This window comes from Arthrobacter sp. 001422645 (assembly GCF_059816125.1).
In genome coordinates this window covers 1-55,213 of sequence record NZ_JCBANT010000020.1, presented here as the reverse complement: position 1 = coordinate 55,213, position 55,213 = coordinate 1, and the positions used below count along the sequence as shown (strand labels likewise).

At 67.5% G+C, this 55,213-nt stretch carries 57 protein-coding genes and 1 tRNA gene; 14 read left to right on the top strand and 44 right to left on the bottom strand.

Annotation, left to right across the window (positions count from 1 at the left end):
* Positions 1-152: 152 nt before the first annotated feature.
* Positions 153-692 (bottom strand): TetR/AcrR family transcriptional regulator, encoded by a 540-nt coding sequence (locus tag AC6EUH_RS17020; protein WP_056426469.1) that lies wholly within the window; start codon positions 690-692, stop codon positions 153-155.
* Positions 693-909: 217 nt separating this feature from the next.
* Here AC6EUH_RS17020 and AC6EUH_RS17015 point away from each other — a divergent pair, with 217 nt between their 5' ends.
* On the top strand, positions 910-2,436 hold the full coding sequence (locus AC6EUH_RS17015; protein ID WP_499739378.1) for an MFS transporter: 1,527 nt from the start codon (positions 910-912) through the stop codon (positions 2,434-2,436).
* 74 nt (positions 2,437-2,510) lie between these two features.
* Here AC6EUH_RS17015 and AC6EUH_RS17010 read toward each other — a convergent pair whose 3' ends face one another.
* Both AC6EUH_RS17010 and AC6EUH_RS17005 read right to left on the bottom strand, forming a co-directional pair.
* Positions 2,511-2,990: a Dps family protein gene (locus AC6EUH_RS17010; RefSeq protein ID WP_056424415.1), complete on the bottom strand. Its 480-nt coding sequence runs from the start codon at positions 2,988-2,990 to the stop codon at positions 2,511-2,513.
* Positions 2,991-3,199: 209 nt separating this feature from the next.
* Entirely contained in the window at positions 3,200-4,018 is an 819-nt protein-coding gene (locus AC6EUH_RS17005) for a sigma-70 family RNA polymerase sigma factor (protein WP_056424411.1), read from the bottom strand.
* A 216-nt stretch (positions 4,019-4,234) separates the two neighbouring features.
* On the opposite strand from AC6EUH_RS17005, the gene flgN reads away from it, so the two are divergent.
* Complete coding sequence (gene flgN, locus AC6EUH_RS17000) at positions 4,235-4,801, top strand: flagellar export chaperone FlgN (protein WP_056424407.1); 567 nt, start codon at positions 4,235-4,237, stop codon at positions 4,799-4,801.
* Between the two features lie 60 nt (positions 4,802-4,861).
* On the opposite strand, the gene AC6EUH_RS16995 is transcribed toward flgN, so the two are convergent.
* The 14 genes from AC6EUH_RS16995 to AC6EUH_RS16930 form a co-directional block, all read right to left on the bottom strand.
* Complete coding sequence (locus AC6EUH_RS16995; RefSeq protein ID WP_056424404.1) at positions 4,862-5,134, bottom strand: carbon storage regulator; 273 nt, start codon at positions 5,132-5,134, stop codon at positions 4,862-4,864.
* A gap of 74 nt (positions 5,135-5,208) precedes the next feature.
* Positions 5,209-6,306, bottom strand: a complete 1,098-nt coding sequence (locus tag AC6EUH_RS16990; protein ID WP_499739374.1) for a hypothetical protein — start codon at positions 6,304-6,306, stop codon at positions 5,209-5,211.
* On the bottom strand, positions 6,284-8,332 hold the full coding sequence (locus AC6EUH_RS16985) for a flagellar biosynthesis protein FlhA (protein WP_056424398.1): 2,049 nt from the start codon (positions 8,330-8,332) through the stop codon (positions 6,284-6,286). Before AC6EUH_RS16985 ends, AC6EUH_RS16990 begins: the two co-directional genes overlap by 23 nt.
* Positions 8,333-8,369: 37 nt before the next feature.
* Positions 8,370-9,449, bottom strand: a complete 1,080-nt coding sequence (locus tag AC6EUH_RS16980) for an EscU/YscU/HrcU family type III secretion system export apparatus switch protein (RefSeq protein ID WP_056424395.1) — start codon at positions 9,447-9,449, stop codon at positions 8,370-8,372.
* Positions 9,449-10,207 (bottom strand): flagellar biosynthetic protein FliR, encoded by a 759-nt coding sequence (locus AC6EUH_RS16975; RefSeq protein WP_056424392.1) that lies wholly within the window; start codon positions 10,205-10,207, stop codon positions 9,449-9,451. The genes AC6EUH_RS16980 and AC6EUH_RS16975 overlap by 1 nt, the downstream gene beginning before the upstream one ends.
* A gap of 1 nt (position 10,208) precedes the next feature.
* Positions 10,209-10,484, bottom strand: coding sequence for a flagellar biosynthesis protein FliQ (gene fliQ, locus AC6EUH_RS16970; RefSeq protein WP_056424389.1), 276 nt, complete (start codon positions 10,482-10,484; stop codon positions 10,209-10,211).
* On the bottom strand, positions 10,481-11,347 hold the full coding sequence (gene fliP / locus AC6EUH_RS16965) for a flagellar type III secretion system pore protein FliP (RefSeq protein WP_056424387.1): 867 nt from the start codon (positions 11,345-11,347) through the stop codon (positions 10,481-10,483). The genes fliQ and fliP overlap by 4 nt, the downstream gene beginning before the upstream one ends.
* Positions 11,344-11,913: a flagellar biosynthetic protein FliO gene (gene fliO, locus AC6EUH_RS16960; RefSeq protein WP_056424384.1), complete on the bottom strand. Its 570-nt coding sequence runs from the start codon at positions 11,911-11,913 to the stop codon at positions 11,344-11,346. The genes fliP and fliO overlap by 4 nt, the downstream gene beginning before the upstream one ends.
* Positions 11,914-12,642 carry a flagellar motor switch protein FliN gene (gene fliN / locus AC6EUH_RS16955; protein WP_056424381.1) on the bottom strand — a complete coding sequence of 243 codons (729 nt, stop codon included), beginning with the start codon at positions 12,640-12,642 and terminating at the stop codon, positions 11,914-11,916.
* Positions 12,639-13,535 carry a flagellar motor switch protein FliM gene (locus AC6EUH_RS16950; RefSeq protein WP_235500058.1) on the bottom strand — a complete coding sequence of 299 codons (897 nt, stop codon included), beginning with the start codon at positions 13,533-13,535 and terminating at the stop codon, positions 12,639-12,641. The genes fliN and AC6EUH_RS16950 overlap by 4 nt, the downstream gene beginning before the upstream one ends.
* A gap of 77 nt (positions 13,536-13,612) precedes the next feature.
* On the bottom strand, positions 13,613-14,440 hold the full coding sequence (locus tag AC6EUH_RS16945; protein WP_056424375.1) for an OmpA/MotB family protein: 828 nt from the start codon (positions 14,438-14,440) through the stop codon (positions 13,613-13,615).
* Positions 14,437-15,252 carry a motility protein A gene (locus AC6EUH_RS16940; RefSeq protein ID WP_056424372.1) on the bottom strand — a complete coding sequence of 272 codons (816 nt, stop codon included), beginning with the start codon at positions 15,250-15,252 and terminating at the stop codon, positions 14,437-14,439. The genes AC6EUH_RS16945 and AC6EUH_RS16940 overlap by 4 nt, the downstream gene beginning before the upstream one ends.
* A gap of 3 nt (positions 15,253-15,255) precedes the next feature.
* A complete protein-coding gene (locus AC6EUH_RS16935; RefSeq protein WP_056424367.1) occupies positions 15,256-15,543 on the bottom strand; it encodes a flagellar FlbD family protein in 288 nt (95 codons plus the stop codon).
* 123 nt (positions 15,544-15,666) lie between these two features.
* Positions 15,667-16,665 carry a zinc-binding metallopeptidase family protein gene (locus AC6EUH_RS16930; RefSeq protein ID WP_499739373.1) on the bottom strand — a complete coding sequence of 333 codons (999 nt, stop codon included), beginning with the start codon at positions 16,663-16,665 and terminating at the stop codon, positions 15,667-15,669.
* A gap of 61 nt (positions 16,666-16,726) precedes the next feature.
* Here AC6EUH_RS16930 and arr point away from each other — a divergent pair, with 61 nt between their 5' ends.
* On the top strand, positions 16,727-17,152 hold the full coding sequence (gene arr / locus AC6EUH_RS16925) for an NAD(+)--rifampin ADP-ribosyltransferase (protein WP_499739372.1): 426 nt from the start codon (positions 16,727-16,729) through the stop codon (positions 17,150-17,152).
* A gap of 94 nt (positions 17,153-17,246) precedes the next feature.
* On the opposite strand, the gene AC6EUH_RS16920 is transcribed toward arr, so the two are convergent.
* From AC6EUH_RS16920 to AC6EUH_RS16845, 16 genes are all read right to left on the bottom strand, one after another.
* Positions 17,247-18,410, bottom strand: a complete 1,164-nt coding sequence (locus tag AC6EUH_RS16920) for a flagellar hook protein FlgE (RefSeq protein ID WP_056424363.1) — start codon at positions 18,408-18,410, stop codon at positions 17,247-17,249.
* 31 nt (positions 18,411-18,441) lie between these two features.
* Positions 18,442-18,876, bottom strand: a complete 435-nt coding sequence (locus tag AC6EUH_RS16915) for a flagellar hook assembly protein FlgD (RefSeq protein ID WP_056424360.1) — start codon at positions 18,874-18,876, stop codon at positions 18,442-18,444.
* 18 nt (positions 18,877-18,894) lie between these two features.
* A complete protein-coding gene (locus AC6EUH_RS16910) occupies positions 18,895-20,673 on the bottom strand; it encodes a flagellar hook-length control protein FliK (protein ID WP_499739371.1) in 1,779 nt (592 codons plus the stop codon).
* Positions 20,670-21,347, bottom strand: coding sequence for a C40 family peptidase (locus AC6EUH_RS16905; protein ID WP_499739370.1), 678 nt, complete (start codon positions 21,345-21,347; stop codon positions 20,670-20,672). Before AC6EUH_RS16905 ends, AC6EUH_RS16910 begins: the two co-directional genes overlap by 4 nt.
* Positions 21,344-21,778, bottom strand: a complete 435-nt coding sequence (locus AC6EUH_RS16900; RefSeq protein ID WP_056424350.1) for a flagellar FliJ family protein — start codon at positions 21,776-21,778, stop codon at positions 21,344-21,346. The genes AC6EUH_RS16905 and AC6EUH_RS16900 overlap by 4 nt, the downstream gene beginning before the upstream one ends.
* The gene (locus AC6EUH_RS16895) at positions 21,775-23,103 is read right to left on the bottom strand and encodes a FliI/YscN family ATPase (protein WP_499739369.1); all 1,329 of its coding nucleotides are present in this window, start codon (positions 23,101-23,103) and stop codon (positions 21,775-21,777) included. The genes AC6EUH_RS16900 and AC6EUH_RS16895 overlap by 4 nt, the downstream gene beginning before the upstream one ends.
* Entirely contained in the window at positions 23,100-23,753 is a 654-nt protein-coding gene (locus AC6EUH_RS16890; protein WP_499739368.1) for a FliH/SctL family protein, read from the bottom strand. Before AC6EUH_RS16890 ends, AC6EUH_RS16895 begins: the two co-directional genes overlap by 4 nt.
* The gene (gene fliG / locus AC6EUH_RS16885; RefSeq protein ID WP_056424340.1) at positions 23,743-24,759 is read right to left on the bottom strand and encodes a flagellar motor switch protein FliG; all 1,017 of its coding nucleotides are present in this window, start codon (positions 24,757-24,759) and stop codon (positions 23,743-23,745) included. The genes AC6EUH_RS16890 and fliG overlap by 11 nt, the downstream gene beginning before the upstream one ends.
* Positions 24,756-26,363, bottom strand: a complete 1,608-nt coding sequence (gene fliF, locus AC6EUH_RS16880; protein ID WP_499739367.1) for a flagellar basal-body MS-ring/collar protein FliF — start codon at positions 26,361-26,363, stop codon at positions 24,756-24,758. Before fliF ends, fliG begins: the two co-directional genes overlap by 4 nt.
* Positions 26,363-26,668: a flagellar hook-basal body complex protein FliE gene (gene fliE, locus AC6EUH_RS16875; RefSeq protein ID WP_056424334.1), complete on the bottom strand. Its 306-nt coding sequence runs from the start codon at positions 26,666-26,668 to the stop codon at positions 26,363-26,365. The genes fliF and fliE overlap by 1 nt, the downstream gene beginning before the upstream one ends.
* Positions 26,668-27,060: a flagellar basal body rod protein FlgC gene (locus tag AC6EUH_RS16870; RefSeq protein WP_056424331.1), complete on the bottom strand. Its 393-nt coding sequence runs from the start codon at positions 27,058-27,060 to the stop codon at positions 26,668-26,670. The genes fliE and AC6EUH_RS16870 overlap by 1 nt, the downstream gene beginning before the upstream one ends.
* Positions 27,060-27,401, bottom strand: a complete 342-nt coding sequence (gene flgB, locus AC6EUH_RS16865) for a flagellar basal body rod protein FlgB (protein ID WP_056424328.1) — start codon at positions 27,399-27,401, stop codon at positions 27,060-27,062. The genes AC6EUH_RS16870 and flgB overlap by 1 nt, the downstream gene beginning before the upstream one ends.
* A gap of 177 nt (positions 27,402-27,578) precedes the next feature.
* Positions 27,579-27,980 (bottom strand): hypothetical protein, encoded by a 402-nt coding sequence (locus AC6EUH_RS16860; RefSeq protein WP_156367459.1) that lies wholly within the window; start codon positions 27,978-27,980, stop codon positions 27,579-27,581.
* Positions 27,981-27,990: 10 nt separating this feature from the next.
* Positions 27,991-28,527 (bottom strand): flagellar export chaperone FliS, encoded by a 537-nt coding sequence (locus tag AC6EUH_RS16855; RefSeq protein WP_056424323.1) that lies wholly within the window; start codon positions 28,525-28,527, stop codon positions 27,991-27,993.
* Entirely contained in the window at positions 28,524-29,855 is a 1,332-nt protein-coding gene (gene fliD, locus AC6EUH_RS16850) for a flagellar filament capping protein FliD (RefSeq protein WP_056424320.1), read from the bottom strand. The genes AC6EUH_RS16855 and fliD overlap by 4 nt, the downstream gene beginning before the upstream one ends.
* A gap of 188 nt (positions 29,856-30,043) precedes the next feature.
* Positions 30,044-30,889, bottom strand: coding sequence for a flagellin N-terminal helical domain-containing protein (locus AC6EUH_RS16845; RefSeq protein WP_056424317.1), 846 nt, complete (start codon positions 30,887-30,889; stop codon positions 30,044-30,046).
* Positions 30,890-31,167: 278 nt separating this feature from the next.
* Here AC6EUH_RS16845 and AC6EUH_RS16840 point away from each other — a divergent pair, with 278 nt between their 5' ends.
* From AC6EUH_RS16840 to AC6EUH_RS16825, 4 genes are read left to right on the top strand one after another with little or no spacing between them, the layout of a single operon-like run.
* Entirely contained in the window at positions 31,168-31,650 is a 483-nt protein-coding gene (locus AC6EUH_RS16840; protein ID WP_056426467.1) for a flagellar protein FlgN, read from the top strand.
* A gap of 10 nt (positions 31,651-31,660) precedes the next feature.
* Complete coding sequence (gene flgK / locus AC6EUH_RS16835) at positions 31,661-33,073, top strand: flagellar hook-associated protein FlgK (RefSeq protein ID WP_056424314.1); 1,413 nt, start codon at positions 31,661-31,663, stop codon at positions 33,071-33,073.
* 4 nt (positions 33,074-33,077) lie between these two features.
* On the top strand, positions 33,078-33,965 hold the full coding sequence (flgL, locus tag AC6EUH_RS16830; protein ID WP_499739366.1) for a flagellar hook-associated protein FlgL: 888 nt from the start codon (positions 33,078-33,080) through the stop codon (positions 33,963-33,965).
* Positions 33,962-34,369: a flagellar assembly protein FliW gene (locus AC6EUH_RS16825; RefSeq protein WP_499739365.1), complete on the top strand. Its 408-nt coding sequence runs from the start codon at positions 33,962-33,964 to the stop codon at positions 34,367-34,369. Before flgL ends, AC6EUH_RS16825 begins: the two co-directional genes overlap by 4 nt.
* A 21-nt stretch (positions 34,370-34,390) precedes the next feature.
* Here AC6EUH_RS16825 and AC6EUH_RS16820 read toward each other — a convergent pair whose 3' ends face one another.
* From AC6EUH_RS16820 to AC6EUH_RS16810, 3 genes are all read right to left on the bottom strand, one after another.
* Positions 34,391-34,936, bottom strand: a complete 546-nt coding sequence (locus tag AC6EUH_RS16820) for an AMIN-like domain-containing (lipo)protein (RefSeq protein ID WP_056424307.1) — start codon at positions 34,934-34,936, stop codon at positions 34,391-34,393.
* Between the two features lie 258 nt (positions 34,937-35,194).
* Positions 35,195-35,497 carry a DUF4193 domain-containing protein gene (locus AC6EUH_RS16815; protein ID WP_056424304.1) on the bottom strand — a complete coding sequence of 101 codons (303 nt, stop codon included), beginning with the start codon at positions 35,495-35,497 and terminating at the stop codon, positions 35,195-35,197.
* A gap of 142 nt (positions 35,498-35,639) precedes the next feature.
* The gene (locus tag AC6EUH_RS16810; RefSeq protein WP_056424301.1) at positions 35,640-36,131 is read right to left on the bottom strand and encodes a GyrI-like domain-containing protein; all 492 of its coding nucleotides are present in this window, start codon (positions 36,129-36,131) and stop codon (positions 35,640-35,642) included.
* 159 nt (positions 36,132-36,290) lie between these two features.
* Here AC6EUH_RS16810 and AC6EUH_RS16805 point away from each other — a divergent pair, with 159 nt between their 5' ends.
* Positions 36,291-36,833 (top strand): hypothetical protein, encoded by a 543-nt coding sequence (locus AC6EUH_RS16805; protein ID WP_499739364.1) that lies wholly within the window; start codon positions 36,291-36,293, stop codon positions 36,831-36,833.
* 59 nt (positions 36,834-36,892) lie between these two features.
* Here the strand turns inward: AC6EUH_RS16805 and AC6EUH_RS16800 are convergent.
* Both AC6EUH_RS16800 and AC6EUH_RS16795 read right to left on the bottom strand, forming a co-directional pair.
* Positions 36,893-36,966 (bottom strand) — tRNA-Thr (locus AC6EUH_RS16800).
* Between the two features lie 164 nt (positions 36,967-37,130).
* The gene (locus AC6EUH_RS16795; RefSeq protein WP_499739363.1) at positions 37,131-38,021 is read right to left on the bottom strand and encodes a DsbA family protein; all 891 of its coding nucleotides are present in this window, start codon (positions 38,019-38,021) and stop codon (positions 37,131-37,133) included.
* A gap of 178 nt (positions 38,022-38,199) precedes the next feature.
* On the opposite strand from AC6EUH_RS16795, the gene AC6EUH_RS16790 reads away from it, so the two are divergent.
* From AC6EUH_RS16790 to AC6EUH_RS16775, 4 genes are all read left to right on the top strand, one after another.
* Entirely contained in the window at positions 38,200-39,720 is a 1,521-nt protein-coding gene (locus tag AC6EUH_RS16790; protein ID WP_499739362.1) for an alpha,alpha-trehalose-phosphate synthase (UDP-forming), read from the top strand.
* The gene (gene otsB, locus AC6EUH_RS16785) at positions 39,710-40,522 is read left to right on the top strand and encodes a trehalose-phosphatase (protein ID WP_499739361.1); all 813 of its coding nucleotides are present in this window, start codon (positions 39,710-39,712) and stop codon (positions 40,520-40,522) included. The genes AC6EUH_RS16790 and otsB overlap by 11 nt, the downstream gene beginning before the upstream one ends.
* 259 nt (positions 40,523-40,781) lie before the next feature.
* Positions 40,782-41,864, top strand: a complete 1,083-nt coding sequence (locus AC6EUH_RS16780) for an ABC transporter ATP-binding protein (protein ID WP_056426461.1) — start codon at positions 40,782-40,784, stop codon at positions 41,862-41,864.
* 134 nt (positions 41,865-41,998) lie between these two features.
* Positions 41,999-43,435: a DUF4032 domain-containing protein gene (locus AC6EUH_RS16775; protein ID WP_056424289.1), complete on the top strand. Its 1,437-nt coding sequence runs from the start codon at positions 41,999-42,001 to the stop codon at positions 43,433-43,435.
* Positions 43,436-43,501: 66 nt separating this feature from the next.
* Here the strand turns inward: AC6EUH_RS16775 and AC6EUH_RS16770 are convergent, their stop codons facing one another.
* From AC6EUH_RS16770 to AC6EUH_RS16750, 5 genes are all read right to left on the bottom strand, one after another.
* Positions 43,502-44,869: an FAD-binding oxidoreductase gene (locus tag AC6EUH_RS16770; RefSeq protein ID WP_056424286.1), complete on the bottom strand. Its 1,368-nt coding sequence runs from the start codon at positions 44,867-44,869 to the stop codon at positions 43,502-43,504.
* Positions 44,870-44,937: 68 nt separating this feature from the next.
* Positions 44,938-46,950: a glycoside hydrolase family 13 protein gene (locus AC6EUH_RS16765; protein WP_499739360.1), complete on the bottom strand. Its 2,013-nt coding sequence runs from the start codon at positions 46,948-46,950 to the stop codon at positions 44,938-44,940.
* Positions 46,951-46,982: 32 nt separating this feature from the next.
* A complete protein-coding gene (locus tag AC6EUH_RS16760; protein WP_082492565.1) occupies positions 46,983-47,852 on the bottom strand; it encodes a sugar ABC transporter permease in 870 nt (289 codons plus the stop codon).
* Positions 47,853-47,962: 110 nt separating this feature from the next.
* Positions 47,963-49,621, bottom strand: a complete 1,659-nt coding sequence (locus AC6EUH_RS16755) for an ABC transporter permease subunit (protein ID WP_499739359.1) — start codon at positions 49,619-49,621, stop codon at positions 47,963-47,965.
* 135 nt (positions 49,622-49,756) lie between these two features.
* On the bottom strand, positions 49,757-51,061 hold the full coding sequence (locus AC6EUH_RS16750) for a sugar ABC transporter substrate-binding protein (protein WP_499739358.1): 1,305 nt from the start codon (positions 51,059-51,061) through the stop codon (positions 49,757-49,759).
* A gap of 337 nt (positions 51,062-51,398) precedes the next feature.
* Between AC6EUH_RS16750 and AC6EUH_RS16745 the strand changes: the two genes are divergently transcribed.
* Entirely contained in the window at positions 51,399-53,192 is a 1,794-nt protein-coding gene (locus tag AC6EUH_RS16745; RefSeq protein WP_499739357.1) for a glycoside hydrolase family 13 protein, read from the top strand.
* A gap of 2 nt (positions 53,193-53,194) precedes the next feature.
* A complete protein-coding gene (locus AC6EUH_RS16740) occupies positions 53,195-54,226 on the top strand; it encodes a LacI family DNA-binding transcriptional regulator (RefSeq protein WP_499739356.1) in 1,032 nt (343 codons plus the stop codon).
* 164 nt (positions 54,227-54,390) lie between these two features.
* On the opposite strand, the gene AC6EUH_RS16735 is transcribed toward AC6EUH_RS16740, so the two are convergent.
* On the bottom strand, positions 54,391-54,891 hold the full coding sequence (locus AC6EUH_RS16735) for an SRPBCC domain-containing protein (RefSeq protein WP_499739355.1): 501 nt from the start codon (positions 54,889-54,891) through the stop codon (positions 54,391-54,393).
* Positions 54,892-55,213: the final 322 nt, after the last annotated feature.

Below are 55,213 nucleotides of genomic sequence, written 5' to 3'. Positions count from 1 at the left end.
GAAGTTTCCCAAACGCTCCGACGCATTCGACTGAAGTTCCCAAACTCTCCCCCGCCAGACGTGCGGGAGCGTTCCGCGTTGACCCGCCAGACGTGCGGGAGCGTCATGTGTTGACCCGCCAGACGTGCGGGAGCGTCATGTATTGAGCCGACTCAGCCGCGGAGCCGCCCCAGGGCGGTGAGGAGACTTTCGACGTCGGCGCCGACCTCCGGATCCGGCCCGCCCGGCCCGCGCGCCAGCATGGCATTGAAGTACAGCCCGTCCCCCATATAGAGGACCGGCTTGGCCATGGCGGGACCGACGTCGGCCGCCAGCAGTTCCAGCCAGGACGCCTGGACGGCGGCCATCCGCCGCAGGGTTTCCTGGTGGGCCACTTCGGCGAGCCGGGTGGCGGCGACAAAGACCCGGTCCAGCGGCGTGTCCGCCCAGACCGAGGACTTGATGAAGAACGCCGCGGCGCCTTCCGGTGCGGCTGCCATGGCAGCGAGGTCCTCGGCCAGCAGCCGGTCCAGCCGTTCCAGCAGGACCGAGATCATCGCTTCTTTGTTGGGGAAGTGGTAGAGCAGCCCGCCCTTGGAGACCCCGGCCAGCCGGGCCACGGCATCCAGGGTCGCGGCCCGCTCACCCTCTTCAATCAGCAGGGACTCGAACGCGTCAAGGACGGCTTCGCGGGCGACGGGTTTTCTGGCCATGCGTCCCATCATGCCCCGTGGCGGAAGTGTTTCTTAACGCCGGGTTTCCTAACTGTACCGTCCAGACGGTACAGTTAAGCTCATGAGCAACACTTCCATCACCCGCAACAGCACCGGCACGGTTGTCACCAACGCGGCCGGAAAAACGCCCACCGGGGCAACATCCGGCCAGGCACCGCGCGCGCCGTGGCGTGACTGGCTGGCGCTGGCGCTGCTGATGTTCCCGGTGCTGCTCGTGGCCGTCGACAACACCGCCCTGACCTTTGCCCTGCCGGCGATCGCGCGCAGCCTCGACGCCACCGGTGTGGAGCTGCTCTGGATTGTCGACGCCTATCCGCTGGTCCTCGCCGGCCTGCTCGTGGCAATGGGCAGCCTCGGCGACAGGATTGGCCGCCGCCGGCTGCTTTTCATCGGCAGTACAGGCTTCGCCGCCGTCTCGGCGGCCACCGCGTTCGCCCCGAGCGCCGAATGGCTGATTGCCGGACGCGCCGGGCTGGGCTTCTTCGGCGCCATGCTGATGCCCTCCACGCTGTCCCTGATCCGCAACATCTTCCCCGAGCCCAACCGGCGCCGGCTGGCCGTGGCCATCTGGGCCGCAGGCTTCTCCGGCGGCGCCGCCCTGGGCCCGATTTTCGGCGGCTGGCTGGTGGAGAACTTCTGGTGGGGCGCCGTCCTGCTCGTGGCCGCGCCGATCATCCTCCCGCTGCTGATCCTCGGTCCGGCCCTGATTCCGGAATCCCGCGACCCGAACCCGGGACGGGTGGACGTGCCCAGCATCATCCTGTCCCTGCTGGTGATGGTGCCGGTCGTCTACGGCATCAAGATCCTGGCCACCCACGGACCGGCCGCGGAACCGCTGGCCGCCATCTGCTTTGGCCTGCTGATGGGCTATGTCTTCATCCGGCGCCAGCGGCACCTCTTGCCGGCAGGTCCGGCAGTAGCAGCCCCGGCACAAGGCGCCGCCGGGGCACGGACCCGCCCCGCTCCCCTGCTGGATATCAGCCTTTTCGGCAACCCGGTCTTCAGCACCGCCATCATCGCCAACGTGCTGGCATTGTTCTCCTTCAACGGCTTCATCCTGTTCCTCGCCCAGCACCTGCAGCTGCTTGAGGGGCAATCGCCCTCGGAATCAGGCGTCGCCATGATCCCCGCCCTCATCGCCACTGTGGCGGCCGGGCTGCTGGTGGTGCCGCTGGTGAAGAAGGTCCGCCCCGGTTTTGTGGTGGCCGGCGGGCTGCTCCTGAGCGCAGCCGGCTACTTCGTGGTGGCCTTCGGCGATCACGGCAACGGCCCGGCGTTGCTGCTGGCGGCCCTGCTGGTGCTGTGCCTCGGCGTCGGCGCCGCGGAAACCATCTCCAACGACCTGATCCTCGGCGCCGCTCCCGCGGAGAAATCCGGTGCCGCGGCCGCGATCTCGGAGACCGGCTATGAAATCGGCTCCCTGCTTGGCACCGCCATCCTGGGCTCCATCCTGACGGCCTCCTACCAAGGCAACCTCCGGCTTCCCGCCGGCGCCGCCGAGGCTGCCCCCGCGGAGGCCTCCGCGCAGGCCGGCGAGACACTCGCAGGCGCCGTGGAGCTGGCCCAGGGACTGCCGGGACCGCTGGCCGACGCGGTGATGACGGCCGCCCGGGCCGCCTTTGACTCGGGTGTCCACATCACGGCGGCCATCGCGCTCGTCCTGATGGCGGGAGCGTCAGTCCTCGCCGCCGTCGTCCTCCGCAAGGTGCCGACGGCCCGGTAGCCCCGAGGGGTTAAACGCCAAAGCGCCCGACGCCGGTGGGAACCGGCGCCGGGCGCTGACGTTGCCGTCGGACGTTACTTGCTGTCCGCCGTGGTGACGCTGGTGTTGGCCCGCATCGTCTCGGCGTTGACCAGCCAGGCGTACTGCTCGAACTTGGCGATGAATTCGTGCAGCAGGTCCGCCGTCGTGGGGTCTTCCTCGTCCACGGCGTCGTGAACCTTGCGCATGGTACCGACGGCGGCCTCGAGGGCTGCGACGATCCGCTCGATGGCGTCCTTGGTGTTGATCAAACCGGCCGGGAACTCAGCGAGCGAGGTGGACTTGGACACCGTGGAGCTCCGGCCGTCCGGGAGGGCGTGAAGGGCGCGCATGCGCTCCGCCAGGTCATCCGCGAAAGCGCGGGCCGAGTCGATGATCTCGTCCAGCTGCAGGTGGAGGTCCCGGAAATTCGTCCCGACGATGTTCCAGTGCGCCTGCTTGCCCTGAACGTGAAGTTCGATCAGGTCCACGAGCACTGCCTGCAGGTTCGTCGTGAGCGTTGGTGTTGCTTTCATGCGTCCTCCTGAGTAGTTCCGGTACCGTCGCGCCGCGTTGCGGTTGAACCGATGCTGGTGAGTCCACTGCTGGTTCGTCCGGTACCGCCAGATCCGATGCTACCGACGCTACCCCAGTGCCGGGAGGGACCGCGACGCTCCGCCGATAATTTCTCGGTCAGCTTACTAAGTCGGCTTACTACTTGCCGGGGGGTGCGTCCGGGAACCGTTTAGACGGCCTCGTTGAGCACCGGCCCCTGCGGGAAGATGGCCCGCGTGAAGCCGCCCGTGGTGGTCTCTGCCAGCTGGGCGAGGTAGTCATTACGGCGCTTGGGGGTGATCCGGGACTGCGGCTCAAAACCCTGCCCGGGATCGTCCGAGTAGTGCGCGGTGAGGCCGTCACGCATGAGCCGGATGGCCTCGGCGCGCTGCTGGGAAACGGCGGCGTGGGTGGATCCAAGTTCCGCTGCCAGATCCTTGACGGTCCTGTCGCCGAAGTAGATCTCCTCGACGACGTAACGCATCCGCTCCGGGAGGGACTTAACCGCCGCGCGGAGGTACTGAAGCCGCTCGTCCGCGAGTACGGAATGTTCGGGGGTCAGGGTCTCCGCGGCCAGCGTGTCGACCACGGCTTCATCCAGTGGCGTCAGGGTCCGGGAGGCGTCCGCGAGGGCTGCCTCGACGACGCTCTGCTGCACACCCAGGGCTGCGGCGATCTCGTCGACGCTGGGGGTGCGTCCGAGGGCAGCGGCGAGGGTTTCCTGGACCGACATGGTTTCTTTGATCCGGCGCCGCGCCGAGCGGGTGGCCCAGTCGCTGGCGCGCATCTCGTCCGCGAACGCGCCCAGGATCCGCCGGCGCGCGAAGGCACCGAACGGCACGCCGAGGTCCGGGTCGAAGGAGTCCGCCGAGGTGATCAGGGCAATGGCGCCCGCAGACGCCAGGTCATCGCGGGAAAGGTGTGACGCCTTTGAGCACAAGTCTGAGACGAGGTAGCCCACCAGCGGAAGATGCTGTGTGACCATCTCGTTGCGTTCCACGCGATTCAATAGAGTGTCCCCCCATGAGACAGGATCCGGCAGCCTTAAACGAGCGGGAGCCGCACCCGAAATGGGCCCCGTGCTCCCCCCATGGAAGTCGGTGTTAAAAACCCGGGCGCAGCACCCAAGTCGAAACCTATCACCTGATCCGCGCTCTGCGTGTAACCTCAGGGAAAAGCTTGGCTGAAAATGCGGTAAGGCTTCTCGGCCGGGGCGGCAAGGGGAATGGGGCCCATGGGTGCAGGTGATCTTTCGGCAGCTCTCTGGCAGGAGCGCCGTCAGTTGGAATTGCTCTTATTCAGACTGGAGACGCAGCGGCTCCATGTCCTGGCCGGCAACGTCCAGTGGTTGAGCTTCACGGCCTCCGAAGTGGAGAGCGTCCTTGATCGCCTGCGCTTTGAGGCTTTGGCCCGGGGTGTCGAGTCGGCCGCGGTGGCGGCCGAGTGGGGTTTGCCCGCCCAGGCAACCCTGAACGAGCTCGCCGCGGGGGCACCGCCTGGCGCCTGGGCCGAGGTCCTGCAGGATCATCTGGACGGCCTGCGCGCGTTGCTCCGGCAGCTCAACGATGCCGCTCTCGCCAACGAGGACACGCTGCGCAACCTGAGCCGGCCGGTCGCGTCCGGCGCGGCCGCCGGAACGCGCAACGGCGACGCCGCTGCCACCCTGCCCGCGGACACTGCGGGGACTCTTGACCAGCTGACGACGGCGGGAAACATTGAGCGCGCCCTAGCGCTGGTCCGCCGGACGGCCCAGCCCCTTCTGGAGCAGTTTCTGGGCGGCAACCGCGGCTGACTGCGACTGTCTGTGCGTGACGCGTCTGCGTGTGCCCGTTCGGGGGTTAAGCGCCGGCGCTTAGTCCGCGGAGCGGGCCGGCTTCGGGGCCGGGGCCGGGGGCAGGAGCCCGCGCAGCGCGTCCTCCGCGTCCTGCCCGGCCTCTGCTCCGGCTTCAGCCGCCGCCAGGTTCGCCGCGGCAATCGCCTCGATGACCTCGCGGCGCTGGATCGGAACCCCGCGGGGGGCCTCAATGCCTATCCGAACACCGTCGCCGCGGCCTTCCAGAACCGTGATGACGATCCCGTCGCCGATCATGATCTGTTCGCCCGGCTTGCGTGTAAGTACCAGCATCCTCTCAATCTACCCTTCGCTGCGCGGAGCCGGTGACGAATCCTGCCGCTCGCAGTTGGTTCGTGCCTCGCATCTTAGATCCTGACCGAGCGGGCCTGGCCGGAGTCGATCCAGCCCACCGGCAGTCCCAGCGTGTTGACGGTTTCCGGGGTGGCGGTGTCGGCCGCCCCCACGACTGCGACGGCGGCGATGTCCAGTTGCGCGGCGAGCACACCCACCCAGCGCGCGGAGTCCTCCTGCTTGCGCCCGGCGTCGACCACCACCCACAGCTGGTCGGCGGACAGCGCGGCGACGGACTGGAGCCTCGCGAGGGCGTCGCGGGCCTTCCCCAGGCCGAAGGCCACGAGGACGGTCTGGTCCGTCATGACGGCGTGGGCGCGGGCCGCCGTCGCGGCCTGGCGTCCGTCCACGTGCAGATGGCCGTAGGCGGACAACTTCCCGGCTGTGCGCACGTCGGCGCCGCCGACTGCGGTGGACATGGCCAGGGCGGTGTCCAGGGCGTCGTCATCCAGCCCGATGAGCACCACCAGATCGCCGGTACCGCTCAGCGGCACAGGCACGGACTCCCGCAACCGGACCGCCGGAGCCACCGGTGCAGCAGGAGCCTCCGGCGTGGCCGGTGCAACGGCCGGCGCCGCTGCCGCCGTCGCCGACGGCGACGGCGACGGCGACGGCGACGGCGACGGTGCAGCGCCAGCGGCCGCGGCAGATGCAGAGGCGCCGGCCTTCGCTTCCGCGGCAGGGGTGCCGGCCGGGCCACGCAGCCCGTCGCCGAGCTGCTGGAGCAGTTCGGCGAAGTCCGGGGACTCCGTGGAAAGTCCGGAGTTACCGGGCCGGTGCAGGCTCAATTCGGTGGCGTCGGCTTCCTCCAGCAGGGCCGCGATCGCGGCGCCCTGCAATTCGTGGGTGGGCGCCGGCCCCGCGGGCGGATCGCCGGGACGGTCGGTCCCGGCCAGGATGTCGGGTTCGGGAACCACCTCACCGGTGACCACCTCATGTCCCGTGACCACCTCGATGATCGCCTCGTAGCGGTCGCCTGCGAAAAGTCCCGCGATCCCGGGGCTGATGACGCGCTCCGCGGAGACGATGCGGGCGGCGGGGCCGTGCTGCTGTTCCGCCTTGCGGCGGATCTCCTCTAGCGAGGCGCCTTTAAGCCGAAAGCGGTTCTGCATGGCGAACGACTCCTACTGTTTCGATCCGGACGTTGGCTGAAGTGACTTCGCGGTAGGACAGTACCGGCACCGAGCCGGGCTGCGCTCCCACGAGTCTGCGGATTGCGGGGCGGAGCGCCGGCGCGCAGACCAGCACGGCCGGGCGGTTGGCCGCGGCCGCGGAGTCGACGGCGGAACGCACCGAGCGGAGCACAGTGTCCAGCCGGTCCTGGCCCATCACGATCTGGCTGCCGCCCTCGGCGGGGCGCATGTCCTCGAGCATGTGCTGCTCCAGGACCGGGTCGATCATGATCACGTTCAGCACCGCGCCGTCCATGAATTTGGCCGTCAGCGCCGGGCCCAGGGCCTGCCGCGCGGATTCGACCAGTGATTCCGGGTCGGTGGAGACCTTGGCGCGGAGCGTAAGCGCCTCGTAGATCCTGGCGAGGTCGTTGATGGGCACCTGCTCGTCCAGCAGGCCCTGGAGCACGCGCTGCAGCTCGGCGAGGGACAGCAGCGCGGGCGTGAGTTCGTCGACGGCGGAGGGGCTCTGTTTGCGGACGCCCTCGGTGAGAACCCGGACGTCCTCGCGGGACAGCAGGCGTGCGGCGTTGGCCGTGACGATCGAGGACAGGTGGGTGACCAGGACGGAGACGCGGTCGATCACGGTGGCGCCGGTCATCTCAGCGTTGTGGCGCATTTCCGCCGGGATCCATTTCCCGGCCAGGCCGAACACGGGTTCGATCATCGCGATACCGGGGAGCGAGTCGAGGCTGTCGCCCAGGGCCAGCATCTGGCCGCTCGGGGCGGTCCCGCTGCCTGCCTCGACCCCGGCGATCCGGATCGAGTAGCTTGCCGGGGGAAGGTCCACGCTGTCCCTGGTGCGGACGGGAGGGATGACCAGTCCCAGTTCCATGGCGATCTTGTGCCGCAGGGACCTCACGCGGGCAAGCAGGTCATCCGAGGCACCGGAAACCATGTCCACGAGGTCCGGGGCGAGCAGGATCTCCACCGGGTGGACACGCATGTCCTCGAGCAGCTTCTCGTTCGGGTCCATTTCCGGGTGGCTGAGGGCGCTGGCCTCGGCGTCCCGGGTCTTCGCCTCCTGCACTTTTTGCGCCGCGATCCGGCGCGACGCGAACAGCAGCCCGGCGCCGACCAGGATGAACGGCAGGGGCGGCATGCCCGGAATGAGGGCCATCGCAATGGCGGCAACGCCGGCGATCATCAGTGCGCTGGGCGACTGCATCAGCTGGGTGGACGAGGTGGTGCCCATGTCCGATTCCGCGTTGGAACGGGTCACGATCATACCGGTGGAGACGGCCATGAGCAGGGCCGGGATCTGGGTGACGAGGCCGTCACCCATGGTCAGCAGGCCGTAGGTGTTCACGGCGTCGCCGATCTCCATGCCGCGCTGCAGCATGCCGATCGCGATGCCGCCGACGAAGTTGATGATAATGATGATGAGCCCGGCGATGGCGTCACCCTTGACGAACTTCGAGGCGCCGTCCATGGCTCCGTAGAAGTCGGCCTCGGCCGAGACTTCGGCGCGGCGTTCCCGGGCCTGGGTGTCGGTGATCAGCCCGGCGTTGAGGTCGGCGTCGATGGCCATCTGCTTGCCCGGCATCGCGTCGAGGGTGAAGCGCGCGCCGACTTCGGCCACGCGCTCCGCACCCTTGGTGACCACTACGAACTGGATGACTACGAGGATGAGGAACACGACGGCGCCGATAATCATGGATCCGCCCACGGTCACCTGGCCGAACGCCTCGATGACCTGTCCGGCGTGACCCTCCCCCAGAATCAGCCGGGTGGACGCGACGTTCAGGCCCAGCCGAAACAGGGTGGCAACCAGCAGGAGCGACGGGAAGACGGAGAAGTCCAGCGGCTTCTTCACGAACATGCTGGTTAGAAGGATCAGGAGCGCCAGGAGGATATTGCAGACGATGAGGACATCCAGCAGTGGCGCGGGCACCGGAACAATCAGCAGCAGCACAATGCCGACGATGCCGATGGGCACTGTCAGCGGACCGAGCTTGTTCTTCATGGTGCGGTCCTTTCACAGACGTTGGCTGGAGACGTGTTCATAGGGCGGTGGCCATCCGGTGCATGCCGCGGGCGGCGCCGCGTGCCTTGAGCGACATCACGAAGGCGAGGACCCCTGCCACCGCGCGGTAGAAGTCCACCGGGATTTCCTGGCCCAGTTCGCAGGCGCTGTGCAGCGCCCGGGTCAGCGGAATGTCCTGGACCATCGGCACGTTCTTTGCCTCGGCCTCGTCCCTGATCCTGGCGGCGATGTGGCCGGAGCCCTTGGCCACCACCCGGGGTGCGGACTTTCCCGGTTCGTACTTGAGCGCCACGGCGAAGTGGGTGGGGTTGACCAGCACGACGTCGGCGTCGCCGATCGCCGCGATCATGCGGTTCCTGCTCATCGCCATCTGCCGCGCCCGCCGCTGGGATCGGATCAGCGGGTCGCCTTCGCTGCTCTTGTTCTCGTCCTGGATTTCCTTTTTGGACATCCGGGTCTTCTTGCGGTTGCGGCGCATCACGACGAAGAAGTCTGCCGCCGCCAGCACGATGCCGGCCGCCACGGCGAACTGGACCAGCGAGGCGATCCCGCCGCCCGCGGCCTGCACCACCCCGGAGACCGGCATTCCTCCGGCCGTCAGGAGGACCGGAACCAGCCCCTGCACAACGCTGTAGAGGACCAGGCCCACCACACTGGCCTTCAGCAGCGCCTTGACGCCGCCCCAGATCGCCTGGGTGCCAAAGACGCGTTTCAGGCCGCTGAGCAGTTTGAAGTGCTCGAAGTCCAGCTTGAACTTCTTCATGTGCACCCCGCCTTGCAGCGCGGCCCCGGCGAGGACCACGATGAACACCACAATCAGCATGGGTCCGACGATCCCGCCGATGGCGGCGAGTCCGTCCTCCAGGGCTTTCACGGCCTTGCCCGGCTCCGGGGCCGCGACAATGCCGCGGACGCTGAAGAGCTGGTCCGTGGCGGCGCTGGAGGCGCGTTCGATGGTGGCCGGAAGCATGATGGCGGCGGCGCCGACGCCCACCCACGCGGTGAGGTCCTGGGAGCGGGAAAGCTGGCCCTTGGAACGGACCTCTTTCATGCGTTTGTCGGTGGCTTCTTCGGTTTTTTCCTGTGAATCCGACATCAGCCCACCCCCAGCACTGTCTTGGCGGCCTGGTTGGCGAGGCTGGAGACGATTCTGGGCAGCGCCAGGAACATGAATCCGGCGAGCATCAGCGTCATCAGGATTTTGAGCGGGAAGCCGAGCGAGAAGGCGTTGAGCGCCGGGGCCACACGCGTCAGCAGGCCCAGTCCGACGTCTGCGAGAAACAGCACCACCACCAGCGGACCGGCAATCTGGACGGCGGCGAGGAACATGCCGGTCACCGCCGACGTCATGGCCTGCACCGGCTGGGCCAGATCGATACCGCCGGCCAGCGGCAGGGCCACGAAGCTGCCCGTGAGTCCGGTGATGACCAGCTGGTAGCCGTCGGAGGCGAACAGCAGCGCCAGGGCGGCCATCTGCATCAGCCGGGTGAACTGTGCGCCGTTGACGTTCATCTGGGGGTCAAAGCTCTGCGCCAGCTGGAACCCGCTGAAGAGGTCGATCAGGCTGCCGGCGGACTGGACGGCAGAGAAGATCACCAGCACCAGGAAGCCGAGGGCCAGCCCGGTGACGAGTTCCAGGACCACCCCCGTGAGGAAGCCGGCGGTGTCGCGTGGCGTGTAGCCGTCGGACACCCACTGGGAGACCGCCAGGCCGAGCCCGAGCCCGAGCATGGCTTTAACGCGGCCGGGGAACGCCTGGTATGCGAAGGGCGGCGCCACGATCAGGAATGCCGTCATCCGGACGGTGGCCAGCAGAACCGCTTCCAGCCACGTCGGGTCGATCGGTATGCCCACCTCACAGGCCTCCGAGCAGGGCCGGGATCTTGTCGAAGAGGTCGTTGGTGAAGGCCACCATCTCCGAGATCATCCAGTGGCCGCAGATCAGCAGGGCGACTGCCACGGCCGCGGCCTTGGGCACGAATGACAGGGTGGCTTCCTGCAGCTGGGTGATGGACTGCAGCAGCGCGATGGCCAGTCCCACCACGAGTGCTGTCACCAGCACAGGCGCGGAGAGCTTGGCCGCGACGATCATGGCCTGGAGGCAGATGTCCAGGACGGCGTTGGCGTTCATCCGGTGCCCGCATAGCTTTGGATCAGCGAGGTGATGATCAGGCCCCAGCCGTCCACGAGGACAAAGAGCAGGATCTTGAAGGGCAGCGAAATCATCACCGGCGGGAGCATCATCATGCCCATGGACATCAGGGCCGCGGAGACCACGAGGTCGATCACCAGGAACGGGATGAAGATGACGAAACCGATGATGAACGCGGCACGCAGTTCCGAAATCATGAAGGCGGGAATGAGGGTCTGCATGGGAACGGCCTCGGGGGTGGCCGGATTTTCCGCTGCGGCGGCCCGGGACATCAGGGCGATGTCCTCTTCCCGCGTGTGGGCCAGCATGAACTGCTGCAGCGGCCCGCTGGCCGCACCGACGGCCCCGTTGAAGTCCAGGGTGCCGTTGAGGTAGGGCTGGATCCCGATCGTGTTCATCTCGTTGATGACCGGCCACATGACGAAAATCGACAAGAACAGGGCCAGCCCCGCGAGGACCTGGTTCGGCGGGATGGACGGCAGCGACAGCGCGTTGCGGGTCATGGCCAGCACCACGAAGATCTTGGTAAAGGAGGTCATCATCAGCAGCAGCGCCGGCGCCACCGAGAGCAGGGTGATGCCGATCAGGGTCAGGACCGCCGTCGACGGTTTGCCGTCCAGTCCGTTGATCTCGATGTTGACGCTTCCGCTGCCGGGGTTCGCCGGATCAGTTGGCGCTACCGGCGGGGTGGGGTCGATGGGAGCGGCGTGGCCGGCCGAGGCGTTCAGCCACAGCAGCAGCACCGCGAACAGGACGGCGGCCAGGCCCAGGACAATGGCCCTGGCCGGTCCGACGGCAGGAGGGCGCGCGGAGGCGGAGCGGGAAGCGAGGGAGCGGGTCAATTGCGGCGTCCGCTCCTGAGAGCGGCGGCGGCCTGCTTCCACGTGGAGCCGGCAAGGATTGAACCGTGCAGGGGCGCGTGGCCGGACGCGCTGCCGCGCAGCGCCGGTCCCCGCGCATGGGAGTCCCGGTGCAGCGTGCTGCGGCGGGACAGCGGGGCGTTTCCGGCGTCGGGGCCGGCGGGCTCGTCGCTGCCCTCGACGGGAAGCTCCTCGAAGGCGGACTGTCCGCCGTGCAGCGGGCCGAAGCCGGACAGCACTCGGGCGAATTCACCGGCTCCGCGGCGGGTTTCCGGCACAGCCGGCTCTTCGGCTTCGGCCGGGATGTCGCCGGTGTGCAGGACGTTGACGGCGTGTTCCGTGACGCCCAGCAGGAAGCGCTGCCCGGCGGCGTCGACCACCACCACGGACGCTTTCTGGCCGACGCTCTGCCGGCTGACAATGGTCAGTGCGCGGTCAGCCCGCCGCCGTCCGGTGCCTTTGCCGAGCCGGCGTTGCAGCAACCACATGAGGCCCAGCACCGCGCCCAGGGCCACGAATACCCGCAGCCCGAGGATCAGTGCGTCCATTCAGCTGAGCCCCTCGGCAACATCGAGGATGCGGGTGATCCGGACCGCGTAGTCCTGGTCCAGCACCACCACTTCGCCGTGGGCAATCAGCCGGCCGTTGAGCAGGACGTCCGCCGGGGCGCCGGCGGAACGGTCGAGTTCAATGATTTTTCCCGGTTCGAGCGAGAGCACGTCGCGCACCGACATGCGGGTGCGTCCGATCTCCACGGTCAGGGCCATTTCGATGTTGTTGATCCGCCCCAGCCGGCCGGCAACGGCCTCGCCGCCGGCGAACACGTCCCCTGCGCGGTCCTGGCTGGTGCTGTGCTCCCGGAGACGGACGGCGAACCAGGCGGCGGCGTTGACGCCGTCGGACAGTTCGAAGACAGCGGTGTCGGGGTCCGAAAGCAGCCCGGAGGCGTCGGACTCGCGCAGGTCGCTCAGAACGCCGGCGCCGAAGACGGAACTGGCGCTTTCCATCGCCGGGCGCAGCACGTCGGTCACCGAAACGACGCCGGGCTGGCTCCCCGACATGCCGCCGGCCGCTTCGTCGAGGAAGGTGCGGTCGCTCAACATGAGCGCGAGGTCGGCGGTGACAGAACCGACGAACGTCGCGGTGACGGCCTGGCGGGCGTAGGGCGCGGCAGCACGGGCCGGCACCAGGGCCAGCACCTTGAGCGCTACCGGGCTCGGCAGTTCCTCAACGAGCCGTTCCGCCGACGATTCGTGCCTGGTCAGGGTGATGCTCATCGGTGATTCTCCTCGATTGTGACAATGACGGCGGCCGCACGGGACCCGTTGCGGGCCGGGGCGGCAGTGGCGAGCCGGGTGCCGTCCAGGGTGAGGTCAAACGGGCGGTTTTCCATGTGCGGCAGGGTCAGAACGTCGCCCACGGCGAGGCCCAGGACCTGGCTGGGGGTGACGAACGACGTCGAAAGCCGGACCGACAATTCCACCGGGACCCGTTCCAGTTGGGCGGTGACGCGTGCCGCGGCGTCCCCGCGGTTGTCCGTCGGGTTGACCTTCTTGAGCCGGCCCAGCAGGATGCTGGCGGGGACGGCCAGGGTGGCGGGGGCGCTCATGTCGCCGACGTTCATGGTGAACGCCGCAACGATCATCAGTTCGCTGGGGGCTGCGGCCTGGGCGAACTGGGAGTTGTACTGGATGGTGTCCACGCGGACGGTTTCGCTCAGCAGCGGTCCCAGGGAGTAGCCGAGGTCTTCAAGGGCCTCGTCCATGAGGCCCTTGACCAGGGCCTGTTCGATCTGGGTGAACTTGCGGTCCGGCATGGGCGCGTCGTTCGAGGCGCCCAACATGCGGTTGACCCAGCCGAGGGCGGCCGGGGCGGGGAACTGCACCACGAGCTTGGAATCGTGCCCCTCCACCGTGCACAACACCATGGCGGTGACCGCGGGCAGGGAGGCGGCGTACTCGTCGTAGCTGAGCATGCTGACGTCTTCCAGCCGCACCACGGATTTAACGCGGACCTTGGCGGTGAGCTGGGTTCCCCACTGCCGGGCGTAGGTTTCGAAAGCGAGCTCCAGGACACGGCTGTGCTCGCGGGCGAGCGTTGCGGGGCGCCGGAAGTCGTAGACGCTGACCGTCCGCTCCCGTGCCACTTCCCGCTCATCCAAAACACTCACGGTTGCCACTATCGGCAAGGGATCCGCCGTCGTAAGCAGTTGGCCAGAGGCAAAACACAGCAGGCAAAATGCAGACCTTATTTCTCGCTGTGCTTGAGCACTTCCGGGATCAGTGCCCGGACGACGTCGGGCTGGTCCGAGATGATCACGATGTCCACCCGGCGGTTTCGCTCCATGAGCGCCGGCGTGGAATCGTCATTGACCTGCCGTGCGGAGCCGAAGGCGACGGCGCCGATGGTTGCCGGGGCGATGCCGCCGCGGTCGACCATGTAGCGCAGGACGTTCACGGCACGGGCCGAGGACAACTCCCAGGTAGACGGGTAGGAGGTCACGCCGTTGGCGGCGTGGCCTTCGACCATGATCTCCAGGGCCGCCGGTCCGAGGATGGGCGAGATGATTTTCAGGACGTGGGCGGCACGCGCTGTCAGTTCCGGCCGGTCCGGTGCGAAAAAGGTCTGGGAGCCGATCAGTTTGACCGTGAGTCCGCGCTGGTCGATCTGGAATTCGACGTTCTCGCTGAGCCCGGCCGCCTTCAGGCCGGCCTTCATCTTCGCCTCCAGGGCCCGCAGCCGGTCCACTTCCTTCAAGGCCGCTTCGAGCGCGTCGGGCGCCGCCGTCGCTTTTGCCGACGGCAGGGCGGCGAAGGCCTCGAGGTTTTCGTCCACGAATTCCGGCGGGACTACCGTGCCCTCGGCCGTGTCCACTGTTTCGCTCGCTACCGCACCAAAGCCGGTGGCGAGGGAATTGCGGAGCTTCTCGAACTTGTTCGCGTCAACGGTGGACATGGCGTAGAGGACGATGAACAGGCACATCAGCACCGTGACCATGTCCATGTAGGACGCCATCCAGCGTTCGTCGACGTGGTGCTCTTCGGGTTTCTTGCGGGGGCGACGGCGGCCACTCACGCGGCGTTGTCCATCGCTTCGGCGTCGCCGGCCGGTGCCTTGCGGTCGTTTCCGGAACTCTTGAGCTGGTGTTCGGGAACCATGGAACGGAGACGTTCGGCGAGCAGCAGCGGCTGGGCGCCGGCCTGCACGGCGAGCATGCCTTCCATCAGCAGCGTCCGGCGTTCAATGTCCAGTTCGGACAGCCTCGCCAGGCGGGAGCTGAACGGCAGCCAGATGAAGTTGGCGGACAGCAGGCCCCAGAGCGTGGCGACGAACGCGGCGGCAATCATGTGCCCCAGTTCGTCCGGCTGGGACAGGTTTTCCAGGACGTGGGTCAGGGAGACGACAGTTCCGACGATGCCGACGGTGGGGGCGTAACCGCCAAGGGACGCGAAGAACTTCGACGCGGAATGGTCGCTGCGTGCCTTCGTGTCGATCTCATCCTCCATCTGCATCCGGAGGTCTTCGGCGTCGGTGCCGTCGGCGATGTTCTGCAGGGCACGGGCCAGGAAGGGATCGTTGACGCTGGCGGCTTCCTCCTCGAGGGACAGGAGGCCCTCGCTGCGCGCCTTTTCCGCGAACCGGACCATCTGGTCGATGCTGTCCTGCGGCTTCGCTGTTTTCCCGATGAACATCCCCGGCACCGCTTTGAAGGCCTGGATGACGTCCTTGAGGGTGTTCCCGGCCAGCCCGATGGCCAGGGTGGCCCCGAAGACAAGGATCATCGGGGCTGGGAGCAGTAGCGACGAGAGGCTGCCGCCTTCCAGCAGGACCATCACGATGAGGGAGCCAAAGGCGAGGAGCAGTCCGATGACTGTTGCGGGATCCATGGATTACTTTCTTGGTGGCTCAGGTGCGGGGCGGCGGCCGCCGTCTTCAGGGTCCGACGGCGGCACGAGGCTTAACGGGTATCCCGTCACGGCGGGAAAGTCCCGTGCCTTGCTCAGGACGTACGCCCGGTAGTCGGCGATGAGCTCGACAACTTCTGCGAGGCTTTCCAGCACCACGTACGCGGCGCCGTCGAGGGTCACCAGATGGGTGTCCGGGCTCTCGTGGATGCGCTCGATCAGATCCGGATTGACCGCGAAGCGCGTTCCGTTGAGGCGTGTGACGACGATCATGGGCCGATTCTGCTCTGGTTTTCTGCTCAGCGGGTGTTCCGCTCAGCGTGGTCAGCAAGGGAGGGTGTGTTCTCCTCCTACTGTCGGCAGAGGCGGCCTGTTCGTTAGGCGGCGGGCAAGTCGTTAGGAGGCGGCCTGCGCCGACGTGCGGAGCCCGTGGACGAACTCAAGCTTCTCGATCACCGTGTTGGGGAGGACGAAGGGGTAGAGATCGTCCTTTCCCATGCTCCGGTTGACCTGGTTCAGCGCGACCGAGAGCGGCAGCCATTCGGTTTCCACGAGGTCGCGGAACGACGAGGCCTCCGGTGTCTTCGGGATCAGGCCGAATTCCCGGGCGGTGTCAACGGTGTCGCAGATGTGCAGATAGTGGGCGAAGGACTCGGCGAAATCCTCGTACGGGTGCATGGTGGCGTACCGGGAGATGTACCGCTGCTCCCAGTCCGCAGGGGCGCCTTCGGAGTAGTGGCGGTCAATCTCCGCCTGGTAGTCCTTGGTGTCGTCGCCGAAGAGATCCCGGGCCTCTTGGGTCAGCCCGTCATGGCTGAAGACGAGCGCGTCCTCAAAATAGTGGCCCACTTCGTGCCGGAAATGCCCCAGCATCGTGCGGTAAGGCTCATCGAGCTGGGCGCGCATCCTCTCGCGGTAGGCGTCGTCGCTCTCCGCAAGGTCAATGGTGATGATTCCGGCGGCATGGCCGATGACCACGTTCTCATGGACGCTGGACAGCAGGTCGAACGCAAGGCCCTTGTCAGGCTCCTCCGCACGGGTGACGATCGGCAGGCCCAGCTCATCCAGTTCGGAGATGAGCTGGCGCTTGGCCCGCTCAGCCACAATGAACTGTGAGAGGCCTTTGGCGTCGCCGTCGTGGGGCCTGGTCCGTGTGAGGTCGCAGCTGAAGCACTGGCCGCCGCTCGTCGGGGCAAGCCAGGTGCAGCCGGAGAGCAACAGATTCGCGCAGATGTACCACTCGTTGCCCGATGAGTCCCGGTAACGCCCTTCCCCGTCCACCACGACGATCGCGCGCAGCTCCCGCAGGTATCCGAGGTTCGTTCCGCAGTGCAGGCAGACCGAATTTTCAAAGAACACGGCCGAGCCGCAGACACCGCAGGATTGTTTTTTCACCTCACGATCCTACCGTTGCCTGCGCCGGGCTAGAGTGGGTCCCAACTTCGAGGAGGCGTGCATGGACAACGAATCTCTGCCATCCGGGGCCAAGGATCCCGGGCCCTTCTTCCACGGCACGAAGGCTCGCCTGTTGCCGGGGGATTTGCTGGAACCCGGCTATAGCTCGAATTTCGGTGAGCGAAAGCGGGCGAACTACATCTACCTGACCGCCACACTCGATGCTGCTACTTGGGGCGCGGAGCTGGGGCTCGGCGAGGGACCGGGCAGAATCTACCGCGTGGAGCCCACGGGCCCGTTTGAGGATGACCCCAATCTGACGGACCAGAAGTTCCCGGGCAACCCGACGAGGTCCTACCGCACCAGGGAGCCGCTGCGGGTGGTTGACGAGGTCTTGGACTGGCAGCCGCACTCCCCTGAGGTGCTGCAAAAAATGCGGAACCATCTGGAAGAACTCAAGCGGCTTGGCGTCGAGGCAATCAACTGACATCGCGGCGCCAGGATGACCCGGCCCGAGTCCGCAAATTTTGTTCCGGACTCGGGCCGGAGTCATCCAGGAGTCAGCCAGCTCCTCCGGAGTTCTAGCGCTTGAGGTTGCCCAGTTCCTGCAGGACTTCGTCCGAGGTGGTGATGATGCGGGCGTTGGCCTGGAAGCCGCGCTGGGCGACGATCAGGTTGGTGAATTCCTGGGAGAGGTCCACGTTGGACATTTCCAGGGAGCCGCCGGAGAGGCTGCCGATGCCGGCGTCGCCCGCTCCGCCGAGCTGCACGCCGCCGGAGTTGGCCGTGGCAACGTAGGACGAGCCGCCGGTCTTCTCCAGCCCGGAGGGGTTGGTGAACTTGGCGAGCGCGATCTTGGCGAGGACCTGCTTCACGCCGTTGCTGAAGGATCCGATCAGGGAGCCGTCGTTGCCGAGGGTGTAGGACTCCAGCTTTCCGGCGGCGGAGCCGTTCTGGCCGCTGACGGCGAGGGACGTCATCCCTGCGAAGGAGGAGACCTCGGGAAGGTTGACGGTGATGCCGCCGACCGTCAGCGGGCCGCCGCTGGTCAGCTTCCCGTTGGTGAAGCCCAGAGTCGCCGTTCCCGTGCTGCCGTTGGCATCCGCGCCGGAAACATTCCAGCTGTTGCCTGCCCCGGTGAAGGTGAGGGTGAGGTTCCGCTCGGCACCGGTGGCGTCGTAGACCTTGACGACGCGTTCCAGCGTGCCGCCCTCGCTCGGCAGGTTGCCGTCCACGGTGACCGCGTTCGTGGACACCGCGGGCACCAGGTTGTTGGCGTTCAGCGCGAGGTCACCGACCGGTCCGCCGGTGTTGACTGCACCGTTGACGGCCGTCCAGCCCTGCAGGATGCCGCCGTCGGGGCTGACCAGCTGGCCGGCGGCGTCGGGGCTGAAGGCGCCAGCGCGGGTGAAGAGCTGCTGGCCGCCCTTGCTGGTGACGAAGAAACCGTCGCCGGAGATCATCATGTCCGTGGCGCGGCCGGTGCTCTGCGAGGAGCCCTGGGCGAAGTTGGTGCTGACACCGGCGACGCGGACGCCGAGGCCGATCTGCGCGGGGTTACTGCCGCCCGTTTCGGCCTGCGGGCCGGAGGCACCCTGCGTCATCTGGGACAGGGTGTCCTGAAACTGGGTGGAGGAGGCCTTGAAGCCGGCCGTGTTCACGTTGGCGATGTTGTTGCCGGTGACGTCCAGCATGGTCTGGTGGGCGCGGAGGCCGGAGATTCCGGAGTACAGCGAGCGGAGCATGGGAACTGCCTTTCTACGGGTGAAAAACTGGTCAGGGAGCGGCCGGAGCGGTGAGCCCGGTGATGGAGTCGAGGGGGATGGAGAGGTCGCCAACCTTGACGGTCGGAACTGCTCCGGAGTAGGACACGGAGCTGGCGATGCCCGTGCCGGTGGTGCCGTCAGTGAGCGTGTAGTCAACGGACTGGCCGACCAGCTGGGCGGCGGCCTGCCGCATCTGCAGGGAGAACCCTTCCTGGCTGTTGGTGGTCAGTTCCTGCATCTTTTCCATCATGGAGAGCTGGATGGTCTGGCTCATCATCTGGTTGGTGTCCATGGGCGCGCTCGGGTTCTGGTTCTTGAGCTGGGCGACCAGGAGGGACATAAAGACCTCCGAATCCATGGTCTGCACGGGTGCCCGCACGGCAGCTGCCTGCGAGGTCTCCCCCGCGGCTGTGACCGGCTGCGGGGCGATGGGCTGGATCGTCATGAGTCGCGTTCCTTCGTGTCAGACAAGAATGTCGAGGGTGGTTTGGGGGCCGTTCAGGGTCCTGGCGTTGAGCAGGGCCGCGCCGTCGGCCAGGGCGTCCCAGCGGTGGCCGGGGCGTTGATCGCCCGGGCCGTTGCGGTTTCCCGGCGCCGAACCAGAGTCCCGCCCGTCCCGGCCGGTTCCGTCCCGGCCGGTGCCGTCCTGGCCGGTGCCGTCCCGCGCGGCGCTGCCCGGCCCGCTGTGCTCGGAAACGTCCAGGCTTGCCCCGAATCCGGCATCAGCGAGTTCCTTGCGGAGTTCCGGCAGGATCCCGCGGATGGCCTCACGCCCGGCGTCGCCCGGGGCGAAGAGCTCGATCCGCACGCCGGTGGCATCGATCTGCGCCCGGACCGTCACCGGGCCAAGATCCTCCGGGGTCACCTGCAGCGTCATGATGTGCTGTCCCTGCGGTGCCCCGGCAAGGGTGAAGAGCGGCTTCGCCACCTGCGGCTGGAGCGTGGCGCCCGGCTGGGGCGCCGCTGGAGCTGGAGGTTGTGGCGCAGCGGCGGACGACGTCGGCTGGCTGGCCGGCGGCGCGGCGGCAGCGCTTCCAGCTGCGGCGAGCGCGTCGGCGGGAGCCGGCGCGGGTGCAGCAGCCGGTGCAGCGGCGGGAGCGGCCGCCGGGGTGGATTCGGGGCGGACACCGGACCCGCCGCCCTCGGCGAGCGCAGCGCCCGGGAGAGCAGCGCCCGGGAGAAATGCGGCGGTGCTTGCGGCCGCGGCGGGACCCGCGACGGCGGCCGACGGTGCTGAGGCCAAGGCCGGTGAGGCTGGCGACGCTGTTCCCGCGCGTGACGCCAGCGCCGCTGCTGTTGGTACTGCCGGAGTTGCCGCAGTAGCCGGGGCAACGGATTGCACCGGCAAGGACTCCTGGGCCGTGCCGGTGGTGCCCGGGCCTGGGGCGGGCGCCGCGGGCGCCGCGGTTGAGGCGTTGGAAGGAGCCGAGGAGGGGTTCTGCGTGCCGGCAGGCTGCTGCGCCGGGTAGGCAGCTGACGCCGCGCTGCCGTCCGGCACCCTGCCGGCGGCACTGGCGCCGGCAACCGCGGCGGGTCCACCCGCAGGGGGAAGTGCCTGGCCGGAACGCATTCCGGTGATCTGTTCGCTCGCCGCCACCGCCGCCTGCGCTGTTCCGGGCTGCGCTGTTCCGGACTGAACGACGGTACCGGGCTGAACGGTTCCAGCCTGCGGTCCTGCCGCTGAGGCAAACCGGGGATCGGGTCCGGACGTCGGCACCGGCGTCGCCGCTACGGGCTCGGCGAGGTGCGCTGCAGAGTGCTCCGGGCTGCCGGTCGCCGGAACCCCGGCAACTGACGTAACGCCCGGAACAGCCGCCAGAGCCTGCGGCGGACCGGCCCGCCCGTCGGCGGGCAGTTCACGGACCGCGGCCAGGGTGGGGGCGCCCAGAAGCGAGGCCGCGTTGGCGGCTACGTTCGGAACCAGGCTGGCGGCGGCGCTGGCCGCTGCGTTGGTCACGGCGGCAGGATCCTGCGCCGTCGCCGATCCGACGTCGGCTCCCCCGGCTGGAGGCTGGGCCGGGGCGCCGGAAGGAGCGTTGATCTGTGCGTCATCGGCCACGGCACTGCCGGCGTCGGGGGTGGGCCCCGGCGCTGAGTCAGCTGTGCCCTGAACGTCGTGGAGCATTGCCGCGAACGCCGTGGTGTTCTGGCGCCCGGCGGCAGGCTGCGGGCGTGCGCCCTCCTGGCCGCCGCGGCCCTGGACCGGCGCAGACAGCGCGGTTCCCAGATCCATGCCTTTCATGACGCCGTCCCGGCCGGGACGATGCGCCGGATGGAGGTCAGGTTGGAGTGCTGTTCCCAGGCGTCACGGATCTGGATGGTTTTGCCGGGGACGGGTGCGTCGATGGCCTTGCCGTTGCCCAGGTAGATGGAGATGTGGTCCCCGCCGAAGCTCACCAGCAGGTCGCCGGGCTTTGCCTCGGCCAGGGACGCCACCGGAGTGCCCTGGCGCATCTGGTCACTGACCACGCGGGGAATCTCAACGCCGAGGTCCTTGAAGACCCGCTGGGTGAAGCCGGAGCAGTCCATCCCGGTGGCCGGGTTTGTTCCGCCCCAGACGTAGGGAACACCGATGTACTTCTTGGCCACGGCCACGACGTCGTTGCCAGTCGCCGTGCCTGCGGCTGGAACGGTGGCGGGCGGCGTGATGCCCTTCAGCGCACCGATCGGAGACGTGCCGCCCAGCCCCAGGCTGTTGGCGAGGGAGGACACGTCGGTCCCGTTGGTTCCGCCCAGTGCCGCGGTCAGCGCTTCGGTGAAGGACCCGGCGTCTCCGTTTCCGGTACCGGTGGCGAGCGACGTCGACGCCGCCGACTTCAGCGCGGCGGTGTTGGCCTCCGAGGCCGCGGGACGTGACAATTCAGCGATCATCGATTGGATGCCCTGCATCCGGCCGATAGCCTCGGTCATGCTCATGACCTCACCTCCTGCTCTTCGCGGTGCCAGACAGTGGAGGCGATCTCGTCCAGGGCCGACTGTTCGGCGCGCAGGTCCGCGGTCAACACCTCGGCGTCGTGGCGGGCCTGCAGCTTCTCCAGGCCGACGGAACGGGTGCGGGCGGCGATGAACTCCTGGCGCGCCGTGGCCTCCTCGGTCTCCGCGATCCTCGAGAGGTTCTGCAGGTCCGCGAGCATGCTGTGGGACGAGGACCGGGCCGCGGCCACAGCCCGCAGGGACGCGGAGCCCGAAACGGGCGCGTCTCCCTCGGCGAGGTCACGGCGTGCGGCTGCTTCGCGCGCCCGCACGGAGCTGGAACGCGAGCGGGCACCGGCCAGCCCGGTGGCAGCCTGGTCTTGCTGGAGCTGGCGGAGGCGCAGGAGCCCTGCCAGGGGGAATTGGCGGTTCATGCTGCTGCTCCCAGGATCGACGTGAGATGGGTGAGCCGTTGCCAGGACTCGGGGTGCGCCGTGGATTCGTCCATCGGCTGCTGCAGGAAGGTGCTGATGTCCTGCTCGTGGTTCAGGGCCGCGTCCACCAGCGGGTTGGTGCCCGCCTGGTAGGCGCCGACGTCGATCAGGTCCTGCGCGGCCTTGCGGGCTGCGAGGACGCGCCGCAGGGTCGCCGCCGCGTCAAGGTGCGGGCGGGCGTTGACCTTCGTGGCGACGCGGGAGACCGAGCCGAGTACATCCACCGAGGGGAAGTGCCCGGTGACGGCGAGCTTCCGGTCCAGGACCACATGGCCGTCCAGGATGGAGCGGGCGGCGTCGGCGATCGGTTCGTTGTGGTCGTCGCCGTCCACCAGCACGGTGTAGATGCCCGTGACGGAGCCGGTCTCGGAGGTGCCGGCGCGTTCCAGCAGCCGGGCCAGGATGGAAAAGGTCGACGGCGGGTAGCCGCGGGTGGCGGGGGGCTCGCCGGCGGAGAGGCCGATCTCCCGCTGGGCCATCGCCACGCGGGTGAGGGAATCCATCATCAGGACCACGTCCTGGCCGTTGTCGCGGAAGGATTCGGCGATCCGCGTCGCGGTGAACGCCGCGCGCATGCGCATCAGAGCGGGTTCGTCCGAGGTGGCGACCACAACGACGGAACGGGCCAGGCCGGCAGGTCCGAGGTCGTCCTCGAGAAACTCGCGGACTTCACGGCCGCGCTCCCCCACGAGGGCGATCACCGAGACTTCCGCGTCCGTGCCGCGGGCGATCATCGAGAGCAGGGACGACTTTCCGACGCCGGAACCGGCGAAGAGCCCCATGCGCTGTCCCTTGCCGAGGGTGGTCATGGTGTCCAGGACGCGGACGCCGGTCTGCAGGGGTGTACCGATGCGGGCGCGTTTCATGGCGTTCGGGGCTTCGTTGTCGATCGGCACGCGGGGTCCGCTGGTGAGGGGGCCCTTGCCGTCGATGGGCCGGCCGAGGCCGTCGAGGACGCGGCCAAAGAGCCCTGATCCGGTGGGGACCAGGACGGTGCCGCCCTTGGCCCGGACGGGATCGCCCGCCGCGATGCCGGCCAGCCGGCCCAGCGGCATGCAGCGCACGGAGCTGTCCAGGGCGGCGACCACCTCGGCGTCCAGTCCCGGGTTGGAGCCGACGGTCACCAGGTCGCCCAGGGCGCAGTCCAGTCCGGATACTTCAAGGCCAAGGCCCATGACCGAGGTGACGACGCCTACCCGTTGCGGGGCGGCGGCGCGCAGTGCCGCGGCGTAGTCGGCTCCCTTGGGACGCCAGTCGGCGATCATCGCTGGTCCCCCTGCGAAATCTCGTCCCAGTCCTGGTCGCCCAAAAGCGCTGCGCGGGCGCGTGCCAGGGCGCTGCCGAGGCTCGCGTCGAGCCAGCCTTGCTGGTATTCGACCTTGGCGTCGCCGCGGTTAAGCGATTGGTCCGCGAGCAGTGGCAGGCCGGCGGGCAAGTCCTGGCCTTCCTTGGCCAGGACCGCGATGTCGGCCGGGTTCAGCCGGATGGCCAGCACTGTGGCGGCATCGTTTCCGGACAGGGCGCGGTCCAGGGCGGCGCGGGCCGTCCTGGTGCCCTCGGCCAGTTCGTAGCCCAGGATGGCCTCGGCGAGTTCCAGCGCGGTGCGGGCCAGGACCTCCTCGGCATCGTGCAGCGCCTGGACGTTGCGGTGTGAGAAGTCCGTCCGCGCCACGGCCAGGGCACGGACCGCGCGATCGAGGTCCTGCTGCCCGGCGGCCAGTGAGGCGGCCTGCTCGGCGGACATGCGGTCGCGCCAGCGGCGCTGTTCCTTGGCGGCGGCCCGGACCCCGGCCGCATAGCCGGCGGCGTGGCCTTCGGTGTAGCCGGCCTGTTCGCTGGCGGGTCCGCTCGAGCGGAGCGAGGGGAAGACAATCCGTGCCGGGGCGCTGTCGGTCGCGGCCCCGTCAGTAAACATAGTCCTCTTCGTCCCCGCGCTGGATGGTGATCTGGCCGTCGGCCTCGAGCTCGCGGATGGAACGCACCACGGCGGCACGGGCTTCTTCGATCTGCGAGGCCCGCAGCGGGCCCAGGGCGGCGATCTCGGATTCGAGGATTTCCAGGTTGCGGCCGGAAACGTTGGTGGTGATGGTCTCCAGGACCGGTTCCGAGGCGCCCTTCATGGCGACGGCCAGCACGGACGCGTCCAGGCCGCGGAGGACCAGCTGCACGTCGCGGCGTTCCAGCTTCACGATGTCGTCGAAGGTGACCATCTGGGCGCGGATTTCCACGGCGAGGTCCGGATCCAGCAGGTCCAGGCCGTCCAGCACGGAACGTTCCGTGCCGGCGTCGGTCCGGTTGATGATTTCCAGCAGCGGCTGGATGCCGCCCACCACCTTGGACGCCTGCTGCGAGACGGCCGCGCCGCCGCGCAGTTTGAGGGTGTCGGCCACAATCCCGATGGCCTCGGGCGCGCCGGAACCCATGGTCGCGATGCTCAGGGCGACGTCGGCCCGCAGCGAGCCGGGCAGCCCGGACATCACGGCCGAGGCCTTGCGCGGGCTAAGGTGCGCCAGCACCAGTGCGATGGTCTGCGGCAGTTCGCCGTCGATCAGGGCAAGGATCTGGACCGGTTCAATGTCCTCGAGGAATTCGAAGGACTTGCCCGCCATGTTGACCGTGAGCCGGTTGAGCAGCCCGGCTGCCTTTTCCGAGCCGAAGGATGCCTCCAGGAGGCCTTCGGCCAGCTCGCGGCCGCCACGGGCCTGCCGGGGGCTGGACATCGCGGCTTCGTGGAAGTCCTTCATGATCTGCTCGGCGACTTCCGGATCCACCTTCCGCAGGCGGACGATTTCCGCGGCGATGTCCTCGGCCTCGGCGTCGTTGAACTGGGCCATCACCTTGGCGGCGTTGGCCGGGCTCATCTGCATAAGAACGACGGCGGCACGCTGGGTTCCGGTGAGGGTCGAATCGGCTAGTTTCATACCGGCTGCCTGTCATCCATGAGGCCGCGCAGGTAGTCGGCCGCTTTTTCCGGGTTGGAGGCGACCATGCTGTCGATCTCGAAGCGGCGGCGCTCGGCCTCCACCTGGGCCGGCGGCGGCACAATTGGGGGCAGGGCGGTGAGCGGGATGGCCGACGTCGCGGGTGCCGGGGGCAGCGCCGTGACGGTGGGCATGACCGGCATCATCTCCAGGTCGAGGCGTTCGCCGAGGTCCACCGGTTCGCGCTTCTGCCGGCGGCGCAGGACGATGGCGATGACGAGGGCCAGGATGAGCAGTCCCAGCAGAATGCTGCCCGCCGTGATGAGGGTGCTGAAGAAGGCTGACTGCTTCTGGGCTTCGAGTTCGGCTTTGGCCGCTTCGAGGGAGGCGGCAGCCTGGTCCGCCGCGGCGGTGCTGAACGGCACCACTTCGACCGTCACGACGTCGCCGCGGGCGGCGTCGACTCCGGCGGCGGCGGTGACGAGTGAGGTCAGCGAGGCGACGTTGAGTCCGCCGGCGGCGGCCTGGTCGACGGCCACCGAGATGGTCTGCCGTTTCACGGCGCCGGCCGGGATCACACGGTCCTCAGTGATCTTGTTGACGGCATTGTTCTTGGTCTCGGTGGAGGAGTCGAAGCTGCCGTTTCCGCTGGTGTCGCCGGGAACGGCGATGTTGTCCGGGCCGAGGACTCCCGCGGCGCCTCCTCCGGTACCGGTGTATTTCTCGGTTTTGGAGGACTCGCTGAGCGGCAGGGCGCCCGGAGCGTTGGTGAAGGTTTCGCTCTTCTGCTGGGCGGATTCGCCCGTGATGTCCGCGGCCACCGCCACGGTGGAGTTGCCGGGGCCAACGACGCGGTCCATAACGGCCTTGACGGCGTCGGAGGTGCGCTGCTGGTAGTCGGAGGCCTGCTTGGAAGCGGACCCCGCCGCGGCGCCGCCGACGGAGGACAGGACGTTGCCCTGCGAGTCGACAACGGAGACGTTGGCGGGCTTGAGGTTTTCGATGGCGGCCGACGTCAGGTGCACGATCGCCTGGACTTTGTCGCCGGAGAGGGTGGAGCCGGGGGCCGTCTCCACGAAGACGGAGGCGGTGGTGTCCGGGGTTTTGGACACGAAAACGGTCTTTTCCGGAATCGCGAGGCGGACTGCGGCGGTCTGTACGCCGTCCATGGCGGAGATGGTGCTCGCGAGTTCCCCTTCGAGGGCCCGCTTGTAGGTGACGGACTGCTGGAACTCGGAGGAGGTGACCCCCATTTTGTCCAGCAGGGAGTAGCCGGTGGCGGCGGCCGTGGGCAGGCCGGCGGCGGCGGCCTTGAGGCGCTCGTCGTAGACCTTGTCCTGCGGCACCAGGATGGTGGAGCCGCCGTCGCTCAGCTCATACGGCACGTTGTCCGCGCGCAGTTGCTCCACGATGCCGTTGGCGTCGGTGTCCTTGAGGCCGGAGAACAGCGGCGTCAGGGCGGGCTTGGACAGCCAGGCGGAGAGCGCGATGATGCCCACCACCAGCAGCGCGGCGCCGATCACGGCGATGGTGCGCTGGCCGGCGGTGAATCCTTTGAGGCCCGCGCCGAAGCGCTGGAAGAAGACGGTAATCTGCGGAGGCATCAGGCCTGCATCCTCATAATCTCGTTGAAGGCGTCAACGCCCTTGTTGCGCATGGTGGCCACGAGTTCAAGGGTGATCTGGGCGCGGCTGGCCGCGAGGGTGGCGTTGTGGATGTCGTCCAGGTTGCCGGTGACAGCGGAGACAGCGAGCTCCTTCGACGTCGACTGCAGCTGCTGGAGGTTGTCCACCGCCCCGGTGAGGGAGGCGCCGAAGGCGGAGCCGTCAGTGCCGGTAGCGGCACCCGCTCCGGACAGGTAGTCGGTGGGCATGACGCCCTGGACGGGGGCGATCGGGGAAACAGGCATCAGGATCTTCCAATCTCAAGGGCGGCCAGGTAGCTTTCACGGGCGCGGTCCACTACCTGCGCGTTTGCCTGGTAGCCGCGCTGGGCGATGATGAGGGCGCCCATCTGTTCGGCCATGTCAATGTCCGGGTACTTCACGTTGCCGTCGGCGTCCGCCAGGGGGTGGTCCGGCTGGTGAACGATCCGGCCCTCGCCGTTGCCGAGCTGGGTGCTCTTGACGTAGACGCCCGAGCCCTCCGCGCCTTCGGCGGCCTCGACGTACTTGGCCTGGAACGCCGGTCCGCTGGTGCGGGAGACGTTGTTCATGTTGGCAAGGTTGTCCGAGACGGAGTCCAGCCATTTGCGGTGTACGGTCAGTGCCGACCCGGCGATGCCGATTGCGTCGAACGTCATTAGTTGGTCCTCATCGCGGCGCGGACTGCATTGAATTCCCCGCCGATGGCCCGGGCGGCGAACTGGAAGCGCAGCACGGTGTCGATGTTGGACAGGGTCTCGGTGTCCAGGTTGACGTTGTTGCCGTTCAACCCGGTGGGCTCCAGCGAGGTGCCTGTGGTGGCGCCGACGCTGCCGTCACCGGACCTGACGGAGTCTGCGAGGGCCGCCTCGAAGCTGACACGCTTTGCGTGGTAATTCGGCGTGTTGACGTTCGCGATGTTGTTCGCGATGGCGCGCTGGCGCAGCGCCAGGCCGTCCATGGCGCTGGCCAAGGCGGCGGAAGTCACGGATTCGAGCACAGAGTCCTGCCTGGGATGGTGGGGTGGCCGATCCGTGGCCGTTAAACGAGCGATCCGTGCTCTATCAGTGGTTATCGGCACTGGTCAGCCGCGCGTTAGCAGAAAGTATGAAAGGTTTTTTGCAGGTTTCTTCGCTGCGTGTTTTGCCGGCCCTCGCCGGGTATCCTGCCGGGGCGGTCAGCCGTTGACGTCGAGGTAGATGGCTCCGGAGGGATCACCGACGCCGGGAACGGAAGAGACCGCGTGCAGCTGCCTGGCGACGTCCATGCGGGCTTCTTCCAGCTTCCTGGCGACGCGCTCCTGCGCGGCCGACAATGCGAGCGCGCGGCGGCGGGCTCCCGCCGGAAGCGGTCCCGGGGATACCGGCGGCTGCCAGCGTTTCTCGGGCAGGGGCTCAACCCCCGACTGGGGCGCGACGGAGAGCGGGCCAAGCGGGTCTTTCAGTGTGCGCTCGGCGGCGCCCACGGCCATCTCCAGCACATCCAGGATGGCATTCCAGGCCGCCAGGGCGGTGTCCGTGTGAGGCGGCGGGGTGGATTCGGAGTCCTGGATGCCGGCTCCCCCTAAGCCGGTCTCCACCTCCGTGTGGTTACCCAAAGCCGAGACTCCCGCCACCTGTTCCGGGCTGGGTGTTCCAGGCGCCGGCAGCGGAGAACCCTGTGGCGGCGGGGAAGGCTGTGGCGGCTCCATAGCCCGCCGTTGCAGCAGCTGCGGGGGCTGCCGACGGCGCGGGAGCCGCGGCGGCGGCCTCATGCCAGGCCTGGCGCAGGGGTTCCAGGAGTTCAATGGCTTCGCGGGTCAGTGCCGGATCGCGCTGGATGTTTGCGTTGACCAGGGCGGTGAAGGCGTAGTTGTAGAGGCCCAGAAGACCGTCGGCGCCGTCCCAGGCATCCGTCTTGAGCGAGGAGATCAGCTCGGCGATGATGGCCTGGCCGTGGAGGAGGTTCTCCGACGCGACCGGCCAGTTGGCCGACTGCTGCGCGCTCTCGGCCCGGCCCAGGTCCAGCAGGAGCCGGTCGTAGAGCATGGTGAGGAGGCGAGCCGGCGGCGCCGAGAGGACGGAGTCGGCGAGGTACTGGTTCCGCTGGGCGGCACTGCCGAAGCCGTTGCCATAACTGGTGGTCATGCTGAGTTACTTCCTGAAGAAAGGCCGCCCAGCTGGGCGGTGAGCCAGGACTGCTGCGCCTGCATGTTGCTGAGGGCCACTTCCAAACCGGAGTAGGTGCGCTGCAGCGTGGCCTTGCGGGATTCGAGCCGGGTGTCCCAATCGCTGATCCGGTCGGCCAGGTCACGGACTTCGGATTGCTGGCCGGTGATTTTCTTGGTGAGCGTGCCGTCGTACTTGTCGGACGCCGTGGTCGCGGCCGCGGCAACACGCGTGGCGATCTCCTGGACCTTGGCGGCGGTGCCGGCCGGGTCGGCGGCGAGGGCTGCCGAGAACTTCTTCTCGTCAAACTCCATGGTGCCGGTCTTGGTGATGCTGATGCCGATTTCCGACGGCGACCGCGGCGGGGTGCCCACCGGCAAGGAGGCCGCGGACAGGATGTTCTGGTTCACGGAGCGCACCGCGCTGTCGCCGGCGAAGATGCCGGCAGTGGTCGACGTGCCGCTCGTGTTGGTGGTGCTGGTGACGGCGGTTTTGCTGGCCACGTAGGAGAAGATGCTGTTCACACCTTCGACGAGCCCGGACGCGAGTTTGGTGATGCCGGCGTCGTCGCGGGCCACGGTGAGCGTCACGGGAGCGGCGGTCACTTCTTTGGCGGTGATGGACACGCCCGGGAGGAGATCGGTGAAGGTGTTCGTCGAGGACTTCACCGACTGGGCTGCGGCGGTGCCGGGCCAGAGGGAAATTTCGGCGTCCTGTGCAGCCTTGACGTCGGTGAACGTGGTGCCGGGATCGCTGATGGTGAAGGCCCCGGCTTCGCCGGACTTCGTGGCGGTGAACTGCAGGCGGTATTCGCCGGCGCCGACGGCGACCTTGCTGGCGGTCACGCCCGCTCCGGCCGCATTGACGGACTTCACGACGTCGTCGAGGTTGCTCGTGAGCGGCTCGATCGTATAAGCCTGCCCACCGCTGTTGATGGTCATGGTGGTGTACGGCCAGCCGACTACGGCGTTGACCTTGGGTGTGACGGTGACCTGGGTCTGGGCCAGCTTGGTGACCTGGAAGTCGATGGATCCGGCCTTGGCGGCCGCCGTGGGGGTGGCGGTGACCTTGTCGCTGGTTGTGGTTGCGGTGTTGAGGTCCAGTGCGCCGGGCTTGGCGGCGGCGGTGGCCTGGGTGGCGAGCGCGGCCACCTTGCTGTTGAGGCCCTGCAGCGCGGACACCATGGACTGGAGGTCCTGGGACTTGTACTTGAGCAGCGTCTGCGGGATGGCCTCAACCTGCATCACGGAGCTGATGAGGGCAGTGGTATCGAGCCCACTGGCCAGTCCGTCGAGTGAGATTCCCATCGCTGCCTTTCATTGCCGCACATGACTGCTGGTGCTTGGTGTTCGGAACTTCAGATGTTGCGCGTAAGGGCCGGACGATGGATTGCTCTCATCGTCCGGCCCTTCCGCAGTGTCTTGATCGGGATTAAGTCTTCGTCCGATCAGGGTGGCAGCCCTACTTCTGGACTACCGAGCCACCGGAAACCGGTTTAGCGCAGGAGCGAAAGAACGCCCTGGCTGGACTGGTTGGCCTGGGCCAGCATTGCGGTGCCTGCCTGGGACAGGATGTTGGCCTTGGTGAACTTGACCATTTCCTGAGCCATGTCGACGTCGGCGATGCGGGACTGAGCGGCAGACAGGTTTTCGCCGGCGACGTTCAGCGACTTGACAGCGTGCTCGAGGCGGTTCTGGGACGCGCCCAGATCCGAGCGAGAAGTCGAAATCGCCTTGATGGCGTCGTCGATGGAGGAGATCGTCGTGGCAGCAGTAGTTGCATCCGTCACGTCGAAGTCAACCGCGCCAGCACCCGCTGCACCGGAAAGGCCTGCGACGTCCGTGGCAACGTCAGCGAGGTTGACGGTGATCTGGTCGTTGGCAGCAACCGAGCCGGCACCGACCTGGATGCTCAGTGAGCCGCCCTTGAGCAGGTCGATGCCGTTGAAGTTGGTTGCCTCGGTGAGGCGCCCCATCTCCTCGCCGAGGGAGTCTGCTTCCTTCTTGATGGCTGCGCGGGCATCATCGTTGTTCGTGTCGTTTGCACCCTGGACAGCGAGGTCACGCATGCGCTGCAGGATGGAGTGGACCTCGGTCAGGGCGCCTTCAGTCGTCTGGATGACGCTGATGCCGTCCTGGGCGTTCCGGGATGCCTGGGCCGATCCGGTGACCTGTGACTTCAGGCCCTCGGAGATGGACAGGCCTGCTGCATCATCGGCTGCACGGTTGATGCGCAGGCCGGTGGACAGCTTTTCCAGGGACTTGGACAGGTCCGTCTGGGTGGCGTTGAGGTTGCGGTACGAGTTGTTGGCCGCAAGGTTGTTATTGATAACGAAGCCCATGATGTTTCCTCCGTGAGTGGGACTGTAAGCGATGGCCCATCCGTGGGCCTTCAGGAGTAGTTATCGCCCTTTCCGATACACACGTAAGGAAAATTGCGAAATTCTTTTCCGAACACTTTTCCTTGCTATTTCGCCTGTAATCAGCCTTATTCCCGCTAACGGATCCCAGTCCCCTGCCGATAGTTTCTACGAACCCTGCTGAAGGCTGCAGCTGACTCCTTATGTACTGCATGCCCGGCACCACCGCATTAGTCACCTTTGAGGGAGCCGTCCGGACCATGGCCATCCACGAACTTTCAGCCCTGCTGTGGCGGGAGCGTGAACTCCTGGACGTTCTCACCTTCAAGCTGGAGGAGGAGCAGCTGCTGCTTACCTCGGGCAAATCCCGCTGGCTGCCCCACGGCACCCGGGAAGTCGAGCAGGTCCTGGGGCACCTCGCCCAGGCGAGCCTGGCGCGCACCATCGAGGCCGCCGTCGTTGCCGAGGTCTGGGGCCTCCCCACGGACGCGTCCCTGGCGGAACTGGCCGCGGCGGCTCCGGAAGGCGCCTGGGCCGAGATCCTCACCGCGCACCTCGCCGCGCTGACCCGCCAGACCGCCCTGATCAAGGAACTGCGCGACTCCAACGAGCAGTACCTGCGCACCGCCGTCCGCTCCACCCAGGAGTCGCTGGCGGATCTGCGTCCCGCGGCGGGCACCTACGACGCTCACGGCAAGACCGGGGACACCGCCGCCTCCCGCATCTTCGACAAGCAATTCTAAGGAAGCCACCATGAGCACCTTCGGCGCCCTGAACACCGCCTACCGCGGGCTGACCGCAGCCCAGCAGGGCATGAACGTGGCCGGGCAGAACATCGCCAACGCCGCCACCGAGGGCTACACCCGGCAACGCGTCGATCAGTCTTCCCTGGCAGCGCCGGCCCGTGGACTCTTCAGCGGCGGAGCCTTGCAACCCGGCCAGGGTGTGTCCGTGAACGCCATCTCACGGCTCGGCAGCAGCTTCCTCGACGCCGGCGTCCGCTCGGCGGGCGCGCAGGCCGGCTACGCCACTGTCCGTTCCTCGGCGCTGCAGGGCATCGAGGGCATCCTGCAGGAACCGGGCGACAACGGTATTTCGAATGCGCTGCACGGTTTCTGGTCCGCGTGGCAGGGCGCCGCCAACCAGCCCACGGAGTCCGGGCCCAAGGGGCTGCTCCTGACCGCCGCCAACTCCGTGACGGACAAGATTTCCTCCGCCTACAAGGCCCTCGACTCGCAGTGGAGCGGTGTCCGCAGCGAGGCGCTGGACGCGGTGACAGCCGTCAACGCGGCAGCCGCGCAGGTAGCGTCCTACAACACGACGATCCGCTCGACGCTCGCGGCCGGCGGATCGGCCAACGAGCTGATCGACGCCCGGGCCAAGCTCACGGACCAGATCGCCGGCCTCGCCGGCGGCACCGTCCGCGAACAGCCCGACGGCACCGTGGACGTCCTTGTGGGCGGCAACGCCCTGGTGACCGGCGGCTCCGTCCGGACGCTTAAGCTGGCCGGGGCGACGGCCATGGCCGACGCCGCTACCGACGCCCCGCGCGTCGAGTGGACCAACCCCGGCGGCACGGCAGCACTCGACGGCGGCGAACTCGCCGGCGCCCTCTCCGTGCTGGCACCCGCTTCCGGAGGATCCGGAGGCCCCATCGCCGAGGCAGCCGAGTCCTACAACAGGTTCGCGACCGCCCTCGCCACGGCGGTCAATTTCGTCCATAAGGATGGTGTCACGGGCGCCGGCGTCCAGGGCGTCAACTTCTTCACCACCGGCACAGGACCCGCCGCACTGAGCATCGCCGGCCCCACAAGCACCGCAAATATCGCCCTCAAATCTTCAACGGGCGGCGCCCTGGACACCAGCATCGCGGACAAGATCTCGCAGCTCGGCACCGGTGCGAACTCCCCGGACAAAGTCTGGTCAGGGATCGTCACGAACATCGGGGTGCAGTCCCGCGCAGCCCAGCAGCACGAGTCGCTCACCGATGCAGCCCAGGCTTCCGCCCGGACCAGCCGGGCCTCGCAGTCATCCGTGAGCCTGGATGAAGAAAACGTCAGCCTGCTCACCAACCAGCACGCCTACCAGGCCGCGGCCCGGGTGATGACCGCCGTCGACGAAGCCCTGGACGTCCTGATCAACCGCACCGGATTGGTAGGAAGGTAGCCACATGCTGAACCGCGTCACAAACCTGACCATGAGCGCGAACGCCCAGCGGACCCTGCAGACCCAGCAGGCCCGGCTGTCCGAGCTGCAGGACAAAGCCACCACGCTCAACAAAATCTCCCGGCCCTCGGACGATCCCGCCGCTACGGCCAAGGCGCTCGAAACCCGTTCCCTGCTCGCCGCCACGGCGCAGTACGGCCGGAACATCGACGACGGCAACACGTGGCTCACCGCCGCTGACTCCGCACTGGAGCAGGCAACCAACGTGATGCACCGCATCAAGGACCTCACCGTGCTGGCCGGCAACGGCTCGCTGAACCAGTCGGGCAAGGACGCCATCTCCCTCGAACTGGAGGCCCTGAACAAGGATCTTGTCTCGGTCGCCAACAGCAAGCACCTGGGCCGGAACATCTTCGCCGGCAGTTCCGATGCCGCCACGGCCTTCAGCTCCGCGACGCCGCCCGTGTTCCAGGGCGCCGGCATCAGCCCGGTGGAACGGCGCATCAGCGCCACCCAGACGGTCCGGGTCGACGCCGACGGCGGAGCGATCTTCGGCAGCGGTGCCGGCTCCGTCTTCGCCACGGTGGCCAATATCGCCGCGCAACTCCGCAGCGGCGGGGACATCACCTCGCAGCTGGCTCCCCTTGAGACATCGTTTAAGAACATCGTCAACGGACGTGCTGAGATAGGTACACGCCAGGCGCAGCTGGAACGCGCCGGCACCGTCAACACAGAATTGGAGGCCACCTTGGATGCCCAGCGGACCGGCATTGAAAAGGCAGATCTCGGCAGCGTCATCATGGACCTGAAGCTTCAGGAGACCAACTACCAGGTGGCCCTGGCCGCCACGGCGCGGGTCCTGCAGCCCACGCTGATGGACTTCCTGCGGTGAACACGCCTGTGGCCGATCTCCCCGTCACCAGCACCCCCGTGACGTTCACCGCGCCCATGCCTGGTCTTGAGAACGCACACGACTTCACTCTGCGCAGCGTCGAAGGCGCCACCGGCCTCTATGCCCTCGAGGCCGGTTCTCCCAGCCCCGTACGCCTGTTCCTCGCCGACGCCGCCGTGTTTGTGCCGGGCTACGCCCCGCCGGTTCCGGCGGCCACATTGCAGGCTCTGGAACTTGAGCAGGACCAGGACCTCCAGATGCTGGTGGTGCTCAACCACTCCCCCAAAGCCACCACGGTGAACCTCATGGCCCCGATCGTGCTGAACCCGGCAACCCGCCGCTGCGCCCAGCTGGTCCTGGACGGCCGGGAGTACCCGCTCCGGGCGGACCTTAACTCGCTCTAGCGATCCCGCCGGAGCCAGGCTTCACCAGAAATGCGCGACGTCGATCACCAGACGTGAGCCTGCCGCCGGCCCCTCCAGGGCGAACACCCGGAACGGCAGCCGGGCCCGGACCCCGATGCCGAGGCTGGAATACCCTTCGAAACTTCCTGCCCACGCCACCTGCCGGAACGTCTGGTAGCCCGTGACGTTCGTCAGTTCCTTACGGTTTCCCGGGTTGTAGGTGGACTTGCCGTTCTGGTCGTACGCCGGGTCGTTGACTGTGACCTGGATAAACGCCTGGCCCCGCAGCGGGACCGGCAATCCGGAACCGTCCTGCGTTACCTGCGGAACGTAGCGGACGGTGTAGCCGCCAACGCGCCCGTTGAGGTCGATGACCAGCCGGTCGAAGCAGTAGTGCTGGCCGGTCCTTACGTTAGTCACCTGGGCCTGGCTCATGGCGGGATTCGACTTGACCAGCGATCCCCACACCAGCCCGCAGTAGGGAGCCGCCGATGCGGGACCGGGCGCCACCAGCCCGGATGCAACCGCCAGCATGATTGCGATAAACCACACCCGGAACGTCTTCATTTGGGCTGCCCCCTCAAGAGTTGAGATAGCTCCAGAATAGGAGCGTTCCCTCGCCGAATCGAGGGGTAATCCGGCATCGGCGCCCAACCGTTAGGCTGCGCCGCGCCCGGTTACGGGACGGTTGCACCGCCGTCGTCCTCCTGTTGGGACATGTCGTGGAACGGCGAAGCGCCGGACCCCTCGCGGGAACCGGCGCTTCGTGGTGCATTGCTGCGAAGTGGTGGCGCTGTGAAGTGGCGGCGCGCGGTGGAAGGTCCCCTAGCCTTCGCAGTCGCGGCAGTACTTCATGCCGTTCTTTTCCTTGGCCACCTGGGACCGGTGACGGACCAGGAAGCAGGACGAGCAGGTAAATTCGTCGGACTGTTCGGGAACAACAATGACCGTCAGTTCTTCGCCGGAGAGATCGGCACCGGGAAGGTCGATGCCTTCTGCCGTGTCGTTCTCGTCGACGTCGATAACGGCGGTCTGCGCGCCGCCGCCACGGGACGCCTGAAGGGCCTCCAGCGACTCAGCGGGAGACTCTTCTTCTGTCTTGCGTGGTGCGTCGTAATCGGTAGCCATTTGGGGGTTCACTTTCGTTGCTGCGCAGCGCCATTTCAGGCACCTCAGTGAAGCAGTTTAGGACATTATCCATGCAGCCGAAGAATAGTGTGGTGAAACTGACACTTTGCGTCACGGGGCCGCGCCCTGCTGCGCGCGCGCCTCACGCCACCGGCCAGACGACGAGTGTCTTCCAGGCTCCCGGATCGGGTTCGGCGGCCGGGTCCGTGAGGTAGTACTCCCACATCACGTTCCCCGGGGTCAGCCCCGCGGCCTGCATCTTCCCCGTGATGGCTTTGTACGTTTCGGGGAGCTTCTCGTAGGGCCCCACATGCATGGCTTCCATGGCGCGGCCGGCGGGAAGGGATCCCGCTGTCACTCCCCCGTGGTCACCGGGCCACGGAAGCGGCGCCGCCACCGGAAAGCCCGCCTCCACGTCCACGACGTCGGTCGGCATCCCGTGGTACAGGGCGAACGGCGGTCCGGCCAGCTGGACCTGCTGCTGCTCGGCTGCCGCCATCACGGCCTGGTAGGCGCGGCCAAAGAACTCCTTCAGTGCGTTCATCGGCACCGTTTCGCGCAGGACCGCGGTGGGCTGTTCCTCGAGTCGGGTGGATTTGATCTCCGGCGTCTTTTCCGGATTCGCTTCGGTCATGAGCCCAGACTCCGCTCCACGGTTTCCGCGGTCTAGGGCCTAACGTCCCGCAGGCGCAGGCTGCGGACCCATGCCCTGGGACGGCCCTGGGACGCCCCGGGACGCTCTCGCGGTGACCGCCTGCACTGTGGACGTGATGTCCGCCCGTAGACTCACCACATGTCGGGTCCTGGGGGAACAAAAACTGTCCATTGCGCTGCGGCGCTCGTAGTTGGCACACTGCTGGCTGTCGGGCTGGGTGCCTGCGCCTATGAAGACATGGGGGATCCGCAGCCGGCGGCGGCGCAAACCCACAAACCTGCGCCCACCATGCCGGCGAAGGACCCGGGAGTCCTGAGCGTGGAAGCTCGCAACTACGCCGAGCTGCATAAGCGATTAGCGGGGGCACCCGGGTCCGTGCTTCTTGCCGACGCCGGACCGGCTGACGGTCCAGGGGTCGGCTTCCGCAAAGCCGCAACGCTGAAGACCGCCGGCCCGCACACGGTCACCTTGACGTGCGTTGGCGGCTCTCAGGCCCAAATTTTCCTCGCCCAGGACACTGGTTCCGGAACCGAGCACATGTCGTTCAGGGTCGATTGCTCGGAAACCCAGACGCGGGTCGTCCAGCTGCAGAAGGGGTATATCAGCGCGCAACTGACCCGTAGCGACCCGACCGGCGCCTGGACCGGGGCGGTGGCCGGAATCAAAATCACGGCCAAGTAGGGCAAAACAAAACCGCGCCGCCACCGGGACGATTCCCAGTAGCGGCGCGGTTCTATTCGGGCCCCCTGTCGGATTCGAACCGACGACCCCCGCTTTACAAGAGCGGTGCTCTGGCCAACTGAGCTAAGGAGGCATTCCTGCGCGCCGGCCGCCACCGGGACACGTTGAGGGACCCGGCGCGATGGCGCTAGATAAGGTTAGCCCACGGATGCCCGGTGATAAAAACAGACCCGGCTCCGGGAGAATCCGGAACCGGGCTGATTTTTTATTGCCGGGCAGGCTGCGGGCGTGTGCCGCTTACTTCTTGGCGTCGATGGCGGCCTGGAGGAACTCCTCGAACGGGGTCTGGGCGCTCTCGCCCTTGCCCCACTGCTCGCCCTCAACGAACACGGTCGGCGTCCCGGTGATACCGATGGACGCAGCCTGCTGGGTGGTGTACTTGACCCACGGGCGGAAGGTCTTCCCGTCCACACACGTCTCGATGCTCTTGGCCCCGACGTCGGTGGCCATCGTCTTCAGGTCATCATCAGAGATGCCGGCGCCGCCTTCAGCAGGCTGCTTCTCAAAGAGAACATTGACAAAGTCGGCGTACTTCTCCGGCGATTCGTTCACGACGCAGGCCGCCGCGTTGGCCGCGCGGGAGGAGTAGTTGGTGGTGGAGCGGGTGTCCAGGAAGCCCAGCGGGCGGTACTCCACGGTGATCTTGCCTTCATTGCGAAGGCTCGTGAGGGTCTCGTTGTACTGGGTCTCGAAGTTCTTGCACACGGGGCAGATGAAGTCGATATAGAGGACCACCTTCACCGGCTTGCCGGCCTCGGCTTCAGCGCCGGGCGCGGTGACCTTCGCCGGCGGAGTTGCTGCCGGAGCGGGAATGTCGGCGACGTTGACGGTGGCCGGTTCGGTCTTCGCCACCTCCGTGTTGGCCAGCAGCGTGACGCCGCCGTACACGTTGCCGTTGGCCGGGGTGGGTCCCTCGTCCGCCACCGGGGCGTTGTTCTGGATGTTCGACGTGACCACCAGTGCCACCACCACAATGATGGCGACGACGGCGGCAACAATGCCCCAGCCGATCAGCAGCTTGTTGCGCTTGTCCTTCTTCAGCTGCGCTTCGCGGATCTCACGGGCTTTCTCGCGGGCCGCGGCAGTTCGCTCTGTTTTGGACTGACGGGGTTCGTTTGCGGGGCTCATTAGTTCCTCGGGTCGATCGGCCGGTGGGATCCACTGGGTGGCAATTCATCATTTTAGGGGAGAAAACTGGGAAGTTGCGCTTTCAACCTTCCCTCACGCGTCGCAACGGACGAATAGCACAGAAGATTCCGCCCGGCTAGGGTGGAGAGGAGCCACGAGCAATCCCCAGGGGGCACCAATGCAGGCCACGAAACACGCCGAATCGGATCCAAAATCCTCAGGCGCGTCCGCGCACGGCACCGCCGCACACGGCAGCAGCGACACCGATCCGGACTCGCAGTATGACTTCATGGTGGTGTCCAACCGCCTGCCGGTGGACCGCTGCTCCCCGGACGAGCCGGGCTGCGAGGACGGCTGGCGCCGCTCCCCCGGCGGTCTGGTCACCGCCCTGGCACCCATGATGACCAAGACCGACGGCGCCTGGGTCGGCTGGCACGGCGCGCCCGATGAGCATGTCCAACCTTTCAGCCATGGCGGCATCGACCTCGTCCCGGTCCAGCTGAGCACCCATGACATCGAGCTGTTCTACGAGGGCTTTTCCAACGCCACGCTGTGGCCGCTCTACCACGACGTGATTGCGCCGCCTGAGTTCCACCGGACCTGGTGGGACTCCTACCGCAAGGTCAACCGGCGGTTCGCCGACGCCGTGATCCACCACGCCAACCCCGGCGCCACCGTCTGGGTCCAGGACTACCAGCTGCAGCTCGTCCCCAAGATGCTGCGAGAGGCGCGTCCGGACCTGAAAATCGGGTTCTTCAACCACATCCCCTTCCCGCCGCCGGAGATCTTCGCGCAGCTCCCCTGGCGACGCGCCATCATCGACGGACTGCTCGGCGCCGACCTGGTCGGGTTCCAGCGCAGCAGCGATGCCGGCAACTTCATGCGCTCCGCCCGCCGCTTCCTCGGCGCAAGCGTCAAGCAGCAGCAGGTCCATGTCAAGGGCAGCGACGGCGAGACCACCCATATCGCCCGCGCCCAGGCGTTCCCCATCTCGATTGACGTCCAGCAGATCAGCGAACTCGCCCAGAAGCCTGAAATCATCGAGCGCGCCCGGCAGATCCGCAAGGATCTGGGCAACCCCAAGACGATCCTGCTCGGCGTCGACCGCCTCGACTACACCAAGGGCATCAGGCACCGGCTCAAGGCCTACGAGGAACTCCTGGCGGACGGCAAGGTGACGGTGGAGGACGCCGCCCTCATCCAGGTCGCCAGCCCCAGCCGCGAACGGGTGGAGCAGTACCGCCTGCTCCGCGAAGAGGTTGAGGGCACGGTGGGCCATATCAACGGCACCTATGACACCCTGCAGAACACCGCCGTCCGCTACCTGCACCACAACTACCCGATCGATGAGATGGTGGCGCTGTACCTGGCGGCGGACGTCATGCTGGTCACCGCCCTGCGGGACGGGATGAACCTGGTGGCCAAGGAATACGTCACGGCGCGGACCAACAACGACGGCGCCCTGGTGCTGAGCGAATTCGCGGGCGCCGCGGACCAGCTCAAGCAGGCCCTGCTGATGAACCCCCACGATATCGACGGCCTCAAGGACACCATCATGAAGGCCGTGAACATGCAGCCCGCGGAAGCCGCCCGCCGGATGCGTGCGATGCGCAAGCAGATCCTGGACCACGACGTCGACCTCTGGTCCTCCGATTTCCTGACCGCACTGGAAGAAAAGGTAATCCGCGATGACTCCTGAGCTGTCACCGGAGCAGACCCCCCTCTCGCTGTCCCCCGACCTGCTGGAGGCCATAAGCACCATCGCCGCGACGGAGCACCTGCTGGTCGCGATGGATTTTGACGGCACCATGGCGCCGCTCGTTGACCATGCCGGGGACGCCCGGTCCCTTCCGCGCTCGGCGGCCGCCTTCGCCGCGCTCACCGAACTCCCGCGGACGACGACGGCCCTCATCTCCGGGCGGGCGCTGGACAGCCTGCGGGCGGTCGCTTTTCCCCCCGAGAAGACCCTGCTGATCGGGAGCCACGGCGCCGAGGTCTGGATGGGCCCCGGGTCCGCCGAGCTCGAACTCGATGACGACCGTCGCGCCCTGCTCGCCGGGGTCCGGCGCGAGCTGGAGGGCATCGTGGAGGTGGCGCCGGGCACCCTGCTGGAGGACAAGCCGGCCGGCGTCGTGCTGCACACCCGGCTGGCCGCGGACGATGTCGCCGAGGACGCCGTCGCCGCGGCCCGGGCCGTCCTGCAGGACCGGCCCGGCGTCTTCCTGAAGAGCGGCAACCGCGTTCTGGAGACCTCCGTGATCCACGCCTCGAAGGGGGAGGGCATAGCCTTCCTGCGCCAGGCGACCGGCGCCACCGCCACGGTCTTCGCCGGTGACGACACCACGGACGAGGACGCCCTGGCCCGGCTGCTCCCCGGGGACGTCGGCGTGAAGGTGGGCCTGGACTTCACCCAGGCCCAGTTCCGGATCGAAGCCCCGGTGCACGTTGCCGAGCTGCTGGAGGCCCTGCTGCGGGAACGGAAGCGCGCCCTCGGCGTGTGACTCTATAGCTCATCCCGGGCCCAGAGTTGGCCGAATCACATGTGACATCTGCAACATTTTGGCCCATTTGGCAAAAATCTGACATACTCTAGGTTGTGATGTGGCGCACAAGTACCGTGCGGCGTCATTGGATACTCCTCGGCTTCGGCCGGGGAGTATGCGCACGATCAGGTGCTGACAACTGAATTAACAACTGAACAATAAGACCATTCACTACGGATCGTCCGGCACGTACCTGCCGGTGAAGGGATTGATAACTGTGGCTACAGTTACTTTTGATAACGCAACACGTCTGTACCCGGGCACGGAAAAGCCCGCTGTTGACAAGCTCAACATTGAAATCGCCGATGGCGAGTTCCTGGTCCTCGTGGGACCCTCCGGCTGCGGAAAGTCGACCTCCCTGCGCATGCTTGCAGGTCTTGAGGACGTCAACTCCGGCCGGATCCTGATTGGCGACCGTGACGTAACCGACGTTCCCCCCAAGGACCGCGACATCGCCATGGTTTTCCAGAACTATGCCCTGTACCCGCACATGACCGTCGCGGACAACATGGGCTTCGCGCTGAAGATCGCCGGTGTCAGCAAGGAAGAGCGCGCCGAGCGTGTCCGCGAGGCTGCCAAGCTCCTGGACCTCGAGCCCTACCTGGACCGCAAGCCGAAGGCGCTCTCCGGCGGTCAGCGCCAGCGTGTTGCCATGGGCCGCGCGATCGTGCGTAACCCGCAGGTCTTCCTCATGGATGAGCCGCTGTCCAACCTTGATGCCAAGCTCCGCGTCCAGACCCGCACGCAGATCGCGTCCCTGACCCGCCGCCTGGGCGTCACCACGGTCTACGTGACCCACGACCAGGTCGAGGCCATGACCATGGGCGACCGCGTCGCCGTACTGAAGGACGGCCTGCTGATGCAGGTCGACACTCCGCGCAACCTGTACGACAAGCCCAAGAACGTCTTCGTGGCCGGCTTCATCGGCTCCCCCGCGATGAACCTGCTCGAACTTCCCGTCGTCGACGGCGGCGTGCAGTTCGGCGGCACCGTGTACCCGGTACCGCGCAACATCCTCGAAGAGGCCCACGGCCAGACCGTCACGCTCGGTTCCCGCCCGGAAGACCTCGAGCAGGTCGCCGAGGGCGAAGGCCTCCAGGTTGAGGTCGACGTCGTCGAGGAACTTGGCGCCGACGCTTACGTCTACGGCCACACCACGCTGGACGGCACGAGCCACGACATCGTGGCCCGCGTCGACGGCCGCCGTCCCCCGATGAAGGGCGAGTCCATCTGGGTCCGCCCGCAGTCGGGCCACGTACACCTGTTCGACACCAAGACGGGTCTTCGCCTGGGCGATTGATCCCACCCACCCACCGGCCCCTGCACGACGTATCCGACGGCGGTCCTCCCACTGGAGGGCCGCCGTCGGGCGTTAACAGACGTTTGCCGCACCATTCGTTAGGGCCGGCGCCCTTAGTACGGAAGAATTGGACTATGACCGAGCGAAACTCCAGCACCGAGGACAACGGCGCCCAGTGGCACGACGAACCCACCGACTACGGTCAGATCGGCAAGCTGCCCCGGTTCGAAGCCGCCAGCGCCAATGACAGCAAGGGTTCCGTGGCCTCGAGTTCCCTGAGCATCACGGCCGCAGCCACCGAACCGGAGCTCCTGGACCTGCCGTGGCACATCGCCCTGGAGGACTGGCCGGCGGAATACCTCGCCGCGCTCCCCCGCGGCATCTCCCGCCACATCGTGCGCTTCGCCCACCTGGGCGGTTCGGTCATCGCCATCAAGGAGACCTCGGAGCACGTGGCCCGCCACGAGTACCACATGCTGCGCAAACTCGCCCGGCTGGACGTCCCGTGCGTGGAACCGGTCGCCGTTATCACCGGGCGCACCACACCCGAGGGGCGGCCGCTGAACCCCGTGCTGGTTACCCGGCACCTGAAGTTCTCCATGCCGTACCGCGCCCTTTTCTCGCAGATGCTGCGCAAGGACACCCTCACCCGCCTGATCGACGCCCAGGCCCTGCTGCTGGTCCGCCTGCACCTGATCGGCTTCTACTGGGGCGACGTCTCGCTGTCCAATACGCTCTTCCGCCGCGACGCCGGCGCGTTCGCCGCCTACCTTGTGGACGCGGAAACCGGCGAGCTGTATCCGGACCTCTCCACGGGACAGCGCGAATACGATCTTGAAATCGCCCGCGTCAACATCGCCGGGGAGCTCATGGACCTCCTCGACGGCGGGCTCATCGAGGAAAAAGTGGACCCGGTAGCCACGAGCGAGCTCATCATGGACAGCTACCGCCGCCTCTGGACCGAGCTGACCGAGAAGGAATCGTTCGAGATCGGCGAGCGCTGGCGGGTGGCGGCCCGCATCCGGAAGCTCAACGAGCTGGGGTTCGACGTCGAGGAATACGCGATCAAGACGACGCAGAACGGTTCCACCATCCAGCTCCAGCCCAAAGTGGTGGACGCCGGCCACCACCAGCGCCGGCTGCTGCGCCTGACCGGCCTGGACGCGCAGGAAAACCAGGCCCGCCGACTCCTGAACGACATGGACTCCTTCCGGGCGGACAACAACCCCGGAATGGACGAGGAATACAGCGCCCACCTGTGGGTCAGCCAGATCTTCGAACCGATTGTCCGTTCCATCCCCCGCGATTTGTCCGGGAAGCTGGAGCCGGCGGAGGCTGTGCACGAGATCCTGGAACACCGCTGGTACATGTCCGAGAAAGAGAACCGGCACATCCCGCTGGCCGAAGCCGTGCAGTCCTACATTGACTCCGAGCTGCGCCACCGCCGCGACGAGGCGGCCATCATGCTCAACCCGGACACGGGACTGCTCAAGATTCTGGAGGTCGAGACCGAGGAGTCGCGCTACGGCGCCGACGAATCCATCGACGAATACCCGGACTCCGACGACTAGGTTCCCGGCGGGCCGGCCGCCGTCCCGCCGGTTTCTGGCACGGCCGGGCTAAATCCCGGTGCCGGACTAGATCGCTTTGCCGGGGTTCAGGATCCCGGCCGGGTCGAAAAGTTCCTTAATCCGGCGCTGCAGTTCGCGCACGGGCTCCTTCTGCTCCAGGCCGAGCCAGCGCAACTTGAACTGTCCGATCCCGTGCTCCCCCGTGATGGTGCCGCCCATCGCGAGTGCCACAGTGACGGATTTGTCCAGGGCCGCGCCCAGCCGCTCCATGGCGTCGGCGTCGACGGTGCTATCCACCCGGTCCACCCAGAAGGTGGGGTGCAGGTTCCCGTCCCCGGCGTGCGCCACCACCTTGAGCTTGACCCCGTTCGCCGCCGCCATGGCCTCAAGCTCGGCGACGTAGTCCACCAGCCGGGAGCGCGGGACGGCGACGTCCTCACCCACGCGGTATTCGTCGTCGACTTCCACTCCCCGGCTGTTGCGCCGCAGGTCCACCAGCAGTTCCGCCTCCGCGCTGGCCTCCATGGTCACCACGGCCCCGCCGGCCGCGAGGACCGGCCGGATGGCCGCTGCCTCTGCGGCCGCACCGAAGCCGTCGGTCTGGATCAGGAGCAGCGACTTTCCCCTGGCGGCGAGGTCCGAGCCGTGGATCTCATCGAGCTGGGCCAGCGTGCCGCTGTCGAGGAGTTCCATGATGGCCGGCTGCACGCGGGCCTTTCCCACGGCGAGGACGCCCGCCGCGGCGCTGCGGAAGTCCGGGTAGAAGGCGGCCACCGTGTGCACGTCCTGCGGGAGGTACTTGAGCCGCACGGTGATGCCGACGACAATCCCCAGCGTCCCCTCGGAGCCGACGAACAGCGCGGTGAGGTCGTAGCCGGCGACGCCCTTGAACGTCTGGTGGCCGGTGTGGATGAGCGAGCCGTCCGCGAGCACGACGTCGAGCGCCAGCACCGAGTCCCGGGTGACCCCGTACTTGGCGCAGCGCAGGCCGCCGGCGTTCGTGGCCACGTTGCCGCCGATGGTGGATAGCTTGAAGCTGGCCGGGTCCGGGGCATACATGAGGCCGTGCACCGCGGCGGCGGTGTTGAGGTCGGCATTGACCACCCCGGGTTCCACCACGGCCGTCTCATCGTCCGGGTTGAGGTCCAGGATGCGGTTCATCCGTTCGAGGCTCAGCACAACACAGCCCTTGCTGGCGTGCGCGCCGCCTGAAACGCCGGTGCCGGCGCCGCGGGCCACCAAGGGCACCCCGTGCGCGGCGCAGGCGCGGACGGTGGCCTGGACGTCTTCGACCGATTCGGCACGCACCACGGCCTGCGGCTGCTGGTAGTCCAGCACCGGAGCCTGGTCCACGGCATAGGCCGTCAGGGTGGGCGTGTCCAGGGCGACTTTCGCCGGGCCCAGGGCAGAGGTGAGCTCGTCGATGATGCTCATGCGGTCTCCAGTTCGTCGAATCCGGCCTTCAGTCTAAGGCGCGGATCCAACCTGCCGGGGCAGTGTGCCTAAGGCAACGGGGTCCCGGGCAGCACCCAGACTCCCGCCGCGGGGCCGCGGGTGCAGATCAGGGCGGATGGAGCGGCGCCATTCGCCCTGATCTGCCCGCCTGTCTCGGGGCCGATGTTCTCCAGACCGGCGTTGATGCGGCCGGTGGCGAATGCGGGGGCTTCCGCGAGGGCCCCGAGCTGGGCGCGGGTGAGCAGTCCCGGCGGCAGTGCGACCTCCGCGGCGTCCCGGGCCACGACGAGGAGCACGGAACTCCCCGCTTCTTCCCGCACGAATGCCAGGGCGTCACCGTGTGCGTGCAGCCAGCGGATGCCTCCGCCGGTCAGTGCGGGCTGGTCCCGGCGCAGCCCGGCGAGTGCGGCATAGTCATCGCGGAGGTCGGTCAGGACCCGGTCCGGATCGTTCCAGGGCATCGGCGTGCGGGAGGCTTCGCCGTTGTGTCCCTTGAGCCCGAATTCGTCGCCGGCGAACACGACGGGGACGCCGGGGAGCGTGAACATGAGCACCACACCGAGCCGCTGGCCGCCGTCGATCATGACGGTGGCGGCCCGCGCGGTGTCGTGGCTGTTCAGCGCGTTCATGTTCTGCTGCCGGACGTCCCAGCTGAAGGCGGCCGCCAGGTCCAGGTGGGTGGCCAGGAAGTCCTCGGCGCCGGTCCGGTTGGGACCGGGCAAGGGGGTGCCGAAGAAGTTGACGTGCGCGGCGTCTCCGGCGAGCCAGGACCACAGCGGCCGGGTGAAGTTGGAGTACGTCATGGCGCCGTGCCAGTGTTCACCGCTGAAGTCCGGGGCGGCGTCGTTGGTGGCCTCGGCCAGCAGTGCCGCGTCCGGGTTGATCTCCCGGACCCGGTCGGCGATCAGCCGGGCCACGTCGTGGTTGAGATCCGTGGCCCCAAGCCGCCCGGTCATGTTGCCGACGTCGATCCGCCAGCCGTCCAGGTTGAAGGGGGGCTTGAGCCAGCGGGCCACGGGCGAGTCGTCGGCCAGGACGAATCTTTCCCTGAGCCCCTCCGAGGTCCAGTTGAGTTTGGGCAGCGAGGGGACGCCGTACCAGGATTCGTATCCGGTGTGGTCGCCGTTGAAGTAGTAGTAGCCCGCCTCCTCGGAATCCGGTTCGGCGAGGGCGCGCCGGAACCATTCGTGGGCGTCCCCGGAGTGGTTGGCGGTGAGATCGCCCATCACCTTCAGGCCCCGGGCGTGGGCCGCCTCAACGAGCTCCACCAGGGCCCCATCGCCGCCGAGGAGCGGATCCACGAAGGCAAACGTGGAGGCGTCGTAGCGGTGGTTGGAGCGTGCCGGGAAAAACGGTGTCAGGTAGACGACGTCCGCGCCCAGTTGCTGGATATGGTCGAGCTTTTCGATGACGCCGCCGAGGTCCCCGCCGTAGAACTGGTAGGGCGTCTGCGGGCCCGAGCCCTCCACCGGGGTAGTGTCCCAGCTGCACGGCACCGCCCACTCCGGGGCCGCCTGGTCCGCGGCCCGGTCTTCCGGCGAAAGGCCCGCGTCCGACCCGGAGGAGCGGGCAAAGCGGTCCGGGAAGATCTGATACATCGTGCCGCCGCGGAGCCAGTCCGGCGCTGCCGGGAACGTGGTCAGCCGGAAGTCCGCGTAGTCGGAGACATCCCGGCTGAAGATCCCCTGTGCGTTCAGGCTCCAGTAGCGCAGCCCCCCGGCCGCAGAGCCGGGAGGCGCGCCGGTCTCGCCGCCCGCGCAGCCTGCCGCACCGCCGTCGGGCTCCTCGTGGCCGTCCGGGACCTCCAGCAGGAAACGGTACCGGGCCACCGGGTTGGTGACGGTCATGGGCGCCTCCCACCAGACCCAGCCGTCCGCCTCGCCCAAAGCTGTACAGGGCTCATAACGGGGCTCGCCGTCCTGGATCGAACGGAGCCACACCCGGGCGGCGCGTCCCCAGTCGGCGGGAACCCGGACCCGCAGCAGGGCCTCGTCGCCGAGCGACACCTGCTGCGGGGCATGCAGGCCGGACCCGTCGTGGTGCGGCAGCGGCCGTGCCATTCCCGCTCCCGGCATGCCCAGCCCGTTCATGCCTAGCCCTTCACCGAGCCCTGGGTGAGGCCGCTGACGATGTAGCGCTGCAGGAAGAGGAAGAGTGCCATAACGGGCACCGCGGCAATCACGGCACCGGCGGCGAAGACTCCCCAGTTCTCGGACCGCTGCTGCGCCACGAAGGAATACAGCCCGACGGCGAGTGTCTGGCTGTCCGGGTCCGTGAGCACCACGCTGGCGATCACGAACTCGCCGGAAATGCCGATGAAGGACAGCAGGCCCACAACGGCCAGGATCGGCGTGACCAGGCGCATGATGATGCCGAAGAAGATCTGCGTGTGGCTGGCTCCGTCAATCTTGGCCGCCTCATCGAGGGACTGCGGGACGGTGTTGAAGAAGCCGTACATCAGGTAGGTGTTCACGCCCAGGGCACCGCCCAGGTAGACCATGATGAGGCCCAGCTGGCTGCCGAGGCCCAGCGCCGGGATGACCTCGGAGATGCCGCTGAGCAGCAGGAAGATCGCGACGACGGCGAGCAGCTGCGGGAACATCTGCAGCAGGAGCAGGCTCAGCAGCCCGATCCGGCGGCCTTTGAAGCGCATCCGGGAGAACGCGTACGCCGCCATGGCGCCAAGGAAAACGGTGGCCGCGGACGTCACAGTTCCCACCACCATGGTGTTGACGAACCAGCGGGCATAGGGCCGTGAGGGGTCGTTGAACAGTGCGGTGAAGTTTCCGAAGTCGATCCGGCTGAACAGTGCGTTGGAGCCCACCAGTGTGCCGGTGGAGTTGAACGCCGCGGAGAGGACGTAGAGCAGCGGGAAGATCGCGAAGAGGGTCACGGTGATGCCGACGAGGTGCCGCCAGCCTTTGTCCTTGAACCAGACGCCGAAGGGACGCCGGCGCGCCATCGCCTTCAGGTCCTGGACCGTGGTGTGGCCTGTCGCGCTGCTGCCCGTTGTGGTGTCGTCGACGTCGGCCGGAGCCGTCGTCGGACTGACGGTGCCTGGTGCTGACCCGTTCATGAGTTCACGTCCTCGAGTGCCTTGGTCTGCTTGAAGCTGATGGCCGAAACGGTGGCCACGATGATGAAGATGATGATGGCCAGGGCACTGGCCAGGCCGTAGTCACGCCCCGTCCCCTGCCCGAACGCCACCTTGTACACGAGCGTGATCAGGATGTCCGTGGCTCCGATGTCCCGGTCAGTGTCCGCGAAGCGCGGTCCGCCGCCGGTCAGCATAAAGATCACGTTGAAGTTGTTGAAGTTGAAGGCGAAGGAGGAGATCAGCAGCGGCGCGATGGAGACCAGCAGCAGCGGCAGCTTGATGGAGCGGAACACGCGCCAGGGCCCGGCGCCGTCCATCCGCGCGGCTTCGTCCAGCTCCGTGGGCAGCGACTGCAGTGCGCCGGTGCAGACGAGGAACATGTAGGGGAAGCCGAGCCAGAGGTTGACCACCAGCACGCTGATCTTGGCGAGGATGGGGTCCGTGAGCCAGCCGATCGTTGCGCCGCCCAGCAGGGTCTGGTTGAGCCAGCCGAACTGCGGGTTGAGGATGCCGGACCAGACCAGCCCCGAGAGGAACGCGGGGAAGGCGTAGGGCAGGATCATCAGGATCCGGTAGATCTTTTTGCCCCTCAGGTCCTCCCGGTTGAAGGTCATCGCCAAGGAGAGGCCCATCGCGAAGGTCAGCGCCACGGAGGCGATGGCGAAGGTGAAGGTCCAGAGGATGACGCCCAGCAGCGGCCCGCGCAGGCTGGGGTCGGTGAAGGCACGGACGAAGTTCTCCATGCCGACGTCGATCTTCCAGCCGGTGGTCAGGGTATCGCCGTTGCTGGCCGCGAAGGCCCCCTTGCCGTTGTCCTGGTAGACCGTCCCGGTTTCGGTGTCCGTGAAGGTGTCCGCGGCGTCGTCGTAGGTCAGGGCCGGCTTGAACTGGTACGCGTTGCTGCCGTCTGCCGTGCGCAGCGTCCCGTCGGCGGGGTCGTCGGAGACCGGGACCATGATGGCCAGGATGCTCTGTTGGTTCGCGACGATCTCCTGGAAGTTCAGGGTCCGGTAGCCGTCCACGGCGTTGGCCTTGCCGGTGGAGTCCGTGCCGGCGTCGGAGATTTCCTCCAGCGGGGTTTCGGTGTTGCCGAGCGAGACCTTGCCGTCCGGGTCGGTGAACAGCAGGTAGAAGGAATTGTCCTTGGCGAGGACGGCGGCTTTGTAGGCCGGGGAATCCGGGACGCGCTTTTGCGCGGTGAGCTGGATGGCGGCGATCGCATCATCCTTGGTGCTGTTGTGCCCGTCGCCGTAGTTGGTGAAGGCGATATAGCCGCTGAACATGACCACAAAGACCTGGAAGACCAGCAGGAACAGGACGCCGGGGGCCAGGTACTTGGCGGGGAGCCCGCCCTTGCGCAGATAGATCCAGTTGATCGCCAGGACGACGGCGGAGGAGACTGCCAGCGCGCCCCACGACTCGCTGAGGAAAAGCATCATGAGGACGTAGACGGCCAGTGCGTCCACGAGGCCCAGCAACACGATCTTGGCGACGGTGCCCTTGGTGGTGTCCGGGCCGAAGCGGCGGCGCCTCTTGACCGGACGGGCAGGCCGCCCGGCGGCGCCGTCCGGGGCTGTTGCCGTGCCCTTTGCGGCGGCCGGGGTGCCGGCCTGGCGGAGTTCGGTATCTGTCATGGCTGTCTACAGTCCTTGGGAGCAGCTGGTGGTGGTGCAGGAACGGACCGGGCGGCATCGCTGCCGCCCGGCCCGGTGCTTGCCGGTTCGTGACGCTTGTCGACGTAGCGCAAACGTCAGGATCCGGCGCGGGGACTAACCCGCGATCTTTGCCTTGATGCTGGCGGCCATCTTGGCCCAGTCGGCGGCCGGGTTGCCCTGGCCCTTGATCAGGGCGAGCTCGGTGGCGCCCCAGTCAGCCCAGACGGCGCTCATTTCCGGGATGGCCGGCATCGGGACGCCGGTTGCACCGATTTTGCCGAACGCTGCCACGACGGGATCGCTGGCGGCCTTCTCGAACGATGACTTCAGCGCCGGCGGACGGCCTCCGGCCTTGTACATGGAGTCCTGTGCTGCCTCGGAGGTGAGGTAGTTGGTCACGAACTCGTTGGTGGCCAGGGCGTTGGCGCTCTTGGCGCTGATGAAGAAGCCGTTGACGCCGATGAACGGCTGGGCCGGCTTGTCACCGGTTGTCGGCAGCGCGTCCACGGCGAACTTGATGCCCTTCTTCTGGACGTCCGGCACGTTCCACGGCCCCGTCAGGTAGTACGGGGACTCGCCGGCCAGGAACTTCTCCTTGGCGATGTCACCGGTGATGTTGGAGTTGATGATCTTCTCACCGGCGTCGCCCCAGGCGGCCAACTTCTTGGCGAACTCGACGCCGGCGGCGTCGCCGATGAGGAGCTGCTTGGGATCGTAGCCGCCGTCGGCGGTCACGCCGAAGATCTGCGAGCCCATGGAGGCCTGCAGCGGGTACAGGTGGTACGGGTCACCCTGCTTCGGGTCCATGCCCACCAGGAACGGGAACTTGGCCTTGCCGTCGGCGACGGCCTTCTTGCCGTTGGCGACCACCTCATCGAAGGTGCTGGCGGCATCCGGCACGATTGCCGTGTTGCGCAGCAGCGCGATGTTTTCGATCGCGTACGGAACGCCGTAAACGGAACCGTTGAAGGTCATGGCCTTGACCGAGGATTCCTGGAAGGAGTCCGTCTTGTCGCCGAGCTCGACGGGGGCGATGACACCGTTCTGGACGAACTTGCCTACCCAGTCGTGCGGGCCGACGATCAGGTCCGGGCCCTTGCCCGTGGGAACCTGGGTGATGAAGTCGTCGCGGACTGCCGCGAAGTCCTTGACCACAAGCTTCACGTCGATTCCGGTTTCAGCCTTGAACTTCGCCGTGATGTCCTTCAGGGCGGGCGAGCGCTCGGCGTCAACCCACATGGTGATGGTGCTGGCCCCGGAGGCCTTGAGGTCCGGCTTGGCGGTAGCCGTGGCCGTGGCGGGGGCGGTGGCTGCGGCGCCGCCGCAGGCGCTGAGCGCCAGCGCGGCAACTACGGAGATCGCGCCGGCCGTGAATACGCGGCGGCTGGTCCCGGTTGTGAGGGTGTTCTGCACCTTCATTGGTGTCCCTTTCATAAATCCTGCATCCACGCTGGAGGCTCCGTCCGAGCCCTGGTGAAGACTCCGGAGGCCTGGTGGCATCGTCGGTGATGTGGCTCACAGCTGCAAGCGCTTCCAAGGTACACGCTGAACATGACTTTGGAAAGTCACCCTACCGGCGAGTATCGGATGCGGTCGAATTGAACGGCCGGGAGCAGCAACTCGGGATGAACCCGCAGTTCAGCGCGCTGGCGCAGAAGGGTGCCGCGGCGCCTGCAGGTGACCATAAATAAAGGTTCGCGGCGATCCGCGCTGGAAGCGTTTTCATTTTGACCGGTTCGGCCTTACGATTACCGGCATGTCCGTTGACTCAGCACTCATCGCCCCCGCCGTATCAGCCGCGCCGCTGGCCGGGCCCTTGACCGGCCCCTTGACGCCGGTGCACGCCGCCGATCACCTCCCCGGCTGGTGGCGTTCGGCCGTCATCTACCAGGTGTACCCGCGCTCGTTCCGGGACTTGAACGGGGACGGCATCGGCGACCTCGCCGGGATCACCGCGGAACTTCCGCAACTGGCCGAACTGGAGATCGACGCCGTCTGGCTTTCCCCGTTCTACCGTTCGCCGCAGCGCGATGCCGGCTACGACGTCAGCGACTACTGCGACGTCGACCCCCTGTTTGGCACGCTGGCGGACTTCGACGCGATGATGGCCGAGGCCACGCGGCTGGGCCTGCGGATGATCGTGGACCTCGTACCCAACCACTGCTCGGACCAGCACATCGCCTTCCAGGCAGCCCTGGCCGCTCCCGCGGGCAGCCCGGAACGGGACATGTTCATCTTCCGCGACGGCCGCGGCGCCTATGGCGAAGAACCGCCGAACAACTGGGAATCCCACTTCGGCGGCCCGGCCTGGACCCGGATCACCGAACCGGACGGCGCGCCCGGCCAGTGGTACCTGCACCTGTTCGACACCTCCCAGCCGGACTTCAACTGGGACAACGACGCCGTGCACGAGGAATTCGAGCGCGTCCTGCGTTTCTGGCTGGACCGCGGTGTGTCCGGCTTCCGGGTGGACGTTGCCCACGCCCTCGTCAAGGCTCCCGGCCTGCCCGAGTGGGGCGGCCGCGCCGACGGGAACAGCTGCGACGGTTTCCCGGGCCATGACGCCCCGATGTTCGGCCAGCCCGCCCTCCACGACATCTACCGCAAGTGGCGGCGGATCCTGGCCGAATACGGCCCGGACCGGATCCTCTGCGCCGAAGCGAACGTGGACCCGCTCCCCCGCCTGGCCGACTGGGTCCGGCCCGATGAAATGCACCAGGCCTTCAACTTCCCGTACCTGCACACCGGCCTGGACGTCCACCGCATGCGTGGCGTCATCACGGAGTCGCTGACGGCGCTCGATTCGGTGGGAGCCCCCAGCACCTGGGTCCTTTCCAACCACGACGTCGTCCGGCACGCCACCCGTTTCGGCTACGACGGCCGCGCACCGCGCGACGGCGACGGCATCGGCACCTTCGATCCGCAGCCGGACGAGGCCCTGGGCCGCTCCCGGGCCGCGGCCGCCTCCATGTTTATGCTGGGCCTTCCCGGCGGCGCCTACCTGTACCAGGGCGAAGAGCTTGGCCTGCCCGACGGGATCGACATCCCCGACCACCAGCGGCAGGACCCCACCTTTGCCCGCACCGGCGGTGAGCGGCTGGGCCGTGACGGCTGCCGCGTGCCGCTACCGTGGCGCGCCGCCGAACTCCACGCCGGATTCGGCGGCGGTGCGGCGCCGTGGCTTCCGCAGCCGGCGAGCTTCGCGGGACTGGCGCGTGACACCCAGGCCGCCTCGCCGTCGTCGCACCTTAATCTCTACCGGCGCATGCTTGCCGTGCGGCGCGAGCTTGGGCTCGGCCAAGGTTCACTCGCCTGGGCTGAGGAATGGTGCACGGACACGTGCTTGGCGTACGTGAACGGCACCACCCTGGCGCTCCTCAACGCGGGGCACGAACCTGTCGAACTGCCCGCCGGGCGGGTGCTGCTGCGCAGCTCCCAGGACGCCGCCGGGGACGGGGCAAAGTCATCTGAACCGGCCGCCTCCGGGCATCGGTTAGGCTCAGGGGAAACTGTTTGGCTGGAAATCTACATCGAGGACGCGGAGAGCTAAGAATGCCCGGCATCAAGGACGTCGCGGAGCGCGCTGGCCTCTCCATAGCCACCGTTTCTCGGGCCTTGAGCGGCAAAGGGAACGTCTCGGCCCGCAGCCGTGAACGCGCCCGGAACGCGGCGGCCGAACTCGGGTTCGTTCTCTCCTATCACGCCTCCAGCCTGGCCTCCGGGCGGAACCACAACGTCGGCGTCGTGGTTCCGTCCGTGCACCGATGGTTCTTCTCGTCGGTGGTGGAAGGCGTCTCGGCCACCCTGCTGGACGCGGGGTACGATCTCACCCTCTACAACGTCAGCGGGGGGCAGGAACGCCGCCACAGCGTGCTCAACGACTTCCTGCTGCGCAAGCGGGTGGACGCGGTGATTGCCGTGTCGCTGGAGCTTAGCGAGGCCGAGATCCAGCAACTGCTCGCGATCCACCGGCCCATCGTCGGCATCGGCGGTCCGCTGCCGGGGGCCTCGACCATCCGCATCGACGACTCAGGCATCGCCCAGGCCGCGGCCCGGCACCTGATCCAGCTCGGCCACAGCAAGATCGCCCATATGACCGGCGATGCCGCCTACGAGCAGGACTTCCGCCTTCCGGGCACCCGCCAGGCCGGATTCAAGAAGGCCATGAACGACGCAGGGCTGGCGGTCCGTCCCGAGTGGCAGATCTCCGCCGACTTCACGATCCAGGGCGCCTACGCCAGCGCCAGACGCCTGCTGGGCAGCTCCGTGGAACGGCCCACGGCGGTTTTCGCCGCATCCGATGAGATGGCTATCGGCACTATTCTCGCCGCCCGCGACTTCGGGCTCCGCGTCCCCTACGACCTGTCGGTGATCGGTATTGACGGCCACGAACTCGGCGAGGTCTTCGGCCTCACCACCATCGACCAAGACGCCCGCGGCCAAGGGGCACTGGCTGTCCGGCGCCTCCTGGCCGGGCTCGACGGCGGCCGCGAGGACGAGGCGGCCGACACGGAGTTTCCCACGCACTTCGTAATACGTTCCAGCACGGCCGTTCCGCCCGTGGACCCGGCGCCGCTGCGCTAGGTACTGACCGCTGCCTCTGCGGCGCGTTCCTCCCCAGTTGCTTGCTCCATGGCCTGGTTGCCCCGGGATCAACGCCCGGAAATCCGGGGAATTCTCCGGATTCCGCGGACCGGCCGGCTCAGCAACCGGGCAGGAGCGCGGCCATGCGGGCTGCAGGCCGACTCTTAGGCACCGTCGCCGCCCATAAAGCGCACGAAGCGGTCGAGCACTCCGGGCCAGCCGGCGGCGTACTCCGCCCGCGTAGCCGCAGGGTCCTCGGCGCCCTCCCAGCCACTGTGCACCAACCGCAACTCCGTACCGTCCTCGACGGCCCGGAAGGCGACGCGCAGCTCCGTGGACCACACCGCGGATGATCCTGGGTGCCAGCTCGCATGGAAGGAGAGCGGGGGCTGCCAGTCGTCGATGGACCCCCAAATGGCCGTCCTGCCGTCGTCCGCGCTCTCCAGGATCAGGTTCTCCTCGAATTCCACGTAGGAGCCGGCCCCGAATACGCTGTGATCCTCAAGAGGCCACCAGAGGTGCGTGTGTTCGGTGAAACCGACGAAGGCCCGGGCGACTGCCCCCGGCACAATGACGGTATAGACGAACTGGTCCAGCCCCTCTCCCGGTGCCGGTTCCGGCGTCTCGGCGGCATCAGAGGGTGCGTGGCTGAAAAGGTTCTCCATGGGCACCAACTCTACCCGCGGGCTGCCGGCGTGGCTGCGTTGGGCGGGCCTGGACGCTCCCGCAGCTCCGGCAGCAGGGTAGGTGATGCCTCCCCGGAGCTCCGGCGCGGGCCCGTGCAGGTGCTGCGGGAGGGTTGGGGTGTGACCGGCGGGATGTGCGGGATGGTCTGTGGGGCGGCTGCCGGTGGTGCGGGTGGGTTGGTGGGGCGGCTGCCGGTGGTGCGGGAGGGTCCTGGTGGTGGGATGGGGGGTTTAAATGCGGGAGGACCCCCAACGTGGTTGGGGGTCCTCGACCTTAATGATGTTCCGGCGGTGACCTACT

Coding starts and splice junctions, on each gene's coding strand:
- AC6EUH_RS17020 (WP_056426469.1), bottom strand. CDS start 692: ATGGCCAGAAAACCCGTCGCCCGCGAAGCCGTCCTTGACGCGTTCGAG.
- AC6EUH_RS17015 (WP_499739378.1), top strand. CDS start 910: ATGTTCCCGGTGCTGCTCGTGGCCGTCGACAACACCGCCCTGACCTTT.
- AC6EUH_RS17010 (WP_056424415.1), bottom strand. CDS start 2,990: ATGAAAGCAACACCAACGCTCACGACGAACCTGCAGGCAGTGCTCGTG.
- flgN (WP_056424407.1), top strand. CDS start 4,235: ATGGGGCCCATGGGTGCAGGTGATCTTTCGGCAGCTCTCTGGCAGGAG.
- AC6EUH_RS16995 (WP_056424404.1), bottom strand. CDS start 5,134: ATGCTGGTACTTACACGCAAGCCGGGCGAACAGATCATGATCGGCGAC.
- AC6EUH_RS16990 (WP_499739374.1), bottom strand. CDS start 6,306: ATGCAGAACCGCTTTCGGCTTAAAGGCGCCTCGCTAGAGGAGATCCGC.
- AC6EUH_RS16985 (WP_056424398.1), bottom strand. CDS start 8,332: ATGAAGAACAAGCTCGGTCCGCTGACAGTGCCCATCGGCATCGTCGGC.
- AC6EUH_RS16980 (WP_056424395.1), bottom strand. CDS start 9,449: ATGTCGGATTCACAGGAAAAAACCGAAGAAGCCACCGACAAACGCATG.
- fliQ (WP_056424389.1), bottom strand. CDS start 10,484: ATGAACGCCAACGCCGTCCTGGACATCTGCCTCCAGGCCATGATCGTC.
- fliO (WP_056424384.1), bottom strand. CDS start 11,913: ATGGACGCACTGATCCTCGGGCTGCGGGTATTCGTGGCCCTGGGCGCG.
- fliN (WP_056424381.1), bottom strand. CDS start 12,642: ATGAGCATCACCCTGACCAGGCACGAATCGTCGGCGGAACGGCTCGTT.
- AC6EUH_RS16940 (WP_056424372.1), bottom strand. CDS start 15,252: ATGGATCCCGCAACAGTCATCGGACTGCTCCTCGCCTTTGGCTCCCTC.
- AC6EUH_RS16935 (WP_056424367.1), bottom strand. CDS start 15,543: ATGATCGTCGTCACACGCCTCAACGGAACGCGCTTCGCGGTCAATCCG.
- arr (WP_499739372.1), top strand. CDS start 16,727: ATGGACAACGAATCTCTGCCATCCGGGGCCAAGGATCCCGGGCCCTTC.
- AC6EUH_RS16920 (WP_056424363.1), bottom strand. CDS start 18,410: ATGCTCCGCTCGCTGTACTCCGGAATCTCCGGCCTCCGCGCCCACCAG.
- AC6EUH_RS16915 (WP_056424360.1), bottom strand. CDS start 18,876: ATGACGATCCAGCCCATCGCCCCGCAGCCGGTCACAGCCGCGGGGGAG.
- AC6EUH_RS16910 (WP_499739371.1), bottom strand. CDS start 20,673: ATGAAAGGCATGGATCTGGGAACCGCGCTGTCTGCGCCGGTCCAGGGC.
- AC6EUH_RS16905 (WP_499739370.1), bottom strand. CDS start 21,347: ATGAGCATGACCGAGGCTATCGGCCGGATGCAGGGCATCCAATCGATG.
- AC6EUH_RS16900 (WP_056424350.1), bottom strand. CDS start 21,778: ATGAACCGCCAATTCCCCCTGGCAGGGCTCCTGCGCCTCCGCCAGCTC.
- AC6EUH_RS16895 (WP_499739369.1), bottom strand. CDS start 23,103: ATGATCGCCGACTGGCGTCCCAAGGGAGCCGACTACGCCGCGGCACTG.
- AC6EUH_RS16890 (WP_499739368.1), bottom strand. CDS start 23,753: ATGTTTACTGACGGGGCCGCGACCGACAGCGCCCCGGCACGGATTGTC.
- fliG (WP_056424340.1), bottom strand. CDS start 24,759: ATGAAACTAGCCGATTCGACCCTCACCGGAACCCAGCGTGCCGCCGTC.
- fliF (WP_499739367.1), bottom strand. CDS start 26,363: ATGCCTCCGCAGATTACCGTCTTCTTCCAGCGCTTCGGCGCGGGCCTC.
- fliE (WP_056424334.1), bottom strand. CDS start 26,668: ATGCCTGTTTCCCCGATCGCCCCCGTCCAGGGCGTCATGCCCACCGAC.
- AC6EUH_RS16870 (WP_056424331.1), bottom strand. CDS start 27,060: ATGACGTTCGACGCAATCGGCATCGCCGGGTCGGCACTGACCGTACAC.
- AC6EUH_RS16855 (WP_056424323.1), bottom strand. CDS start 28,527: ATGACCACCAGTTATGGCAACGGCTTCGGCAGTGCCGCCCAGCGGAAC.
- fliD (WP_056424320.1), bottom strand. CDS start 29,855: ATGGGAATCTCACTCGACGGACTGGCCAGTGGGCTCGATACCACTGCC.
- AC6EUH_RS16845 (WP_056424317.1), bottom strand. CDS start 30,889: ATGGGCTTCGTTATCAATAACAACCTTGCGGCCAACAACTCGTACCGC.
- AC6EUH_RS16840 (WP_056426467.1), top strand. CDS start 31,168: ATGGCCATCCACGAACTTTCAGCCCTGCTGTGGCGGGAGCGTGAACTC.
- flgK (WP_056424314.1), top strand. CDS start 31,661: ATGAGCACCTTCGGCGCCCTGAACACCGCCTACCGCGGGCTGACCGCA.
- flgL (WP_499739366.1), top strand. CDS start 33,078: ATGCTGAACCGCGTCACAAACCTGACCATGAGCGCGAACGCCCAGCGG.
- AC6EUH_RS16820 (WP_056424307.1), bottom strand. CDS start 34,936: ATGAAGACGTTCCGGGTGTGGTTTATCGCAATCATGCTGGCGGTTGCA.
- AC6EUH_RS16815 (WP_056424304.1), bottom strand. CDS start 35,497: ATGGCTACCGATTACGACGCACCACGCAAGACAGAAGAAGAGTCTCCC.
- AC6EUH_RS16810 (WP_056424301.1), bottom strand. CDS start 36,131: ATGACCGAAGCGAATCCGGAAAAGACGCCGGAGATCAAATCCACCCGA.
- AC6EUH_RS16805 (WP_499739364.1), top strand. CDS start 36,291: ATGTCGGGTCCTGGGGGAACAAAAACTGTCCATTGCGCTGCGGCGCTC.
- AC6EUH_RS16795 (WP_499739363.1), bottom strand. CDS start 38,021: ATGAGCCCCGCAAACGAACCCCGTCAGTCCAAAACAGAGCGAACTGCC.
- AC6EUH_RS16790 (WP_499739362.1), top strand. CDS start 38,200: ATGCAGGCCACGAAACACGCCGAATCGGATCCAAAATCCTCAGGCGCG.
- otsB (WP_499739361.1), top strand. CDS start 39,710: ATGACTCCTGAGCTGTCACCGGAGCAGACCCCCCTCTCGCTGTCCCCC.
- AC6EUH_RS16775 (WP_056424289.1), top strand. CDS start 41,999: ATGACCGAGCGAAACTCCAGCACCGAGGACAACGGCGCCCAGTGGCAC.
- AC6EUH_RS16770 (WP_056424286.1), bottom strand. CDS start 44,869: ATGAGCATCATCGACGAGCTCACCTCTGCCCTGGGCCCGGCGAAAGTC.
- AC6EUH_RS16765 (WP_499739360.1), bottom strand. CDS start 46,950: ATGGCACGGCCGCTGCCGCACCACGACGGGTCCGGCCTGCATGCCCCG.
- AC6EUH_RS16760 (WP_082492565.1), bottom strand. CDS start 47,852: ATGGCGCGCCGGCGTCCCTTCGGCGTCTGGTTCAAGGACAAAGGCTGG.
- AC6EUH_RS16755 (WP_499739359.1), bottom strand. CDS start 49,621: ATGACAGATACCGAACTCCGCCAGGCCGGCACCCCGGCCGCCGCAAAG.
- AC6EUH_RS16750 (WP_499739358.1), bottom strand. CDS start 51,061: ATGAAGGTGCAGAACACCCTCACAACCGGGACCAGCCGCCGCGTATTC.
- AC6EUH_RS16745 (WP_499739357.1), top strand. CDS start 51,399: ATGTCCGTTGACTCAGCACTCATCGCCCCCGCCGTATCAGCCGCGCCG.
- AC6EUH_RS16740 (WP_499739356.1), top strand. CDS start 53,195: ATGCCCGGCATCAAGGACGTCGCGGAGCGCGCTGGCCTCTCCATAGCC.
- AC6EUH_RS16735 (WP_499739355.1), bottom strand. CDS start 54,891: ATGGAGAACCTTTTCAGCCACGCACCCTCTGATGCCGCCGAGACGCCG.